Origin of the sequence: Reyranella sp. (assembly GCF_036558665.1) — a bacterium.
Lineage (GTDB): Bacteria > Pseudomonadota > Alphaproteobacteria > Reyranellales > Reyranellaceae > Reyranella.
This window is the reverse complement of record NZ_DATBFE010000010.1, coordinates 1-57,444: the sequence shown is the minus strand read 5'-3', so window position 1 is coordinate 57,444 and position 57,444 is coordinate 1. Positions and strand designations below refer to the sequence as shown.

Annotated in this window: 49 protein-coding genes and 1 pseudogene (1 of these 50 only partly in view); 33 read left to right on the top strand and 17 right to left on the bottom strand. The window is 66.9% G+C overall.

Features of this window, described 5'->3' with window-relative positions; translation table 11 throughout:
- Positions 1–480: the final stretch of a flavin-dependent oxidoreductase gene (locus VH499_RS01945; protein ID WP_332050994.1), read on the top strand. 771 nt of this gene lie to the left of the window's left edge; 480 of the gene's 1,251 nt are visible here — the last part of the coding sequence; its start codon lies beyond the left edge, outside the window; the stop codon is at positions 478–480.
- Between the two features lie 22 nt (positions 481–502).
- Here the strand turns inward: VH499_RS01945 and VH499_RS01940 are convergent, their stop codons facing one another.
- Both VH499_RS01940 and VH499_RS01935 read right to left on the bottom strand, forming a co-directional pair.
- A complete protein-coding gene (locus tag VH499_RS01940; RefSeq protein WP_332050993.1) occupies positions 503–2,284 on the bottom strand; it encodes an AMP-binding protein in 1,782 nt (593 codons plus the stop codon).
- 23 nt (positions 2,285–2,307) lie between these two features.
- The gene (locus VH499_RS01935; protein WP_332050992.1) at positions 2,308–3,477 is read right to left on the bottom strand and encodes a hypothetical protein; all 1,170 of its coding nucleotides are present in this window, start codon (positions 3,475–3,477) and stop codon (positions 2,308–2,310) included.
- 40 nt (positions 3,478–3,517) lie between these two features.
- Here VH499_RS01935 and VH499_RS01930 point away from each other — a divergent pair, with 40 nt between their 5' ends.
- The 5 genes from VH499_RS01930 (at position 3,518) to VH499_RS01910 (ending at position 11,363) form a co-directional block, all read left to right on the top strand.
- Complete coding sequence (locus VH499_RS01930) at positions 3,518–4,729, top strand: CoA transferase (RefSeq protein WP_332050991.1); 1,212 nt, start codon at positions 3,518–3,520, stop codon at positions 4,727–4,729.
- A gap of 250 nt (positions 4,730–4,979) precedes the next feature.
- Positions 4,980–5,939, top strand: a complete 960-nt coding sequence (locus VH499_RS01925) for an ABC transporter substrate-binding protein (protein WP_332050990.1) — start codon at positions 4,980–4,982, stop codon at positions 5,937–5,939.
- A complete protein-coding gene (locus tag VH499_RS01920; protein WP_332050989.1) occupies positions 5,936–9,844 on the top strand; it encodes a GAF domain-containing protein in 3,909 nt (1,302 codons plus the stop codon). The genes VH499_RS01925 and VH499_RS01920 overlap by 4 nt, the downstream gene beginning before the upstream one ends.
- Positions 9,841–10,206: a response regulator gene (locus tag VH499_RS01915; RefSeq protein ID WP_332050988.1), complete on the top strand. Its 366-nt coding sequence runs from the start codon at positions 9,841–9,843 to the stop codon at positions 10,204–10,206. Before VH499_RS01920 ends, VH499_RS01915 begins: the two co-directional genes overlap by 4 nt.
- 59 nt (positions 10,207–10,265) lie before the next feature.
- A complete protein-coding gene (locus VH499_RS01910; RefSeq protein ID WP_332050987.1) occupies positions 10,266–11,363 on the top strand; it encodes an adenylate/guanylate cyclase domain-containing protein in 1,098 nt (365 codons plus the stop codon).
- Positions 11,364–11,510: 147 nt separating this feature from the next.
- Here the strand turns inward: VH499_RS01910 and VH499_RS01905 are convergent, their stop codons facing one another.
- From VH499_RS01905 to VH499_RS01895, 3 genes are all read right to left on the bottom strand, one after another.
- Entirely contained in the window at positions 11,511–13,442 is a 1,932-nt protein-coding gene (locus VH499_RS01905; protein ID WP_332050986.1) for a class I SAM-dependent DNA methyltransferase, read from the bottom strand.
- Entirely contained in the window at positions 13,342–14,538 is a 1,197-nt protein-coding gene (locus VH499_RS01900) for a type IIL restriction-modification enzyme MmeI (RefSeq protein ID WP_332050985.1), read from the bottom strand. The genes VH499_RS01905 and VH499_RS01900 overlap by 101 nt, the downstream gene beginning before the upstream one ends.
- A gap of 143 nt (positions 14,539–14,681) precedes the next feature.
- Positions 14,682–14,912 (bottom strand): ribbon-helix-helix protein, CopG family, encoded by a 231-nt coding sequence (locus tag VH499_RS01895; protein WP_332050984.1) that lies wholly within the window; start codon positions 14,910–14,912, stop codon positions 14,682–14,684.
- 110 nt (positions 14,913–15,022) lie between these two features.
- On the opposite strand from VH499_RS01895, the gene VH499_RS01890 reads away from it, so the two are divergent.
- Entirely contained in the window at positions 15,023–16,171 is a 1,149-nt protein-coding gene (locus tag VH499_RS01890; protein ID WP_332050983.1) for an LLM class flavin-dependent oxidoreductase, read from the top strand.
- Positions 16,168–16,662, top strand: a complete 495-nt coding sequence (locus VH499_RS01885; RefSeq protein ID WP_332050982.1) for a GNAT family N-acetyltransferase — start codon at positions 16,168–16,170, stop codon at positions 16,660–16,662. Before VH499_RS01890 ends, VH499_RS01885 begins: the two co-directional genes overlap by 4 nt.
- On the opposite strand, the gene VH499_RS01880 is transcribed toward VH499_RS01885, so the two are convergent.
- From VH499_RS01880 to argC, 5 genes are all read right to left on the bottom strand, one after another.
- The gene (locus VH499_RS01880) at positions 16,659–17,435 is read right to left on the bottom strand and encodes a sulfite exporter TauE/SafE family protein (RefSeq protein ID WP_332050981.1); all 777 of its coding nucleotides are present in this window, start codon (positions 17,433–17,435) and stop codon (positions 16,659–16,661) included. The two genes, VH499_RS01885 and VH499_RS01880, sit on opposite strands and share 4 nt — an antisense overlap.
- Positions 17,436–17,555: 120 nt before the next feature.
- Positions 17,556–17,750: a hypothetical protein gene (locus VH499_RS01875; protein ID WP_332050980.1), complete on the bottom strand. Its 195-nt coding sequence runs from the start codon at positions 17,748–17,750 to the stop codon at positions 17,556–17,558.
- A gap of 310 nt (positions 17,751–18,060) precedes the next feature.
- Positions 18,061–19,392, bottom strand: coding sequence for a nitrate/sulfonate/bicarbonate ABC transporter ATP-binding protein (locus tag VH499_RS01870; protein WP_332050979.1), 1,332 nt, complete (start codon positions 19,390–19,392; stop codon positions 18,061–18,063).
- 12 nt (positions 19,393–19,404) lie between these two features.
- A complete protein-coding gene (locus VH499_RS01865; RefSeq protein ID WP_332050978.1) occupies positions 19,405–21,156 on the bottom strand; it encodes an ABC transporter permease subunit in 1,752 nt (583 codons plus the stop codon).
- A gap of 243 nt (positions 21,157–21,399) precedes the next feature.
- Positions 21,400–22,362 (bottom strand): N-acetyl-gamma-glutamyl-phosphate reductase, encoded by a 963-nt coding sequence (argC, locus tag VH499_RS01860; protein ID WP_332050977.1) that lies wholly within the window; start codon positions 22,360–22,362, stop codon positions 21,400–21,402.
- Positions 22,363–22,618: 256 nt separating this feature from the next.
- Between argC and VH499_RS01855 the strand changes: the two genes are divergently transcribed.
- The 4 genes and pseudogenes from VH499_RS01855 to VH499_RS01845 all read left to right on the top strand — a co-directional run bounded on the left by VH499_RS01855 (position 22,619) and on the right by VH499_RS01845 (position 24,121).
- Positions 22,619–23,113 carry an L-2-amino-thiazoline-4-carboxylic acid hydrolase gene (locus VH499_RS01855; protein ID WP_332050976.1) on the top strand — a complete coding sequence of 165 codons (495 nt, stop codon included), beginning with the start codon at positions 22,619–22,621 and terminating at the stop codon, positions 23,111–23,113.
- A pseudogene (locus VH499_RS26115) lies at positions 23,113–23,433 on the top strand (NADP-dependent oxidoreductase); the annotation flags it as partial. The gene VH499_RS01855 and the pseudogene VH499_RS26115, both read left to right, overlap by 1 nt.
- Before the next feature lie 167 nt (positions 23,434–23,600).
- Positions 23,601–23,843, top strand: a complete 243-nt coding sequence (locus VH499_RS26110; RefSeq protein WP_414709732.1) for a zinc-binding dehydrogenase — start codon at positions 23,601–23,603, stop codon at positions 23,841–23,843.
- Entirely contained in the window at positions 23,840–24,121 is a 282-nt protein-coding gene (locus tag VH499_RS01845) for a hypothetical protein (protein ID WP_332050974.1), read from the top strand. Before VH499_RS26110 ends, VH499_RS01845 begins: the two co-directional genes overlap by 4 nt.
- A gap of 12 nt (positions 24,122–24,133) precedes the next feature.
- On the opposite strand, the gene VH499_RS01840 is transcribed toward VH499_RS01845, so the two are convergent.
- A complete protein-coding gene (locus VH499_RS01840) occupies positions 24,134–25,501 on the bottom strand; it encodes an alpha/beta fold hydrolase (RefSeq protein ID WP_332050973.1) in 1,368 nt (455 codons plus the stop codon).
- Between the two features lie 39 nt (positions 25,502–25,540).
- Between VH499_RS01840 and VH499_RS01835 the strand changes: the two genes are divergently transcribed.
- Genes VH499_RS01835 through VH499_RS01820 form a run of 4 tightly spaced genes read left to right on the top strand, consistent with a single transcriptional unit; the run spans position 25,541 to position 30,535 of the window.
- Entirely contained in the window at positions 25,541–26,032 is a 492-nt protein-coding gene (locus tag VH499_RS01835; protein ID WP_332050972.1) for a methylated-DNA--[protein]-cysteine S-methyltransferase, read from the top strand.
- Between the two features lie 30 nt (positions 26,033–26,062).
- Entirely contained in the window at positions 26,063–28,141 is a 2,079-nt protein-coding gene (locus VH499_RS01830) for a uroporphyrinogen-III synthase (RefSeq protein ID WP_332050971.1), read from the top strand.
- A 6-nt stretch (positions 28,142–28,147) separates the two neighbouring features.
- Positions 28,148–29,509 carry a heme biosynthesis protein HemY gene (locus VH499_RS01825; RefSeq protein ID WP_332050970.1) on the top strand — a complete coding sequence of 454 codons (1,362 nt, stop codon included), beginning with the start codon at positions 28,148–28,150 and terminating at the stop codon, positions 29,507–29,509.
- A gap of 3 nt (positions 29,510–29,512) precedes the next feature.
- Positions 29,513–30,535: a methionine synthase gene (locus tag VH499_RS01820; protein ID WP_332050969.1), complete on the top strand. Its 1,023-nt coding sequence runs from the start codon at positions 29,513–29,515 to the stop codon at positions 30,533–30,535.
- A gap of 42 nt (positions 30,536–30,577) precedes the next feature.
- Here VH499_RS01820 and mutS read toward each other — a convergent pair whose 3' ends face one another.
- On the bottom strand, positions 30,578–33,274 hold the full coding sequence (mutS, locus tag VH499_RS01815; protein WP_414709733.1) for a DNA mismatch repair protein MutS: 2,697 nt from the start codon (positions 33,272–33,274) through the stop codon (positions 30,578–30,580).
- A gap of 130 nt (positions 33,275–33,404) precedes the next feature.
- Here mutS and VH499_RS01810 point away from each other — a divergent pair, with 130 nt between their 5' ends.
- The 6 genes from VH499_RS01810 to VH499_RS01785 all read left to right on the top strand — a co-directional run bounded on the left by VH499_RS01810 (position 33,405) and on the right by VH499_RS01785 (position 40,472).
- A complete protein-coding gene (locus VH499_RS01810) occupies positions 33,405–34,664 on the top strand; it encodes an MFS transporter (protein ID WP_332050967.1) in 1,260 nt (419 codons plus the stop codon).
- Positions 34,665–34,918: 254 nt separating this feature from the next.
- Positions 34,919–35,917: an ABC transporter ATP-binding protein gene (locus tag VH499_RS01805; RefSeq protein WP_332050966.1), complete on the top strand. Its 999-nt coding sequence runs from the start codon at positions 34,919–34,921 to the stop codon at positions 35,915–35,917.
- Positions 35,914–36,909 carry an ABC transporter ATP-binding protein gene (locus VH499_RS01800; RefSeq protein ID WP_332050965.1) on the top strand — a complete coding sequence of 332 codons (996 nt, stop codon included), beginning with the start codon at positions 35,914–35,916 and terminating at the stop codon, positions 36,907–36,909. The genes VH499_RS01805 and VH499_RS01800 overlap by 4 nt, the downstream gene beginning before the upstream one ends.
- A 38-nt stretch (positions 36,910–36,947) precedes the next feature.
- Positions 36,948–38,552, top strand: coding sequence for an ABC transporter substrate-binding protein (locus VH499_RS01795; protein WP_332050964.1), 1,605 nt, complete (start codon positions 36,948–36,950; stop codon positions 38,550–38,552).
- A gap of 23 nt (positions 38,553–38,575) precedes the next feature.
- Positions 38,576–39,547: an ABC transporter permease gene (locus VH499_RS01790; RefSeq protein WP_332050963.1), complete on the top strand. Its 972-nt coding sequence runs from the start codon at positions 38,576–38,578 to the stop codon at positions 39,545–39,547.
- A 13-nt stretch (positions 39,548–39,560) separates the two neighbouring features.
- On the top strand, positions 39,561–40,472 hold the full coding sequence (locus VH499_RS01785; protein WP_332050962.1) for an ABC transporter permease: 912 nt from the start codon (positions 39,561–39,563) through the stop codon (positions 40,470–40,472).
- 12 nt (positions 40,473–40,484) lie between these two features.
- Here the strand turns inward: VH499_RS01785 and VH499_RS01780 are convergent, their stop codons facing one another.
- The gene (locus VH499_RS01780) at positions 40,485–41,312 is read right to left on the bottom strand and encodes a nucleotidyltransferase domain-containing protein (protein ID WP_332050961.1); all 828 of its coding nucleotides are present in this window, start codon (positions 41,310–41,312) and stop codon (positions 40,485–40,487) included.
- A gap of 118 nt (positions 41,313–41,430) precedes the next feature.
- Here VH499_RS01780 and VH499_RS01775 point away from each other — a divergent pair, with 118 nt between their 5' ends.
- From VH499_RS01775 to VH499_RS01755, 5 genes are all read left to right on the top strand, one after another.
- Positions 41,431–43,728 carry an NADP-dependent malic enzyme gene (locus VH499_RS01775; RefSeq protein WP_414709731.1) on the top strand — a complete coding sequence of 766 codons (2,298 nt, stop codon included), beginning with the start codon at positions 41,431–41,433 and terminating at the stop codon, positions 43,726–43,728.
- Positions 43,729–43,730: 2 nt separating this feature from the next.
- Positions 43,731–45,449, top strand: coding sequence for an N-acyl-D-amino-acid deacylase family protein (locus VH499_RS01770; protein WP_332050960.1), 1,719 nt, complete (start codon positions 43,731–43,733; stop codon positions 45,447–45,449).
- A 104-nt stretch (positions 45,450–45,553) separates the two neighbouring features.
- Positions 45,554–46,588, top strand: a complete 1,035-nt coding sequence (locus VH499_RS01765) for a TRAP transporter substrate-binding protein (protein WP_332050959.1) — start codon at positions 45,554–45,556, stop codon at positions 46,586–46,588.
- 13 nt (positions 46,589–46,601) lie between these two features.
- Positions 46,602–47,093 (top strand): TRAP transporter small permease, encoded by a 492-nt coding sequence (locus tag VH499_RS01760; RefSeq protein WP_332050958.1) that lies wholly within the window; start codon positions 46,602–46,604, stop codon positions 47,091–47,093.
- Between the two features lie 16 nt (positions 47,094–47,109).
- Positions 47,110–48,393 carry a TRAP transporter large permease gene (locus tag VH499_RS01755; RefSeq protein WP_332050957.1) on the top strand — a complete coding sequence of 428 codons (1,284 nt, stop codon included), beginning with the start codon at positions 47,110–47,112 and terminating at the stop codon, positions 48,391–48,393.
- Between the two features lie 18 nt (positions 48,394–48,411).
- Here VH499_RS01755 and rnk read toward each other — a convergent pair whose 3' ends face one another.
- The 3 genes from rnk to VH499_RS01740 all read right to left on the bottom strand — a co-directional run bounded on the left by rnk (position 48,412) and on the right by VH499_RS01740 (position 50,585).
- Positions 48,412–48,819: a nucleoside diphosphate kinase regulator gene (gene rnk, locus VH499_RS01750; RefSeq protein WP_332050956.1), complete on the bottom strand. Its 408-nt coding sequence runs from the start codon at positions 48,817–48,819 to the stop codon at positions 48,412–48,414.
- A gap of 138 nt (positions 48,820–48,957) precedes the next feature.
- Entirely contained in the window at positions 48,958–49,905 is a 948-nt protein-coding gene (locus VH499_RS01745; protein WP_332050955.1) for a ketopantoate reductase family protein, read from the bottom strand.
- On the bottom strand, positions 49,902–50,585 hold the full coding sequence (locus tag VH499_RS01740; RefSeq protein ID WP_332050954.1) for a pyrimidine 5'-nucleotidase: 684 nt from the start codon (positions 50,583–50,585) through the stop codon (positions 49,902–49,904). Before VH499_RS01740 ends, VH499_RS01745 begins: the two co-directional genes overlap by 4 nt.
- 62 nt (positions 50,586–50,647) lie before the next feature.
- Here VH499_RS01740 and VH499_RS01735 point away from each other — a divergent pair, with 62 nt between their 5' ends.
- Positions 50,648–51,700, top strand: coding sequence for a DNA recombination protein RmuC (locus tag VH499_RS01735; protein WP_332050953.1), 1,053 nt, complete (start codon positions 50,648–50,650; stop codon positions 51,698–51,700).
- Positions 51,701–51,715: 15 nt separating this feature from the next.
- On the opposite strand, the gene htpX is transcribed toward VH499_RS01735, so the two are convergent.
- Positions 51,716–52,639, bottom strand: a complete 924-nt coding sequence (htpX, locus tag VH499_RS01730) for a zinc metalloprotease HtpX (protein WP_332050952.1) — start codon at positions 52,637–52,639, stop codon at positions 51,716–51,718.
- Between the two features lie 59 nt (positions 52,640–52,698).
- On the opposite strand from htpX, the gene VH499_RS01725 reads away from it, so the two are divergent.
- The 5 genes from VH499_RS01725 to purH all read left to right on the top strand — a co-directional run.
- Positions 52,699–52,869, top strand: a complete 171-nt coding sequence (locus tag VH499_RS01725) for a succinate dehydrogenase assembly factor 4 (RefSeq protein WP_332050951.1) — start codon at positions 52,699–52,701, stop codon at positions 52,867–52,869.
- Complete coding sequence (locus tag VH499_RS01720) at positions 52,866–54,194, top strand: FAD-dependent oxidoreductase (RefSeq protein WP_332050950.1); 1,329 nt, start codon at positions 52,866–52,868, stop codon at positions 54,192–54,194. Before VH499_RS01725 ends, VH499_RS01720 begins: the two co-directional genes overlap by 4 nt.
- A complete protein-coding gene (locus VH499_RS01715) occupies positions 54,194–55,420 on the top strand; it encodes a threonine ammonia-lyase (protein WP_332050949.1) in 1,227 nt (408 codons plus the stop codon). The genes VH499_RS01720 and VH499_RS01715 overlap by 1 nt, the downstream gene beginning before the upstream one ends.
- A gap of 79 nt (positions 55,421–55,499) precedes the next feature.
- Complete coding sequence (locus VH499_RS01710) at positions 55,500–55,805, top strand: NIPSNAP family protein (protein WP_332050948.1); 306 nt, start codon at positions 55,500–55,502, stop codon at positions 55,803–55,805.
- 408 nt (positions 55,806–56,213) lie between these two features.
- Positions 56,214–57,444, top strand: a 1,231-nt coding sequence (gene purH / locus VH499_RS01705) for a bifunctional phosphoribosylaminoimidazolecarboxamide formyltransferase/IMP cyclohydrolase (RefSeq protein ID WP_332050947.1), incomplete at its 3' end; no start/stop codon positions are given.

Genomic DNA, 57,444 nt, shown 5'->3' with positions numbered 1-57,444 from the left:
GCCTTCGCCGGCCTCACCTTCGACTGGCTCGACGTCACCGGCATGATCGAGAGCACCGAGGAGATCCTGGAATATCCCATGGTCGATCGCGATCCGCTGGCGCGATGGAGCCTGGGACGCATCACACTGCTGGGCGATGCCGCCCATCCGATGTATCCGCGCGGCTCCAACGGCGCCAGCCAGGCCATCATCGATGCACGCTGTCTCACCGGGCAGATCAAGAAGCTCGGCGCCACGCCCGAGGCGCTCGCGCAGTACGAGGCCGTGCGCGGTCCCGCGACTGCCCAGGTCGTCCTGACCAATCGCACCAACCCGCCCGATTCGATCCTGCGCGAGGTGTGGCAGCGCTCCGGCGGCCGCCCTTTCGAGCGCATCGAGGACGTGATCTCGACCGCAGAACTGCAGGCGATCCTGGATCGATACAGAAAAGTCGCGGGCTTCGACCGCGATACGCTGCGGGCGCGACCGAGCTTCGTCTAGACATGGTCGATCGCGAACGGGCTCATCCGCCGGCCGGCAGGATCACTTCGGGATCGACGGGCTCGGCATAAAGCCGCGCGATCTCGGCCGCGCGGCGATCGAGGACACGGCGCGCGTTGATCGTGCCCTTCTCGGTGACTTCTCCGGCGGCGATCGAAGGCGGCGAGGCCAACGGAAGCAGCCGAAGGATGCGGCCGCTGGAGCCGCGTGCACGCCCGTTGTAAGCGCCGAGCTTGGCCGACAGCTTGCTGCGCCAATCGGCGTCGCTGAGCGCCGCAGGATCGAGCCAGACGAGCGCGCCGAGCCATTGCCTGTCGGGCGCGGCGATCACGAGTTCGCGCACATAGGGTTGCAGCGCATCGATCAGTTCGGCGCGCAGGGTGGTGGCGCGCACCCAGGTTCCAGACGCGAGCTTGAATTCCTCCGCGAGCCGGCCGGCGAAGGCAAGCCCCGCCTGCGGGTTCGCCGGATCCACCCAGCGCGCCGCATCGCCGGTCCTGAGGAAACCGTCCTCGTCGAAGGCGTCGCGCGTGGCCTCGGCATCGCGGTAGTAGCCCGGCGCCACGTTCGGGCCTTTCACCCGAAGCTCATAGCGGTCGTCGGCCGGCACCAGCTTCGCGTGCAGGCCCGGCAACGGCAGGCCGAGCAGGCCAGCGCGGTCGACGTTCCAGTAGACGATCAGGCCGGTACCCGTCGTCTCGGTCATGCCCCAGCCCGCGCCGAACGGCAGGCGTTCCCCCAGTTGCGCCGCCGCGAACGCCTGGAGGCGATCGAAGTTCTCCTGCGGCAGCAGCGCGCCGCCATAGCCCAGAGCCCGCAGGTTCTTGAAGAACTTGCGGCGGAGATCCTCGTCGCATTCAAGCGCCTCGATCAACGGCTGAAACGCCGCCGGCACCGAGCCGAAGTAGGATGGCGAAAGTTCGCGCAGGTTCTCGATCGTCTCGTCGAAGCGGCCGGCCGTCGGTCGCCCGCCGTCGACATAGAGCGAGCCGGCAACACGCACGATGCCGTTCAGGCTCGTGTTGCCGCCCGCCGTGTGATGCCACGGCAGCCAATCGAGCATCACGGCAACGTGGCGCTCGTCCACCGGCTCGCTCACGGCGCGGATCATCTCTACCGCTGCGGCGAGATTGCCGTGTGTGTTCAGCACGGCCTTCGGTCGGCCGGCCGAGCCCGAGGTGAACATGATCTTGGCCGGCGTGTCTTTCGTGATGTGCAGGCGCCGCTCGGCGACGGCGGAGTCGATCGAGCAATTGGCGAGGGCACCGAAGGCAAACCCCCTTTTGCCGTCCACCGTAATGACCCGCGCGCCGCCTGCGGCGGCTCGATCGAGCGCCGGACCATAGGCCTGCGAGTCCTGCGCGAACACCAGTGCCGGCTGGACGACGTCCATCGCATGATCGAAGCGCGTGACGTCGTCCGACAGCGAATAGGTGGGCGAGAGCGACGCCGTCGGCAGGCCCGCCCGCTGGGCGCCGAACAGGAAAAGCGCGTGTTCGAGGCCGTTCTCCGACAGGATCGCCGCCGGCGGGCTGTCCGGCCCGTAGCCCTCGGCAATCAGCCAGGAAGCAATCGCGCCGGTCCTGGCCCAGGCCTCCGCATAGGTGAGGTGCTGCCAGTGCCGTCGCGCTCCGCGCCGCTCCGCGAGAAAGGTGACGGCGGGCCGCCGCTCGGCGGCTTGCTGCAGGCGATCGATGATGAGCGGGCAGTCGCCGGCCAACTCGCGGCCGGCCGACACGATCAGCACATCACCGGCCCGACGTTCGATCACGACGCTCGGCTTCGGGCGTTCGAGCTGCCGCATCGGCACAAGAGACAGATTTCGGCTCACGGCCCGAGCAGTCGCTTCTTCAGTTCGCCTGCCGTCAGCCCGTCAGCGAAGGCAGTGGGATGGCCGTCATGCGCAATCGCGATCTTCTCCCGCGGCAAGCCGCTCGTCAGCGGATTGACCGCCATCAGCGGGAGGCCGCGCTCGCGCAGGCCTTTCAGGATCGCGACCAGCATCGGCTGGGCGGCCTCGTTGTCGTCGAAGCCGGGGGGCGTCTGCTCGTCGGGCCAGGAGTAGATCACCATCAGCGGTGCGTCGAACTTCTGCCGCGCAAGCTCCTGCAGGCGCACCATCAGCGCCGTGAAGAGCCGCGCCTGCCGCTCCTGGCGCTGGCGCATGCCGATCGCGGCAATGAAGGCAAACCGATCCTCGGCGAAGTGCTGCAGACCGGCGAGCGGATGCGTCCAGCGATAGTGATCGAACGAGCCGGTGAAGCGCGGCACGCCATTCTCCAGCACATAGCGCGGCGACGGGCCGAGCCAGGGTTCGTCTCCGGTGACACGGGCAAGGTGAGGCGGAATGATCCACGTCACCAGCGCCTTGACCGGTTGCCCCCGCAGCCAGTCGAGCCGGCCCGTCTCCAGCAGGCGAACGAACTGGTTGGGTGCATAGCCCGGCGCCGAGGCATTGACGGTCCGGATCTTGAAGTCGTCGGCCTTGGCGAACTGCGCCGGCAGGGTCTGATCGTCGGCGAGCCCCTGGCCGAACATGAAGGAATCACCCACGAAGACATAAGTGTCGGCTCCCGGCGGCGCGGGCGGGGTGGCACGCGTACCCTCGGCGGTGATGGTGTAGGTGACATTGAATACTGTCTGCGAACCGTAGGTCGAGCTGGCGACGACCTTGGTCCCGGGCTTGGGTCGGTAGCCGAGATCCGGATCGGGCAGCTTCCATCCCTCGGGGTCGAAGGTGGTCACGAGCCCGACGCCATGCGCCTGCGGCGCGACGAGGCCGGCAAAGACGTCGAGCAAGCCGACCGCCACCGCCACGGCGGCGATCAGGAGCGCGCCGCTGCGCCAGCCATTGCCGCGCAGCAGAACAACGCCCGCCAGCCCCAGCAGGATCGCCAATCCACAGGCCCAGCCCGTCGACGGCAATGTCGCCGCACCGAGAGCCAGCAGCGCGATCAACCCCGCCGCGATCCCGAGATTTCGCCGGTTTTGTGCCATAGGGTAGGCTCGCCTGTACGGGTTCAGGAGGGAAACATCAATGGGCGGGCAATTGCCGCTGACAGGACTTCGCGTGCTCGATCTGGCAAGCTTCATCGCCGGCCCGGTCGCCACCACGGTGATGGGCGACTACGGGGCGGAGGTGATCAAGATCGAGCCGCCGGGGGACGGCGATCCGCAACGCAAGCTCGGCCAGGCCCATTCGATCCCGCAGCATCCGGTGAATTTCTGCTGGCACCTCGTCAACCGCAACAAGCGCGCGATCGTGCTCGACCTCAAGCATGCCGACGGCCGCGCTGCCTTCGACCGGCTGGTGAAGACCGCCGACGTGATGGTGGTGAACTTTCCACTCAAGGTGCGCGAGCGCCTCCGGATGCGCTATGCCGACGTGGCGGCGCTCAATCCGCGCCTGATCTACGCGTCCATGACGGGCTATGGCGAGCAAGGGCCCGATGCCGAGCAGCCGGGTTTCGATTCGACGGCCTTCTTCGCCCGTTCCGGCCTGCTCGATGCGCTGACTTACGAGGGCGGGCCGCCCGCCTTCTCACTGCCCGCGCAGGGCGACCAGATGGCGGGGATGAACCTCTTCTCCGCCATCGCCATGGCGCTGCTCCACCGCGAGCGCACCGGCGAAGGCAGCGAAGTCTCGAGCTCGTTGCATGCCGGCGGCCTTTGGTCCAACGCCATGCTGGCGCAGGGGGCCTTGCTTGGCGCCTTCGTGGCACCGCGCCCGCCGCGCACCAAACCCCGGAGCGCACTCGCCAATCAGTACCGGACGGCGGATGGCCGCTGGATCCAGCTCACCATCGTGCGCGAGGAAAAGCTCTGGCCCGAGCTCTGCGCGGCGATGGAGCGGGAGGATCTGCTCGACGATCCGCGCTTCCAGACGACGGAGCTGCGGCGCGCCCACGCTTCCGAGCTGGCGGCGATCCTCGACCCGGTGTTCGCCGCCTTGCCCTGGCCCGAATGGCGAGCGCGACTGCGCCGGCATGAGATCACGTTCGGCCTGCTGGGCGTACTGCGCGACGTGCCCGACGACGAGCAGGCGGTCGCCAATGGTGCGATCGTGAAGAGTGCGGTGGCCGAGATGCCGCGCACCCTCTCCGCACCCATCCGGCTTTCCTTCGCACCAGCTCCCAACGTGCCCGGGCCAGCGCCGGCGCACGGCCAGCACACCGACGAGATCCTGGCCGAGCTTGGCTACAGCGCCGCCGAGATCGGTGGGCTTCGGGCGGCGGGCGCGGTGGGCTGAAGGGCTCGCGCACAAGGGGGCGGTGCATGTCGCCCGGATGGGCTGTAGACTGCTTCGACGTCCGGGGACGGGGGATGACAGACGGCGTGAAGCTCGACGTGGGCGACAAAAGCCCGTCGTGGCGAAAAGCGGATGGGAAGGCGATCGCGGCCTCCGGCGCACGACCCGGCGTGCCTGTGTCCTGGTGCACTCCGTGTCGGATGTCGACGGCCATGTTCCGCCCCCGGTCGGCGCACAAGCAGTCAGCCGAATGAGGCGGCGGGCATTCATCGCCTTCTCGGTCCCTGCGGCGGCATGGCCGCTCGGCTCCCGGGCGCAATCGGCAGCCCCGATCGTGGGCGTGCTGGTCGCCGGCATTCCCGACCCGACGCTGTTTCTGAAGGAGTTCCGCGAGGGGCTGCGCGGGCTTGGCTACGTCGAAGGCAAGAACATCGTGCTGGAGATCCGTTCGCCGGGGAGCACCGATCCGGCGCGACTGAAGGCGAGCGCCGCGGAGCTTGTTCGACTGAAGGTGAAGGTCATCGTCTGCTACCAGACGCCGACGGCCGAGGCGGCCAAGGAGACGACCCAGGACATTCCCATCGCGATGGAGACCGGCGATCCGGTCGGCACCGGCCTCGTTGCGAGCCTCGCCCACCCGGGCGGCAACCTCACCGGAATGTCGGGCGCGACGGCCGATGTGGCAGCGAAGAACGTGGAGATCCTGCGGGAGCTTCTCCCCGCCGCGAAACGCATCGGCGCGATGTGCAATGCCAACGATCCGTTTTCGAAGCCGTTCCTGGCCAAGATCCAGGCCGCCGGCAATGCCCTTGGAGTCGAGATCCATCCCGCCTTCGCCCACGGCGCCGCGGAGCTGGAGGCGGCGTTTGCGGGATTGCTCAGGGTGCCGGTCGACGCGATTGTCGTCCAGCCGAGCCTCGGCGCGAAAGCGCCGGCCGATCTCGCGTTGAAATACCGCTTGCCCGCTGCTTCGCCCCACATACCGTTTGCCAACGCCGGCGGCTTGCTTTCTTACAGTGCCAACCAGCCGGCGCTGTACCGGACGGTTGCCGTTTTCGTCGACAAGATGCTCAAAGGCGCTAAACCGGCCGATCTGCCGGTTCAGGAGCCGACGACGTTCGATCTGGTGATAAATTTGAAGACGGCCAAGGTGCTCGGTCTTTCCGTGCCGCCGGCCTTGCTTGCCCGCGCCGACCGGGTGATCGAGTGAAGCGCGGCCTGTTCCTCAAGTACATGACGCTGTTCGTCGGTCTCGTGACCGGCGTCCTGGTGATCAACGCCGCGCTCGACCTCTACTTCGTCTACCAGGACAATCGGCGCGCCTCGATCGAGGTGCAGCGCGAGAAGGCCGAGTCGGCGGCGCATCAGATCGAAGCGTTCGTGCGCGGCATCGAGGGACAGATCGGCTGGGTGGCGCATCCGCAATGGGCCTCGCTGCCGGTCGACCAGCGCCGCTTCGACTATGTGCGCCTGCTGCGCCAGGTGCCCGCCATCACCGAGCTGGTGCAGCTCGATCGCCAGGGGCGCGAGCAACTGCGCGTATCGCGGGTTTCCATAGACGTGGTCGGCGCCGGCACCGATCGCTCGCAGGACCCCGCTTTCGTCGAGGCCATGGCGAACAAGGTCTATTTCGGTCCGGTCTACTTTCGCAAGGAAAGCGAGCCCTATCTCACCATGGCCGTGGCTCACGGCGGCAAGAGCGGCGTCACGATCGCCGACGTGAATCTCAAGCTGATCTGGGACGTCGTCTCGCAGATCAAGATCGGCCACGACGGCTACGCCTATGTGGTCGACCGTCTCGGCCGGCTGGTGGCCCATCCCGACATCTCGCTGGTCCTGCGCGGCACCGACATGAGCAGGCTCGCGCAGGTGGCGGCGGCGCTCGCGCCGACATCCAGCGACGCCGCGCCGGCCGATGCCACGAACCGCGCCGGCGTGCCGGTGCTGTCGGCGCATGCCTCGATACCGGCGCTGGACTGGCTGGTGTTCGTCGAGCTGCCGCTTTCCGAAGCGCGCGAACCGGTGATCGCGGCCGGCCTGCGCGCGCTCGCCCTGCTGGTGCTCGGCCTCCTGATCGCCGGCCTCGCCGCCGCCCTGCTGGCGCGGCGCATGGTGGTGCCCATCCGGGCGCTGCAGTCGGGCGCCCAACGCATCGGCGGCGGCGAGCTCGGCCATCGTCTCAGCATCAGGACGGGCGACGAGCTGGAGGCGCTGGCCGACCAGTTCAACCGTTCGGCCGAGGCGCTGGAAGAGTCCTATGCGACGCTCGAGCAGCGCGTCGAGGACCGCACCCGCGAGCTCAGCGAAACACTGGAGCAGCAGACGGCGACAGCGGGAATTCTCCAGGTCATCTCGAGCTCGCCGACCGACGTCCAGCCGGTGTTCGACGCGATCGCGGAGAGTGCGATGCGGCTGCTGAACGGCTGGAGCATCGTCGTCTGGCGCTATGACGGACGGCATCTGCACGTGGGCTCCATCCGCGGTGGTCTCCCGGGAGCGAACGAGACGTTGCGCCGCCAATTCGACGACCTGCCGCCGGAAGAGCTGTCGTTCGTGGGCGACGCCATTCGGGATCGCGCCGTCAGGCAGATCGGCGATGTCGAGAACGAGGACGTTCCGGCCGCCATCCGCGAGATGGCACGACAACGCGGATGGCGGGCGAACGTCGCCGTGCCCATGTTGAGCGAAGGCCGGCCGATCGGCCTGTTCTCGCTGAGCCGCGCGGCACCGGGCGCCTTTTCGGAACGCGAGATCCGGCTTCTCCAGACGTTCGCCGATCAGGCCGTGATCGCGTTTCAGAATGTGCAGCTGTTCACCGACCTGCGCGAGTCGCTGGAGCAGCAGACGGCGACGGCCGAGATTTTGCGCGTCATCTCTCAGTCACCCACCGACGTGCGACCGGTGCTCGACGTTGTGGTCCGCGCCGCTCGCCGTTTCTGCGGTGCCGACGATGCCATGATCGTCCTGCGCGAGGGAACGGAGCAGTTGCTGGCCACCCACCAGGGCAGTCTGCCCGCGCTCGTCGGCAATCGCTTTCCGCTCGACAGAAGTTCGACCACCGGCCGGGCCACGATCGACGGATGCACGATCCACGTGCCGGATGTCGCGGATCTCGATCCGGTGGAAGACGCACTGACGCTGGAGCTCACGCGAAGGACGAACGTCCGTGCCTTGCTCGCCGCCCCCATGCTGCGCGAAGGGATGGCGGTCGGCTGCGTGCTGCTCCGCAAGCCGATGCCCGGTGCTTTTACCCCTCGCCAGATCGAGCTCCTGGAGACTTTCGCCGCGCAAGCCGTGATCGCCATCGAGAACGTGCGCCTGTTCACCGAATTGCGCGAATCGCTCGATCAGCAGACGGCGACCGCCGAGATCCTAGGGGTCATCAACTCATCGCCGGGCGACGTCGCTCCGGTGTTCGACGCCATTCTCGGCAAGGCCATGTTGCTCTGCGACGCGGCTTTCGGCCTGTTCAACACCTACGACGGCAAGCGTTTCCACACCACCACCACCCGTGGGGTGCCGGAGGCCTTCGCTGAATACCGCAACGCCCATCCGGCCGACTACGGACCGGGATCGTCGCCGGCCCAACTCATCGCCGGCGCTCCCTATGTCCACACGATCGACGCGGCGGACGGCGCGGCCTACAAGGCCGGCGAGCCCAATCGGCGGGCCCTGGTCGACCTCGGCGGTGCGCGCAGCCTGCTCGTCATGTCGCTGCGCAAGGATGGCGCTCTGCTCGGCATGATCGGCCTCTATCGTCAGGAGGTCCGGCCGTTCACCGACAAGCAGATCGCCCTGCTGCAGGGCTTCGCCGCGCAGGCCGTCATCGCCATGGAGAACGCGCGCCTCTTGACCGAGCAGCGCGAGGCCCTGGAACAGCAGACCGCGACCGCCGAGGTGCTGCGCGTGATCTCGCAATCGCCGACCGACGTGCAGCCGGTTCTGGATGCCGTGGTGGCCGCGGCGCGGCGGTTCTGCGGCGCCGACGACGCGGTGATCATCCTGCGCGACGGGCAGGAGATGGTGCTGGTGGCTCATGAAGGTTCGCTCAAGGGCCGGATCGGCCGGCGCAACCCGCTCGATCGCAGCTCGATCAATGGACGCGCCACGATCGACGGCCGGACCATCCACATTCCCGACGTGGCCGCGCTCGATCCGGCGGAATTCGCCACCGCCCAGAGGCTGGCCGCGGAAAACGGCATCCGCGCCTTCCTGGCTGCGCCGATGATGCGTGCCGAGGGCGGCGCCGTCGGCTGCGTGCTGCTGCGCACGCCCGTGCCCGGCAGCTTCACGCCGCGCCAGATCGAGCTCCTGGAAACCTTCGCCGCCCAGGCCGTCATCGCCATCGAGAACGTGCGGCTCTTCACCGAGATCCAGGAGAAGGGCCGGCAGCTCGAGGTCGCGAGCCAGCACAAGTCGCAGTTCCTGGCCAACATGAGCCACGAGCTGCGCACGCCCTTGAACGCCATCATCGGCTACACCGAGATGATGGCCGACGGCCTCTACGGCGACGTGCCCGAAAAGGCGCAGGGCGTGCTGGAGCGCGTGCAGAGCAACGGCCGTCATCTCCTCGGCCTGATCAACGACGTGCTCGACCTCTCCAAGATCGAGGCCGGCCAGCTCGCGCTCGCGATCGAGGAGTACAGTGTCGCCGACATGGTGGGCACGGTGATCGCCGCGACCGAGTCGCTGGCCCGCACCAAGGGCCTGGCGCTCACCTCGGCCGTGGCGCCCGGCCTGCCGACGGGACACGGCGATGCGCGGCGGCTTTCCCAGGTGCTGCTCAATCTCGTCGGCAATGCCATCAAGTTCACCGATCAGGGCGGCGTCGAGATCCGCGCCGTCCAGGCGAACGATCGCTTCGAGCTGTCGGTGATCGATTCCGGTCTGGGCATCTCGCCGGCCGACCAGGCCCGCATCTTCGACGAGTTCCAGCAGGTCGACAACACCAGCACGCGCAAGAAGGGCGGCACCGGTCTCGGGCTCTCGATCTCGCGCCGCATCGTCGAGCTGCATGGCGGCACCATCACCGTCCAGTCCGAAGTCGGCACCGGATCGATCTTCAAGGTCACGGTGCCGGTGAACGCCGACCCGATCAAAGAGGCCGCCCAATGAGCAAGAAGATACTCGTGGTCGAGGACACCGAGGACAATCGCCAGATCCTGCGCGATCTCCTCGGGATGGCGGGCTACGACATGGTCGAGGCGAACGACGGCGCCGAGGGCGTGGCCAAGGCGGCCGAGCACAGGCCCGACCTGATCCTGATGGATATCCAGATGCCGGTGATGGACGGTTACGAGGCGACGCGGCGCATCAAGGCCGACCCGGCGCTGGCCGCGATCCCGGTGATCGCCGTGACCTCCTACGCGCTCTCCGGCGACGAGCAGAAGGCGCGCGACGCGGGTTGCGACGGCTACATCGCCAAGCCCTTCAGCCCGCGCCAGATGCTGGCCAAGGTGCGGGAGATTTTGGGATGAGGCGCGCGATGCCCTTCCTCCCCGCGCAAGGCTGCCCACAAAAGTGGGGAGGAAACTAGATGCGCGATCCCGCCCGCATCCTGGTGGTCGACGACGTCGCCGACAACGTCGAGATCCTGCGCATGCGGCTCACGAGCCTGGGCTACGAGGTGGTCGTCGCCGAGGACGGCGAGCAGGCGCTCGCCAAGGTGCGCGCGGCGCTGCCCGACCTCGTCCTGCTCGACATCATGATGCCCAGAGTGGACGGGCTCGAGGTCGTGCGACGGCTGAAGGCGGACAAAAGCTTGCCCTTCATCCCGGTGATCCTGGTCACGGCCAAGGCGAGCCCCAAGGACGTCGCGGCTGGCCTCGATGCCGGCGGCGACGACTACCTCACCAAGCCGGTCGACCATGGCGCCCTGGTCGCGCGCGTGCGCGCCATGCTGCGCATCAAGACCCTGCACGACGAGGTGCAGGCCCTGAACAAGGGGCTCGAGGCCAAGGTGCGCGAGCAGGTCGAGGAACTCGGCCGCGTCGGCCGCCTGCGCCGCTTCCTGGCGCCGCAGCTCGCCCAGGCGATCGTGTCGGCGGGCGACGAAAAGATCCTGGAGAACCACCGGCGCGAGGTGGTGGCGCTGTTCTGCGACCTGCGCGGCTTCACCGGCTTCTCCGAGACCGCCGAGCCCGAGGACATCATGGCGGTGCTGAAGGAATATCACGGCGCCGTCGGGCCGCTGATCCGCAAGCACGAAGGCACGCTCGACCGCTTCACCGGCGACGGCATGCTGGTGTTCTTCAACGACCCCCTGCCCTGCGAGGACGCGCCCGAGCGCGCCGCGCGGCTGGCCATCGAGATGCGCGATGCTGTGGCGGGCCTGGTCGGATCGTGGACGAAACGCGGCCACAAGCTCGGTCTCGGCATCGGCATGGCGCAGGGCTACGCCACCCTCGGTCGCATCGGCTTCGAGGACCGCTTCGACTACACCGCGATCGGCGCCGTGATCAATCTCGCCGCCCGCCTGTGCGGGGAGGCCGGCGACGGCGAGGTGCTGATGAGCGGCCGGCTCGCCGCCGCGGTCGAGGCCATGGCCGAGGTCGAGGATCTCGGCGAGCGCCTGCTGAAGGGCATGGCCCGCCCTGCCGCGGTCGCGAAGCTGCGCGCGCTTAGGCTGGCATGACGCTCGATAGTCCCTGATTTCTCTCGGCTTCTCAGGAATTTCTCTCCGGGCGAGAAGGGTCCGACACCGATGGCATGGGCCTTTCAGGTCATTTTCTCATTTTCCCACGCCACCTCCTCGTCGGCGCGATTCGCGTAGAGAGTTGCCTCAACGCCCTGCTTTCGCGCGTTCCTGATTGAGGTCGAACAGGCGCTTTAGGATTTCCTCTTCGGCTATCTTGCGGTCGGCGGCATCTGGATTTTCCGGCTGGGCGCGGTCGGCAAGCGACTCCGGCCAGCCATAGGCTGCGGCGGCGGCGCGATCGAGATCGCGATGCGCGTGGGCGAGCCAGGCCGGCCGCTCGTTGTAGAGATTGGTGAGGGTGCGCTTCTTGAGTTGCTCCGCCGCCGCCAAGTTCCTCGGCAGAACGCGATCAGGATAGCCTGGGACGACTTCGGGCTCGCGCTTCACCAGGTCCGGCGGGTTGAGCCAATTCTCGCGCAATTCATTTAGCTTTGCCGCAGCAGCCGCGATGATCTTTGCACCCGCGTCGTCAGCGTATGTGGCCGGCGTCATATTAGGTGTGAAACCTTCTGGAAACGGAAAAGTGCGAAAAGTCGTAGTAGATGTGTATCGAGGACGATCTTCTAGACTCGTGCCGGTCGCTCGTGCCCACAGTCGATGCGCTATCGAATGAAGACAACCAAACGACGTATCGTCATCGCGAGCGATGCCTATGACGTTCTTGTCGGGAATGACTCTTTTATCACACCATACGAACACCAAGTGCTTTGTCACCTCAGGCACCACGATGAAGCGCGTTAGTCCCCTGAGAACGGACCGCAAAGCTGTGGCCCTTCTTGCGAGAAGCCACCAGTCACGCCTTTCACTTGGCGTTCGACTTTGCGCGCGTTCCGGATAGACGTGACTTTCGACCCACCGCCATGGGCTTTCGTATTGTGCCGCCTCTTCAAGAGCGCGCTCGCCGAAATCAATGATCCACATGTCTTGCGATCGACGTGTTACATCTAGACCGTTAATCCAAGGAAACAGAACGTCGCTGTTCGGTCGCGCGTTTGGATTGCCCATTTGGGCGAGCCACTCGCGAGCTTTGGCAGCGGCCACGTCGAACTCGCCCTTCTTTGTAATCCCGTTCGATGCGACGCCTTCATTTTCTGAGAGCACGGAAAGCCGAGAGAGCTCCCAACTTGTCGCTGTTAGAGAGCTGGTTATTCTTGAAACACTAGTGCCGTTGAGAGCCTTCTGGACATTTTCAAACTTCTTGCGGCTTCCGAAACATACGAGCGACACGTCAACTGCGGCGCCATCAAGAACCCAATCTAAGTCTGCCCACACCTCAAAGATCACTGTATCGGCTCCGATCCGATCAAGCACCGTGCGATTCTTCCCTCCGGATATCGAGTTAGTGGCGACGAGCCCAGCCACAGCGGCATTGCCTGCTGCAATCTCTCCACGGGCCTTCTCGAACCAATGTGTAACCAGATCCGCGCCGCCTGGCACACGCCCTTTGAAGCACGAGCGAAGTTTGGTCACATACGCTTCACCCAAGTCACCAATCAGCTTCTTGTCACCGAGAAATGGCGGATTTCCAACTATCGCGTTCGCCTTAGGCCACTGCGTTTCGGTACCATCTTCGTTCAGTAGCGCATCTCGATTCTCGACACCACCTAGCTTTCCCAGGATGGGCCGACGCGTGATGCCGTATCCGTTGCGCAACTGCCATTGCAACTCACCGATCCACACCGTCACGCGTGCGAGCTCGGCCGCGTAGGGGTTGATCTCGATCCCAAGCACCGTCTTGGGCGTGATGCGCTGTCCTTTGGGATCGGCCGTGACGCCCAGCGCCTTTGCCTCCTGCTCGACCCTGAGGTCGAAATCCTTGAGGTGGCGCAGCGCCAGATAGAGAAAGTTCCCGGAGCCGCAGGCTGGATCGAGCACGCGAAAGGCGCCCAGCCGCTCGCGAAAAACGAGATAGAGATCATCCTTGCGCCTGACCTGCTTCGCCTTCGCAATCGTCTGCTTCACGGCCTCCCACTCGGCTGCGAGTGGATGCAGCACGACGGGCTCGACGATCTTCATGATCGTAGCCGAATCGGTGTAGTGGATGCCGACGCCCTTGCCGAGCGAGCGCCGGACACCTGTTGCGCCGCCGCGCAATGGCAGCGGGGGGGGGGGGGGAATCCACAGATGTCTTCTTTCTACCAGGTCTTGCCGTCGAAGACGCGGCGTCGAACAGGCCAGCCATCTGCTTGCGCTTGGCCGGGTCCAGCCCGCGCTCGAAGAGCGTGCCGAAGATCACCGGCTCGATGCTCGCCCAGTCAAGCCGCGCCGCTTCGGCAAGAACCTGGACTTCACTGAACAGCAGCTCCAGCACGTCGTCATCGTCGAACAGGCCGCCGTTGAACCAGGGGATCGTCACGGTGCCGAAGCGGCCCTTGCCGGTGCGCATCTTGTCGAAGAGCTCGGCCAGCATCTCCGACAGGCCGGTCTTGTCACGGATCGCTTCCTCGAGAATGGCGCTGAAGACGTTTCCGGGCAGCAGGCCCGAATCCTCGGCAAACAGGCAGAACACGATCTTGTTGAGGAAGTGCGCGACGCGGCGCGCGTCGTGCGGCTGCCCGATGCGATCACGTCGCTCGCGCAGGTTCTGCGCCAGCGTGGCGAACTTTCGGGCCGCCTCCTCGGTCAGGGCCTGCGGCGTGATGTCGGAGCGAAGCGAATTCGGATCGGTGAAGCAGCGTCGCAGGAGCTGACGCTTGGCAACGTCGTTGAGTTCGCCGAGCCGGACCGTGTGGATGACCGAGACGCTGCCGGTGAACAACGTGCGAATCTGGATCTCGTCGATGTCGCAGGCGATGGCGAGTGGCGGATGTTCCAGCGCGTCGGCATAGTCGCGGGCTTGGGCCAGCGCCGCGGACAGCGTGCGGTAGGTGTTCTTGCGCTTGTACTCCCACACGAAGCAGCCCTTGCGCCAAACATCGGCAAATCCGCTGCCTCCACCCTTGCCGCCCTTCGGCACCGCCTTTTCGAAGGCGAACCACTGGCCGATTGGGTCTTCGTCGGTCGGCTTGCCGACATCGAGAAGCTCGCACAGCTCGTTGAAGTGATCCTGCGAGGCCGCGCGCTCTGAAAGCTCGACACCGCGCCATTTGGCAATGAACACCTCGGGCGTCATGCGACGCGGCCTTCAACGGCGCAGGCCCATGGCGCCACTCTACGCTTCCCTGCTTTCATGCGGTTACTATAGCCGATGTGCCTGGTCCGCAGGGACCCGAGATCGCAACGCCCGATGGGAAAGCGGCCCCTGACGCCTCGGCCTCACCTCGACCCGGTCGGGCGCGACGCCTTGGCAAGGAGGCGAAGCCCGCGCCGGACCTTGCCGCGCCCGCGTTCGGCACGGGCACGGAAGCGGGTCTCGGCGTCGAATTCGACCAGCGCAAGCGTCGTCATCTCCTCCACGAGTCGATTGACACTTATGCCGCGGCGCCGCGCCATCACCTTGAGGCGCGCAAGCTTGTCATCGGACAGACGGAGTGTAAGAGCAGCCAATTTGGGGACTCCTGGTATCCATTCTGCCGCCATCCACGAGTCGACAATACTCTTGCCGGCCGGCCTTGCGGTCTCAACAATCGTTCCCACAACGAACCCGGAGGACCGCCATGAGGGTGGGCATCGCCATGAACATGCTCTACGAGCATGGCCGGCCCGACGTCGCGGTGGTGCAGGAGCATTTCGCGCTGGGCGACCTCGTCGAGCCGCTGGGCTTCGATTCGCTATGGGCGCTGGAGCATCACTTCACGGGCTACGCCATGTCGCCCGCGCCGACACAGCTTCTGGCCTACTTCGCCGGCCGTACGCGGCGCATCCAGCTCGGCACGGCGGTGATCGTGCTGCCCTGGCACGATCCGGTGCGCGTCGCCGAGCAGATCGCGCTCCTCGACATCATGTGCGGCGGCCGCTGCCTGTTCGGCTTCGGGCGCGGTGCCGCCTCGACCGAATACGAGGGCTTCCGCATCCCCATGGGCGAGGCGCGGCCGCGCTTTGCCGAGGCGGCGGAGATCGTGGTCAAGGCGCTCGCCAACGAGACCTTCGAGCACCAGGGCGCGTTCTTCCAGATCCCGCCCATGGCGATCCGGCCGCGGCCGATGTCCAACCCGGAACGGCGCTTCTATGCGAGCTCGGTGAGCCCCGAGTCGGCGGAGCTGATCGCGAAGCTGGGCTTCGGCATGCTGATGATCATGCAGAACGAATGGAGCAAGTGCCGCGAGGACATCGACAAGTTCCAGGCGATGTCGCGGGCAGCAGGCTTCGTCCCGAAGCCGCCGATCATCCTCACCAACGTCTCCTGCGCCGAGTCGCGGGCCGAGGCGCAGGAGCGCGCCTTCCGCTATCTCGGCCGCAAGTGGCAGTCCATCGACGACCACTATCGTTTCTCGGACGGCCATCTCGCCGACGTCAAAGGCTACGAGGCCTACGGCAAGACGGCGAAGACCTACGCCAAGCTCAAGGATCCCGCGAACCTCAAAAAGGCGACCGACTTCTACGTCTCGATCCAGATCGTGGGTACGCCGGACGATTGCCTGCAGCAGCTCGGCGCGCTGCAGAAGGTGACCGGGCTCGAGCACCTGGTCGCCGAGTTCTCGTTCGGCAACCTGCCGCATCACGAGGCGGAGAAGAACCTGCGCCTCTTCGCCGACCGGGTCCTGCCGACTCTGCAGCGCGATCCGGCCTATGCCGGCCCGAGGAGCGGATCGGCCGAGGCCGGGTCGGCGCGCGCCGCCCACGACGGCATCTTCGCGCCGGCGTGATCGACAGTGTGGCGATGCCGGAAGACATATCGATCCGCCGGGCGCTTCCCTCCGATGCCGGCCGCGTCCGGGCGCTGACACGTTCGTGCTACGCGAAATGGGTGGCGGTCATCGGCCGCGAGCCCTTGCCGATGGCCGCCGACTACGATCGCGCGGTGCGCGAGCACATCGTCGATCTGCTGTTTGTCGAAGCCGAACTGGCGGGCCTCATCGAAACGGTGAACGCAGGCGATCATCTTCTGATCGAGAACGTCGCCATCGCGCCGGCGCTTCAACGGCAGGGGCTTGGCGGCCGCCTCGTGAAGCACGCCGAGGAGGTCGCGCGTTCCTTGCGACTTCCCGAGTTGCGGCTCTACACCAACGCCCGGTTCGCCGGGAACGTCGACTTCTATCGCCGGCATGGCTACGCCGTCGACCGCGAGGAGCCGTTCAAGGACGGCCTCACCGTCCACATGAGCAAAGTCGTCGTGCCCGATGACGGCCGGGCCTAGGCAGCGACGAGCTTGCCACCGGCGACGGCCAGCACCAGCGCCAGGAGGTAGCGCAGGCCGATCTCGGGCAGACGCGGCGCGATGTAGCTGCCGAGGACGATCGCCGGCACCGACCCCGAGGTCAGCGACGCCAGCATCGAGAGATCGACCGACCCGGTCATCCAGTGCCCCAGCCCCGCCACCAACGTGAGCGGAACGGCATGGGCGATATCGGTGCCGACGATGCGCGAGGCCGAATAGGACGGATAGAGCAGAAGCAGGGCGCTGACGCCGATGGCCCCGGCGCCGACCGACGAGATCGACACCAGGATGCCGATGACGATGCCGGTGAGCAGCGTGAGCGCCGCATTGCGCTCGCCGCTGCGGTCCGGAGTGATGCGTCGCACCGCCATCAACGCTCTCCGGAAGACAAGCGATACGGCGGTGATCAGCAAGGTGATGCCCAGCGCGCAGGTGATGGTCTTGGTCATGAGGCCGCTGTGCGGGCCGAGCTGCGACAGGCCGAGCAGGGTGAGCGCGGCCGCCGGCACGCTGCCGAGCGCCAGCAGCCCGACCACGCGCCAGGCCACGTTCCTCCTGAGCCCATGAACCAGCGACCCGAAGCTCTTGGTCGTCGCCGCGTAGAGCAGGTCCGTGCCGACGGCGGTCGCCGGATGAATGCCGAAAAGCAGCACCAGCGCCGGCGTCATCAACGAGCCGCCGCCGACGCCCGTGAGTCCGACGACAAAGCCGACACACGCGCCAAGTACGATGTACACCGGGTCGAGAGTCATGCTCCGGGCCTGCCGATCCTCATGCTGGCACGGATCGACAGGCGCCGGAAAGGCCGGCGCCAATCATCCCGGAACAAACCTTTCAGCCAAAATGAATGATCTGCCGGCGACTGCTCCTGGTCAGTGGAGGCTGCAGTCAGCCTGCCGCGACAGGAGCCGCGCCGCGGCCAGGCGAGCATGGCCCGGCGTCGTGAACGGCCTGCCGTCGAGCTCGAAGAACGGGCGGGCAAGCGCATGGAAACGGAAAGCATTGCCTTCTTGCAGCACCACACCCGCCGGCTCACCCCAGACTTCGACGATGAAAGGATCCGACATGGCTTTCCTCCTGCCGGCCCGAAGGCCGGTCTCTGGTCCCCGACAGATGATCGATGGAAGAACCGGTTCAGGCGAACCGGCGACAGAGGCCGTGTCTACAGCGCGCACGGAGGAAGGAGGGAAAGGAACGCTGGGTCATCTTGATCCCTGGACTTTCGACCCCAGGGAAATGGCGTGGTCCTCGCCCTCGGACAATGACGGACATTGCCAAAGTTGGACCGCCGCGCGGCAAGGATGGAACGCGAACGGTGTCAACCCTGGAAAAATCTGGTTCTTCGTCGAGCGCCAGTGACGCCCTCCCGTCAGTGCGTCAGCTCGGGTTGTCGAGGCTGAACACGCCGCTGTCCTCGTCGTAGGCGAAGACTTCGCCGTAGCGACCCCACGAGGTGACGGCACGCAGTGTGCGGTCGGCATAGTCCTCCGACATGCTGTCCTCCAGCTCGTCGCGGAACCGGCTGGCAGGAGCGGCGTGCGCGTCGCGCTCGTCGAGCACGCGCTTGATGTGCTGGGCGAGCGGCACATAGGCGAGCACGTGCTGGGCGAACAGCCGCTTGCGGCCGTCGGGATCGAGGTGCACGAACCGCCGGCCGGCGTCGGTAAGGCGGATATCGCCCTCGGCAACCTCGGCGAAGCGCAGGAGCTGCAGCGCCTCGGCCACCGGAAAGAGATCATCGATCTCCATCTGCAGGGGACCCGCGACCGCCGGCAAATCGGCATGGCCGTGGAACGGCTCGCCCGCGACCGCTTCCATGAGGCCGGCGAGGAGATTGGGCGACACCCGCGGAACCTCCATGGAAATGCCGGTGCCGGGAAAGCTCCCATAGGAGGGCTTGCCCACCGGCCGCGCCGTCATCAGGGCGTAGATGTCGTCCACCATCTGGCGGAAGGCGGGATCGAGTCTGTTGCGCGGCACCGGCAGGCGGACCGGGATCTCGGCCACCAGCCGACCGGGGTTGGAGGAGAAAACCAGGATGCGGTCGCTCATCAGCACCGCCTCCTCGATGTTGTGGGTGACCAGCAGGATCGAGGAGATCGGCATGCGGCCCTCGCCCCAGAGGTCGAGAAGGTCGGTGCGCAGCGTCTCGGCGGTCAGCACATCGAGCGCGGAGAAGGGCTCGTCCATCAGGAGCAGCTTGGGATGCACCACCAGCGCGCGCGCAAGACCGACGCGCTGGCGCATCCCGCCCGACAGCTCCTTCGGATAGGCGCTCTCGTAGCCGTCGAGACCGATCAGGTCGATCGCGGCCAGCGCCCGCTTCTGGCGCTCGGCCGGCGGCACCTTCTGCGCCTCGAGCCCGATCTCGACATTCTCCAGCACGGTCAGCCAGGGAAAGAGGGCGAAGGTCTGGAACACCATCGCCACTTCCTCGGCCGGGCCGTCGACCGCCTTGCCGCCGATCGTGACCTTGCCCGCGCTCGATGGCATCAGGCCCGCGATGATGCGCAACAGCGAGGACTTGCCGCAGCCCGAGCGGCCGAGCAGCGACACGATTTCGTTGCGGCGCAGGGTCAGGCTCACATCGTCGAGCACCAGCAGGTGATCGCCGCTGCCCTTGGCGTAGAGCTGGCGCACATGGTCGACCACGACCAGAGGCGCGGTATCGGCCCGCGGGGCGACCTTGGGGGCACTGGCCAGATCCATGACGAACCCTCTTCAGGCAAGACGGAAGCGGCGCTCGGCCAGGCGATAGAGCGGTCGCCATATCAGGCGATTGCACACCACCACCATGACCGACATGACGACGATGCCCAGCACCACGCGCGGATAGTCGGCGGCCTCGGTCGCGTCGGCGATATAGGAGCCGAGGCCGACGGCCTTGAGCTTGGTGTCGCCCCAGCTCGCCACCTCGGCGACGATGCTGGCGTTCCACGATCCGCCCGACGCGGTGAGGGCGCCTGTCACATAGTAAGGCAGGATGCCCGGCACAATGACCTTGCGCCACCATTGCCAGGTGCGCAGACGGAACAATGTCGAGGCCTCGCGCAGGTCGGTCGGGAACGCGCTCGCGCCGGCGATCACGTTGAACAGGATGTACCACTGCGTGCCCAGCACCATCAGCGGGCTGAGCCATATGTCGGGGTCGAGCCGCAGCGAGACGATCAGCACCACCGCGATCGGGAACAGCACATTGGCCGGAAAGGCCGCCAGGAACTGGGCCAGCGGCTGCACGCGCGTCGCCGCCCACGGGCGCAGGCCGATCCACACTCCGATCGGCACCCAGATGGCGCTGGCGATCGTGATCAGCACGGCCACGCGCAGGAGCGTCAGCAGCCCCATCTCGATCGCGGTCCAGAGGTCGCTCCAGCCGAGCGCGGCGCGGGTGAACAGCACGATCCGCCACAGCGCATAGGCGGCGACTGCCAACACCGCCACACGCCAGACGACATCCGATGCCCGGCCCGCACGAGGCGTCGCGGCCTGCCGCGCGGGCCGGGCGAAGCCGAGCGGCAGCACGGAGATCGCCCGGCCCGCCCAGGCCGTGGCCAGGGTCAGCCGGCGCACCAGCCGGCCGCGGCGCCACAAGTCATAGACCCATGAACGCGGGCGCTGCTGGGCGGCGGTCTGCTCGAAACGGAACTTGTCAGCCCAGGCGACGATCGGCCGGAACAGGAGCTGGTCGTAGGCCAGGATCACGATCGCCATGGTGAGGACGGCCTGCACCACCGCCGCGATGTTCCTGTCGGCGATCGCCACGGCCAGCCACGAGCCGATGCCGGGCAGCTTGACCGTGGTGTCGCCGACCGTGATCGCTTCCGAGGCGACGACGAAGAACCAGCCGCCCGACATCGACATCATGGTGTTCCAGATCAGGCCCGGCGCGGCGAACGGCGCTTCCAGCCGCCAGAACTTGAGCCACGGCGAGAGCTGGAAATGGCGGCTGACCTCGTCGAGGTCGGCCGGCACGGTGCGCAGCGACTGGTAGAAGCTGAACGCCATGTTCCAGGCCTGGCTGGTGAAGATGGCGAACACCGCCGCGCACTCCGCCCCGAGCTCGCTTTGCGGGAACAGGCGCAGGAAGAACACGACCGTGAAGGTGAGGAAGCCCAGCACCGGCACCGACTGCAGGATGTCGAGCGCCGGCACGATCACCAGCTCGGCCTTGCGGCTCTTGGCGGCCAGCGTGGCGACGATGAAGGTGAAGACCAGCGACGCCGCGATGGCGGCAAACATGCGGAGCGTCGTGCGCAGCGCATATTCCGGCAGGTTGGCCGGATCGAGCGTGACCGGCTCGGCCACAAGCCCCGTGGCCGGGGCCGCGATCTCGCGCGCACCATGCGCCATCGCCACGAATGCCGCGGCGATCAGCACGAAGATCGCGAGGTCGTAGACGTTCGGCCGCAGCTCCACGCCGCCCAGGCCGAGCAGCGGAGTCCGGCCGACCTTTTCCAGGTCCCGTCGAGCCATAGCCTCTTTCCGGTGGGCCCATCTCCGTTGCAGGCGGCCGTGGCAAGCCTAGATGACGTGCGCATGACAGGCCAGCGCGACGGAGCCGCAGCCGACAACGCTGCGGACCGGGTGAACGTTCAAGGTTGGTGCTCATGTTCTTCGGGACCGCGAGCGTCCCGCTCGCTTCACGCCTACGAATGCGCCGAATGGGCGAGCGAGACGCTCGCGGTCCACAAGAATGCAGGACTCCCTGGGCAGGCTCTACGCCGCGACGGCGAGGCCCGTGGTCTCGTCGACGCCGGTCTTGAGGTTGATCACCTGCACGGCGGCACCCGAGGCGCCCTTGCCGAGATTGTCGAGCGAGGCGACGGCGAGGATGTTGCCTTCGGCCTCGTTGCCGTACACGGCAAGTTCCATCGAATTGGTATCGATCAGCCGGTCGGCCCGCAGGAAGCGGTCGCGCTCCAGCCACTTCCTGTCGGCGAGCGGCCGCACCGGCACGAAGGTCTCGCCGGCATAGTGATCAGACAGCACCTGGTGCACCTCGGCGGCGCGCACCTGCCTCGCCGTGATGTCGCGCGTGATCGGCACCATGATCAGCATGCCCTGGGCGTAGTGACCGACCGACGGCACGAACAGCGGCGTGTGCACGAGGCCGGAGTACTTCTTCATTTCCGGCACGTGCTTGTGCGCAAGCTCGAGGCCATAGACGCCGAACGGCTCGACCTCGGTCTTCTTGTGGACCTCGATCAGTTCCTTGCCGCCGCCGGTATAGCCCGAGACGCCGAATACCGCGGGCGTCGAATCGGCCCGCACGATGCCTGCCTCGACAAGCGGATGCAGGATGGCGATGGCGCCGGTGGGATAGCAGCCCGGATTGCTGATGCGCTTCGATGCGAGCAGCTTCTGCCGGTGATCCTTGCTGAGCTCGGGAAAGCCGTAAGTCCAGCCGTCGGCCACGCGATGGGCCGTGCTGGCATCGATCACGCAGACCTCGGCGTCGCCCAGCGCGGCCATCAGCTCCTTCACCGCCGCGTCGGGCAAACAGAGCACGGCAATGTCGGCAGCCTGCGCAATCTCGACCCGTCTGGCGAGGTCCTTGCGCTCGGCCATTGGCAGTTCGAGCAACTCGATGTCCGGCCGATCCTTCAGCCGCTCATGGATCTTGAGCCCGGTCGTGCCGTGCTGTCCGTCGATGAAGATCCGGGTCTTGTTGCTGGTCATGGTCTTCTCTCTCGCAAATCAGGGCCTTTGAACAAGGGCCGGCTGGAGAAGAACGAAACAGGGAAGCCGCTCTGTCCTCTCCAGCGGCTTCATGAAACGGCGCGTCTGCTATGCGCGCACGTTCTCACACCGCTTGGACCAGCGGCGGCGTCGCGACCGAAGGAGGGCGAACGAGATCATCGCGGGGCGCATATTTCATCCGGCAGGCAGGATGTCAAGGGTGTACGCTGATCAAACCGTTCTGGGAGTGCCCGCAATGACTGAAACGACGCAACCGGCTGCTCATCCCGAGGGACTGTCGATGCTCGAGAAGAGGAGGATCGAGGCCGAGATCCTGAAGGAGGTCTACGAGACCCTGAAGGCGAGCCACGGCGAGGAGGTTGCGCGCAGGACGATTGCGGAGTCGGTGCGCCGCTCGGCGATCGAACAGGCGCGCGCTTTCGCCGCCGCCGCGTCCGGCGGGCCGTCACTCAAGGCGTTCCAGGACGTAATGCCGCTCTGGACCAAGGGCGGGGCGCTCGAGATCGAGGTCAAGGAGCAGACCGACGAGACCTTCGCCTTCAACGTCACGCGCTGCCGCTATGCCGAAACCTACCGGGCGATGGGACTGGGCGAGATCGGCCATCTGCTGTCGTGCAATCGCGACGGCGCCTTCTGCGAGGGCTACGATCCCAAGCTCAAGCTCGAACGCAGCCAGACCATCATGCAGGGCGCGAGCCACTGCGACTTCCGGTATCGCTACGAGAAGTGATGAGGAACGACGTCAACCGCCAGGTCCTGCTCAAGGCCCGGCCGAGCGGCATCCCGCAGGCGGAGCATTTCGAGCTGGTCCGGCGGCCGCTGCCGGTGCCGGCCGAGGGCCAGGTGCTGGTGCGCAACATCTATCTCTCGGTCGATCCTGCCATGCGCGGCTGGGTGAGCGCCGTCGCCAACTATTCCGAGCCGGTGCCGCTGGGCTCCGTCATGCGCTCGATCGCCGCCGGACGGATCGTCGAGTCGCGCCATCGCGACTGGAGCGCGGGCGATCTCGTGGTGAGGATGTTCGGCTGGCAGGATTTCGCCGCCGTCGATGAGAGCGCGATCCAGGTCAAGGTGACCGACGGTGACGTTTCGCTCTCGGCTTGGCTCGGCGTGCTGGGCGTCAACGGACTCACCGCCTATTTCGGCCTGCTCGAGGCTGGCCAGCCCAGGCCAAGCGAGGCCGTCGTCGTGTCGACGGCAGCGGGATCGGTCGGCTCGTGCTGGGCCAGATCGCCAAGATCAAGAGCTGCCGCACCGTCGCTATCGCGGGCGGCGCGGCGAAGATCGCCCTCTGCCACGACGCCTTCGGCTACGACGCCGCCATCGACTACAAGCAGGATGATCTCGACTCGGCCCTGAAAGCCGCCAGCCCCGGCGGCGTCGACGTCTATTTCGACAACACCGCCGGCGCGATCAGCGATGCCGTCCTCAAGCACCTCAATGTCGGCGCGCGGGTGTGATCTGCGGCACCGCCTCGATCGCGAGCTGGGATCCACTGCCCCTCGGACCGCGCGTGGAACGCCACCTGCTGGTGAAGCGGGCGCGCATGCAAGGCATCCTGATCTTCGACCATGCCGCGCGCTACGCCGAAGCCCGCGCCGATCTCGCCCGCTGGCTGCGCGAGGGCAAGCTCGCCTATCGCGAGGACATACTCGAGGGCATCGAGCACGCCCCCGGCGCCATTGCCGGCCTCTATCGCGGCGACAATCTCGGCAAGCGGCTGATCCGCATCGCCTGAAGCGTTGATCCCTCAGTTCGTGAACTCGGCCACCACGATGTGATTGTCCTTCATCGGGAAGGTCCGGGTCGGAATGGTTTCGTTGTTGAATACCGCCACGACGGTGCGCGGCTTGGCGTCGAAGCTGAGCTTCCCTGTCGAGACGGCCGGAACGCCTTCCGTGATGCCGGGCGGCACCTTGCCGTCGAGGCTGAACTTGTCGCGGCCGATGCCGAAATAGCCCCTCGGCCGGCTCATCATGACAACGGCGCCCGCGCCCTCGTCACCCTTGCCGAAGGGCTGCGGCCTGAGATGCACGATGTCGGACGAGCGCAGGAAGGGCGATCGATAGATATGCGTCGCGGGCTCTCCTTCCATCCGCAGCACGAACTCGTAGTACGCTTCCGAGTGGGCCACGAACGGCCCCCACAGGCCGTCGGCACCGGTCGTCTTGCGATGCACCGGGATATTGCTCTTGCGATCGCCGGTCTTCGGATCGACCTCGAAGATCTCGACCTCCGCGCCTGACATGGGAAGGTTTGTGTAGACGCCCTCGGCGATGCCGCTCGCCTTGCCGTTCAAGGTCGGCAGCGGTTCCTGGGCGATGAAAAGCGTGCCGGCGGGCTTGCCGACGATGAACTCGTACTGGGCGGCAAAGGCGAGCTTGTGGAACGCCGTCTCGCGGTGATCGAGCCCTTCCAGGACGACGTTCTTGGCTCCGCGCAGTTCGGAGGCATCGTAGCCGACACCGGTCGGCTTGCCGGGATGGCCGACGAAGCGCGCGTCGGGCTGGGAATACTTGTCGTTCTTGTCCGAGCGGATCGCCATCATCTCGACGCCGGGAACGAGATCGTCGGGACCGCTGTTCAGGCCCTGCAGGAAGGGCATGGCGCCGTTGAACTCGCTGCCGACCAGCATCGTGTCGGAAACGACGATGCCCTTGTTCGGTGTGCCGCACAGCACGGCGTGGCTGGCGAACTCGGCGCCGCCGCCGTTCTTCAGATAGTTGCGCACCGCGTTGCCGCCGCGTGAGGAGGCGATCAGCGCGACCTTGCGGCGATGCGTAGTGCTACGCACCTGGGCCACGAAGGCCGCCAGCTCGCGCATCTGGTCGTCGGTCGAGGAGCGCAGCGCTTGCGGCTTGGAATCGTCGGTGCGCGCCAGCGGATAGGGGAAGTCGATGGCGAAGAGCTGGTTGCGCTGGATGCCGTTGCTTTCGAAACGCCAGACGTTGTTGATCCATAGGGCGGCGGAGTCGCCGTTGCCGTGCACGAAGACGATGGGCGGCGGCTCGGCGCCATTGCGCGTCGGCGCCTGTCGCTGCCGACCGAAGGCGAGCGCCGGCGCCAGTGCCGCCGCGCCCGTCACTACGGCTCGTCGAGTCGGCCGTCCGACGATCATCCCTTCTCCCCCGAAACAATGGTTGTCGCATGTTGGCAAATGCCCGGCCGCGACGCTACGCTTTACAGCATGACGATTTGCTTCATCGACAGCCCGGTCGGACGGCTGGCGCTCGAAGCGGAGGGCGAGGCGCTGTCCGCCGTACGCTGGGCGAGCACGGCCGAGAAGGCTGTCGGAAGGCCTTCGCCGGTCCTGAAAGAGGCAGCGCGGCAGCTTGCACGCTACTTTGACGGTAAACTCGAGCGCTTCGATATCCCGCTGGTCCAGCGCGGCACCGATTTCCAAAACCGCGTGTGGCGGATGATGCGCGACATCCCCTACGGCGAGACCGCGACCTATGGCGGCATGGCAATGGCGTTGGGCTCGGGACCGCGTGCGGTGGGCATGGCGTGCGGGCGTAATCCGCTGCCCATCGTCGTGCCGTGCCATCGCGTGCTGGGCAGCGGCGGCAGCGAAGGCGGCTATTCCGGCGGACGCGGGCTGCCCACCAAGCGGCACCTTCTTGCCCTCGAAGGTGTCGTGTTGCCCTAGGCGACGCTGCTACTGGAGTGGCGTGCCTCAATGAGCTACGGAGAGCGCATGCGCGTGCTGATCACCCGTCCGGAACGCGAGGCGACGGCGCTCGCCCAGGCGCTGAGCCAGCGCGGCCACCTGCCCGTGATCGCGCCGCTGTTCGAACTCCGCTTCCGGCGTCCGCCTGACGACTTTGCCACAGCCCTTGCCGCGAGCCAGGCCGTGCTGCTGACCAGTGCCAATGGCGCCCGCGCGCTCGCCGAAGCGAGCGAGCAGCGCAGCAAGCCGATCCTCGCCGTCGGCGACATGACGGCGGCGACGGCAGAAGGCCTGGGATTCACCTCGGTCGCCTCCGCCTCCGGCGACAGCACCGCCCTCGCAAAGCTCGTCCAGGACAGGCTCGATCCCAAGGCCGGGCCGCTGATCCACGTCTCGGGAGTCGACGTTGCCGGGAATCCCGCGCCGGAGGGCATCGTGCGGCGCTTCGCCCTCTATGAAGCGCGCGAAGTCGATACATTGCCCGATTCGGCGCGCGCGGCTCTGCAGAGCCGCGCCCTCGATGCCGCGACCTTCTTCTCGCCGCGTGCCGCCGCGGCCTTCGCCAGGCTGGTGGCCGCAGCGGGCCTCGCCGACTCCTGCCGCAATGTCACGGCCATTGCCATCAGCCCTGCCGCCGCCGATCCCCTGAAGGCTGTTCCGTTCAAGGCGACGATGGCGGCAGCACGACCGACGCGCCAGGGCATGCTCGACGAAATCACGCGTTTGGCGGAAGCCAACGCAGAGGCGGTGCAGCCCGCGAGACCGACCATGAGCGACACCTCCTCTCCCTCGCCGCCGCCATCACCCCCGCCGTCGGCGCCTGCACAAACACCGTCGACCACGCAGGCATCATCGAAGGCGCCGCCACCCTCGCCGGCAGCACCGCCGTCATCGACCGCGCCGCGTGCGGAAGCTCCTGGCGCCGCACCTGCCGCACGGGTCCGGCGAGGCCTCGGCGCTGTCGGCGCCTTCCTCATCGGCATCGTTGCGGCCGCGCTTGTCCTGGGCGCTGCGCTGCTGTCCCTGCCCTATTGGCCCGACGAAGCGCGGGCAATGTGGCGCGGACCGCCCCAACGGGCCGTCGGCATCCCGGTTCCTCCTGCAGCCGCCGTCGATGTCGCCGCCGAGATCGACGCCGCCAAGAAGGTGCTCGACGCCAGGATCGACGACCTCGACAAGCGGGTGCATGCGCTTGCCAATACCGTCGCCCAGGCATCCGCACAGGCCCCGGCCATTAAGGTACCGGCTACGCCCGCGCCGCCGTCCTCCGCGCCATCGTCCGACGAGGCGCTGAACGGCCTGCGCCGCCGTATCGAGGCGCTGGAGAACAAGCCCCCCGCTGCCGCCGAACCGGCAGCGCCGAGCAACCCCGACATGGAGAAGGTCGACAAGGATATGGCCGCGCTGCGCGTCGAGATCGCGACGCTGCGCGCGAGCCTCCAGACTCTCGAGCAGGCTACGTCGGGACAGAAGGATCAGGCGTCCGCGCTCGCCGAGGCGGTCGAGAAGATCAAGGGCCAGTCGAGCCAGGCCAGCGCCGACGAGAAGAAGGCGCTGGCCGCAGCGCGCGCCTCGGCGGTGATCGGCATCGCGGCGCGCCTCAACGCAGCCCTCGAGTCCGAGCAGCCCTTCGCCTCCGACCTGGCGCTGCTGGGCCCGCTCGCCCGCGATGACAAGACGATCGCGGAGCAGAGCGCCGCACTGCAGCCGCTCGCCGACAAGGGCGTGCCGTCGCGGGCGGGACTTGCTGCCGATTTTCCGGCGATGGCCAAGAAGGCGATGGCGGACGACCTGGCGGACGATTCGTTCGGCCAGCGTCTCCTCGGCCGGTTGAAGGCGCTGGTGTCGCTGCGCCGCGTCGGCCCCGACGTACCGGGCGACACGGTCGAGGCCAAGCTGGCCCGAGCCGAGGCCGCCCTGAAGGCGGGCGATCTTGCCCGGGCCGTCGAACTCGTGAAGTCGCTGCCGCGGCAGACTGGCGGCGCCACCGCCGGCTGGCTGGGCGGGGCGGAGGCGCATCTCGCCGCTCAACGGGCAGTCGACCGGCTGGCAGCGGAAGGCGTGACCTTGCTGGGCGCCGCACGGTAACGGCCGATGACCTTCCTGCGTACGCTCTTCTGGTTCGCGGTCGCGGCGGCCTTGATGTTTGCCGCGGTCTGGCTGGTCGAGCGTCCCGGAGCCGTCACTGTGCAGTGGAGCGGCTGGCGACTCGATACCAGCGTCGGCGTGCTGCTCGCGGCGGTGCTGGTCCTAATCCTGCTCGCTATGTTGCTGTGGCTGCTCTATCGCTGGATCGTCGGCGCGCCGGAGGCGCTGCTCGAAGGCTGGGGCGACAACCGGCGCCGGCGCGGCTATCTCGCGCTGACCCAGGGACTGGCCGCCGTCGCCGCCGGCGACGCCGTCGAGGCGCAGAAGAATGCACGCAAGGCCGAGCAGCTCCTCCTGGAGCCATCACTTACTCTGCTCCTGTCGGCACAGGCTGCGCAGCTGAATGGTGACCGCGAAGGTGCCAGGCGCGCCTTCAATTCGATGCTCGAGGACGAGCAGATGACCTTCCTCGGCCTGCGCGGGCTGATTGCCCAGTCGCTCAACGACGGCAACCAGGCCCAGGCGCTGGACTATGCCGAGCGCGCCTTCAGGCTGCGCCCGCAGACGCCATGGCTGGTGCATTCGCTGTTCGACATGCAGGCACAGGCCAACCAGTGGAAGGCGGCGCAGCAGACACTCGAAGCGGGCCTGCGCACGCGCGTGGTCGCGGCCGGCAAGGGCCGCACGCTGAAGGCGCTGCTGCTCGTGGAGCGCAGCCGCGAGGCCGAGCGAGAGGGTCGCGACAGCGAAGCGCTCGGCCTGGCACGCGAGGCCTTCGGTCTCGCGCCCGAGCGTATCGCGGTCGCGATCCGGCTGGCCGAGCGGCAGATCAAGGCCGGCCAGGGCGGGCGGGCGATGAAGACGCTCGAACGGACGTGGTCGCTCGCGCCCCATCCCGATCTGGCCACGCTCTACCTCAAGGCTTCCGGCGAGACCGATTCACTGAAGCGCGTCGGCCTCGTGCGCCGGCTCGTGGAACAGAAGATCGACGACGCCGAAAGCCATATCGCCATTGCCCAGGCCGCCCTCGACGCCGGTCTGTGGGGGGAAGCGCGTCGCCATCTCGAACTCGCCGGCGGAGCCCACCCGACGACGCGGGTCTGCCGCATGATGGCCGATGTCGAGGAACGGTCCGGCGGCGGCTCTCCCAAGGTGCACGAGTGGCTTGCCCGAGCTGCGGCGGCGCCCGCGGACCGCGCCTGGCGCTGCTCGGCATGCGGGGCGCACCACGAGGCCTGGCGCTCGGTTTGCGAGAGTTGCGGAGCTTTTGGAACCTTGCACTGGCGCGCGCCGGGCACCTATGGCCACATCTTGCCGCCCGACGTCCAGGGCACACCCGCCCGCCCCGTGGCGGTCGTAAAGACGTGAGGAATGCCGATGTTCGAGACGACGCTGGCAGGCAGCCTACCCAAACCTTCCTGGCTCGCCACACCCAACGTGCTGTGGGCGCCGTGGACGCTCACCGGCCAGCCTCTGCAGGAGGCCAAGGAGGACGCGACCGCACTCGCCATCCGGCGTCAGGAAGAGGCCGGTCTCGACATTGTGAGCGACGGCGAACAGGCCCGCCAGCATTTCGTGCACGGCTTTCTCGCTGAAGTCGACGGCGTCGATTTCGAAAAGAAGGTCCGCATGGGCATCCGCAACAACCGCTACGAGGCGGATTGCCCGACCGTCACGGCTCCGCTCCGGCGGCGCAAGTTCGTGCATGAGAGGGAGGCGCGCGTCGCGCGCGCCGCCACTGCGCGCAAGCTCAAGTTCACGCTGCCCGGACCGATGACCCTCATCGACACGCTGGCCGACGGCCACTATGGCGACCGCATCAAGATGGCCTTCGCCTTCGCCGAGCTTCTGAACCAGGAGGCGAAGGATCTCGAGAAGCTGGGCGTCGACGTTATCCAGTTCGACGAACCCGCCTTCAACGTCTATCTCGCCGAGACGGTCGACTGGGGCGTGCCGGCCCTGGAGAAGGCAGCCGAAGGTCTGAAATGCGCCACCGCCGTGCACATCTGCTACGGCTACGGTATCGAGGCCAACATCAAGTGGAAGGAGACGTTAGGCGAGAGCTGGCGCCAGTACGAGCAGACCTTTCCCGCCCTCGACCGCAGCAGGATCCAGCAGGTATCGCTGGAATGCCGGCAGAGCCACGTACCACCGGAACTGATGAAGCTGCTGAAGAGCAAGACCGTGCTCGTGGGCGCGATCGACGTCGCGTCGGAGAAGGTCGAAACGCCAGAGGAGGTCGCGGCGACGCTGAAACTTGCCACCGAGTTCGTCGATCCTGAACGCATCCAGGCGTGCACCAACTGCGGCATGGCACCGATGACCCTGGCCGCGGCCTACGCCAAGCTGCGCGCCCTGACCCAAGGCGCCGCGCTGGCGCGAAAGGTGCTGTGAACGGCGGGCATGTCGCCGAGCAAGTTGCCCGGCATCCAAAGGCTACGTCTTCGCAATCCGTGCCCGCAGCGCATAGACGAGTTCGAGCGCCTCGCGCGGCGCGAGCTCATCCGGATTGACCGACGCCAGCGCCGCTTCGACGTCGGATTGCGCAGGCCTGGCGACTCCACTCGCGGGTCGTGACGGAGCAGCGGCAAACAGCGGCAAATCGTCGGCGAGTCGTGTGACGGCGCCGGACTGCTCGCCCTTTTCCAGCGCCGCCAGCACCTGCTCGGCGCGGGCCACGACGGCAGGTGGAAGACCGGCGAGCTGGGCGACATGGATGCCGTAGGACCGGTCGGCCGCGCCGGGCGCGACCTCGTGCAGGAAGACGACCTCGTTCTGCCACTCCTTGACGCGCATCGTATAGGGCGCGAGCGACGCCAGCCGCTCCTTGAGCGCACCCAGCTCGTGATAGTGCGTGGCAAAGAGCGCACGGCACTTGTTGACGTCGTGCAGATGCTCGAGCGTCGCCCAGGCGATCGACAGGCCGTCGAAGGTCGCCGTGCCGCGGCCGATCTCGTCGAGAATGACGAGGCTTCTCGACGTCGCCTGGTTCAGGATCGCCGCCGTCTCCACCATCTCGACCATGAAGGTCGAGCGGCCGCGCGCGAGATCGTCGGCGGCGCCGACCCGGCTGAACAGGCGATCGACGATGCCGAGATGCGCCTGCTTCGCCGGCACGAAGGAACCCGCCTGCGCGAGGATCGCGATCAGGGCGTTCTGGCGCAGGAAGGTCGACTTGCCGGCCATGTTCGGACCGGTCAGCAGCCACAGTCGCCGCTCGGTCCCGAGTTCGCAGTCGTTGGGCACGAAGCCGGGCCCGCCCTGTCGCAACAACCCCGCCTCGACCACAGGATGACGGCCGCCGACGACGGTGAAGACCGGATCGTCGTCGAGCACAGGGCGGACGTAGTTGCCGCTGGTCGCGAGCTCGGCCAGCGCCGAAGCGACGTCCAACGAGGCGAGCGCGCGACCAGCCGAGGCAATGGCGATCGAGACCGTCATCGCCTCGGCGACCAAGGCATCGAAGATCGAGAGCTCGAGCGCCAGCGCCTGGTCGGCGGCGCGGCCGATGCGCGTCTCGAGATCGGCAAGCTCGGCGGTGCCGAAGCGCGTCGCATTGGCCATCGACTGGCGGCGCGTGAAGCCCAGCGCCGCCAGATCGAGCTTGTCGGCGTGCGTTGCCGTCACCTCGATATGGTAGCCGATCATGTTGTTGTGCCGGATCTTGAGCGAAGGCACGCCGGCGGCGTCCCGGTACTTCGCCTCGAGCGCCGCCACCGTCTTGCGGCTGTCGTCACGCAGCGCGCGCTGGTCATCGAGTTCGGCACGGTAGCCGCGCCGAACGAAGCCGCCGTCGCGCGCCAGCAATGGCGGCTCGTCGGCAAGCGCCGCAGCCAGCGCGCCGATCAGCGGACGATGGTTCGAGGTGGCCCGCACGATCTCGGCAAGCGGGGCCGGCGTCGGCGACAGCGCTTCCGGCTCGGCGCCGAGAAGCGCGGCCAGCGCTTCGGCCGAGTCGAGTCCGTCGCGCAGCGCCGCCAGATCGCGCGGTCCGCCGCGGCCGACCGAAAGGCGCTGCAAGGCGCGCTCGATGTCGGGAGTGCGCTTCAAGGTCTCGCGGACCCGCTCTCGCAACGCCGGCCGCTCGACGAAAAGTTGTACCAGATCAAGACGGCGTTCGATCGCGCTTCGCTCCGTGAGCGGTGCCGCCAGCCGCTCCGCCAGCAGCCGCGCGCCGGGGCCCGTCAATGTGCGGTCGACAGTGGCCAGCAGGCTGCCGTCCCGCCGGCCGTCGAGGCTCTTGACCAGCTCGAGATTGCGCCGCGTCGCGGGATCGATCTCCATCGTGCCGTCGGCCCGTTCGCGGTGTGGCGGCGCGAGCGCCGGTATCTTGCCGGCCTGGGTCAGCTCGACATAATCGAGCAGGGCGCCGCAGGCCGCCACCTCGGCGCGGGAGAAGGCGCCGAAACTGTCGAGGGCCACGACCTGGAACGCCGCCTGCAGGCGCTTGCGGGCGTTGTCGGAATCAAATCGTGCCGACGGCAGCGGCGTGAGCACGGCCTGCCATTCCTCCAGCGCGTGCTTGAGCCCATCCCGCGCGAGCAGCCGGTCGGGCACCAGCACTTCGCCCGGCGAGAGACGCGCCAGCGCGGCAGCGAGCTGGCCGGCGGCGAGCGGCTGGGCGGCGAAGTCCGCGGTCGAGAGATCGAGCCATGCCAGGGCCAGCTCCCCCTGGGCCTCGGCGAGCGCGGCAAGGTAGTTGTGGCTGCGCGCGTCGAGCAGCGCATCTTCGGTCAGCGTGCCCGGCGTGATGACACGCACCACCGCGCGTTCCACGACCGACTTGGCGCCGCGCTTCCGGGCCTCGGCCGGATCCTCGGTCTGCTCGCAGACGGCGACCTTGAAGCCCCGACGGATCAGGCGCGACAGATAGGCCTCGTGGCTGTGCACGGGCACACCGCACATCTTGATGTCCTCGCCCAGATGCTGGCCGCGCTTGGTGAGCGCGATATCGAGCGCCGCCGAGGCCTGCACCGCGTCGTCGAAGAACAGCTCGTAGAAATCGCCCATGCGGTAGAACACCAGATGATCGGGATGCGCCGCCTTGATCGCGAGATACTGGCGCATCATCGGCGTCGCGTCCGGAGGCACGGCGGGGAGAGGAGAGCTGTCGAGCACGTCCCCGCTTAACATGCGCGCCAGGCCTCTCGCCATCGCCGGTGATTCACGCTTTCAACAAGCCAGTCGCGGCCCGCCGTTGCGCGCCGGCGGCGGCGCCCTTGAGGCTCCGGCGTTCCAGAGGCAAGCTTTCCGTCCGCGCCCGATGCAACCGCCATTCCTGCCCCGCGTGCTCGTCTCGCGCCTGCCGTTTTTCTATGGCTGGATCGTGTTGGGCTGCGTCTGCCTCGCGGGCTTCGCGCGACAGGGTCCGGCGGTCGCCGTGCTGTCGATCTTCGTGGCGCCGATGACCGGCGAGTTCGGCTGGTCGCGCACCGCGATGGGTGGCGCGGTCTCGCTGGGCGGCCTTCTGGCCGCGATCATATCGCCGATCATCGGGCCCGTCCTCGACCGTCGCGGCGCTCGGCTGGTGCTGTGTGCGGCGGTGCTGGCGACAGGACTTGCCACCATGGCCTTGTCGCTCACCCAGTCGCTGCTGATGTTCTACCTGCTGTTCTGCTTCGCACGCATGAACTGGGCAGGTCCGTTCGAGCTCGGTCTCTATGGCGCATTGAACAACTGGTTCGTGGTCCGGCGGGTGCGCGCCACCTCGATTGCGACGCTCGCGCAGATGTCCGGCCTCGTCGCGCTCCCGTTCCTCGCCCAGGTCTCGATGCGCGGCGGCGACTGGCGCGCGGGCTGGCTCGCCGTGGGCGGCACGGTGTTGATGGTGGGCTTCGTGCCGTGCTGGCTGCTGCTGGTCCGCCGGCCGGAGGATCTCGGATTGCAACCGGACCGGCTGGCGCCGGGTCGCGGAGCGGCCGTTGCGGAGCCGCGCTTCAATCGAAGCCAGGCCATACGCACGCCCGCCTTCTGGCTGCTCTCCCTCTACACAATCCTGGTCTATCCGGTTCAGGCCGGCGTCAGCCTCTATCAGGCTCCGCACCTCATCGAGCGGGGACTCTCGCCGCTCGCGGCCGCCACGGTCATCAGCTTCTTCTCGGCCATGTCGGCACTCGCAAGCTTCGGCATCGGCTTCCTGCCGCGGCACTGGCCGGTCCGCTACGGCCTGCTGCTCGCCGCCGCCCTGCTGAGCGCCGGCGCCTTCGTCCTGATCGGCGTCCACTCCGTTCCAGCCGCCTGTCTCGGCGCCGGAACGTTCGGCCTGGGCATCGGCGGCATTATGACGCTGCTTCCCATGGCGTGGGCGGACTACTTCGGCCGCGAGAGCTATGGCGCCATCCGCGGCGTCGCCCTGCCGCTGCAGGTGCTGGCACAGGCGGCAGGACCCCTGCTGTCGGGCACGTTGCGCGACTGGAGCGGCAGCTATACCGACTCGCTCCTCGTGTTCGGCTTCTTCGCCATCCTTGCGGCCCTGGCGGCATTGACGGCGCGTGCGCCGGCCATGGCGGCTGCGTCCTCCTAGACTTCATACCGGTTGCACCTCGGCAAGCCACACCGTAGGCTTCCCGCGGCCCAAAAGAGGCTGCACGTTGCGGCGCTGCGGATGCCGGGCGGTAGCGTACGAGGAAACAGGCTTCACGTAGAGACAGATGCATCGGCCCGCAGCGGGCCCTTCATGGTTTTCGCGACACGACGTCTCCTGGCTAGGGAGGCGGGCGTCGCCGGTCGTTTGGAGTGACTGCGTAGCGTCAGCAAGCTGCTTAACGGAGACACCGCGTGCCGCCATTGCTGCAGGTAAAGGGGCTCCATACCGAGTTTCGCACCGGCGCCGGCCTTGTCCGCGCCGTCGACGGAATTTCCTACACCGTCGAGCACGGCGAGACAGTGGCGGTGGTGGGCGAGAGCGGATCGGGAAAATCGGTCGGCGCGCTTTCCATCCTGCGACTGATCGCCGATCCTCCGGGGCGCGTCACCGCCGGCGAGATTCTGTTCGACGGCCGTGACCTGCTTCGCCTGTCAGAGAGCGAGATGCGCGGCATCCGTGGTCGCGACATCGGCATGGTGTTCCAGGAACCGATGACGTCGCTCAACCCCGTCCTGACGATCGGGCGCCAGATCACCGAGACGCTGGAAGAACATCAGGGTGCGGACCGCGCGACGGCCGAGCGGCGGGCGGTCGAGCTCCTCGAGATGGTCGGCATCGCCGACCCGCGCCGACGGCTGAAGCAGTTCCCCCACCAGCTCTCCGGCGGCATGAGGCAGCGGGTGATGATTGCGATCGCGCTCGCCTGCAATCCCAAGCTGATCATCGCCGACGAGCCGACGACGGCGCTCGACGTCACGATCCAGGCGCAGATCCTGGAACTGATGAAGTCGCTGACGCGCAAGCTCGGGGTCGCACAGATCATCATCACGCACAATCTCGGCGTGGTCGCCCGCTATGCGAGCCGCGTCAACGTCATGTATGCCGGTCGCATCGTCGAGGCCGGCCATGCCGAGGCGATCTACCATCGGCCGCGTCATCCCTACACCATGGCCCTGCTGCGCTCCGTGCCCCGGCTCGACCAGCCGCGACGGACGCGCCTCGACCCTGTCGACGGCCAGCCGCCGGATCTTACGCGGCTCGACGGCGGCTGCGCCTTCCGGCCAAGGTGCCGGTTTGCGGTCGAACGCTGCGCCGAAACACGCCCGGCCCTGGAGGCCGCCGGCGAGCCGGAACATTTCGCCGCCTGCTTTCGCAGCGCCGAGCTGGTCGCCGAGGAGGCCGCGGCATGACCGTCGCGGCTTGCGATCCGCCGCTTGTGGAGGTGCGCGGGCTTGCCATGCACTTTCCCATCTCGGAAGGGATCATGCTGTCGCGCAAGGTCGGCGAGGTGAAGGCGATCGACGGCATCGACTTCTCCATCGCCCGCGGCGAGACACTGGGCCTGGTCGGCGAAAGCGGCTGCGGCAAGACCACGACGGGACGCTGCATCCTGCGCCTCGAAAGCCCGACGGCCGGCCAGATCCTGTTCGACGGTCAGGATGTAAGCCGCCTCAGGGGTAGCGATCTGGTCGGGCTGCGGCGGCGCATGCAGGTGATCTTCCAGGACCCCTACAGCTCGCTCAACCCGCGCATGAAGGTGGGCGACATCGTGGCCGAGCCGATCAAGGTCCACGGCCTCGAGCGCGGCGCGCCACGCCTGCGCGCCCGCGTCGACGAGCTGCTGTCGACGTGCGGTCTCGATCCCAAGTTCGCGGACCGCTATCCGCACGAGATGTCCGGCGGACAGCGCCAGCGCGTCGGCATCGCACGCGCGCTGGCTCTCGAGCCCGAGTTCATCGTGTGCGACGAAGCGGTCTCCGCGCTCGACGTCTCGATCCAGGCCCAGATCGTCAACCTGCTGGAGGACCTGCGCGGGCGGCTTGGCCTCACCTATCTCTTCATCGCACACGATCTCTCGGTCGTGCGTCATCTCTGCCAGCGGGTCGCCGTCATGTATCTCGGACGCATCGTCGAGACGGCCGCCAGCGACGAGCTGTTCGACAATCCGCTCCATCCCTATACCCAGGCGCTGCTCTCGGCCGTGCCGATTCCCGATCCGCGGGTCGAGGCGGCGCGCGCCTTCCGACCGCCACGCGGCGAGGTGCCGAGCCCGATCAATCCACCCTCGGGGTGCGTCTTCCATCCCCGCTGCCCTTCGGCAGTCGAGGCCTGCAAGCGGACGCGACCCGCACTCAGGGAACTGCGGCCCGACCACTGGGTCGCCTGCGACGTGGTGCAGTAGCACGAAGACCCGAAGACAAGGTCGAACAGGAGGAGGCGATGTACGTTCGAATGGGACTATGGGCCGTGGGGCTGGGCCTTGCGGCATCGATCGCGGCGACGCCGGCTGGCGCCGAAGGCCCGACGCGCGGCGGCACGCTCACCTATCTCATCCCGGCCGACGCGCCGCCGAGCTTCGACGGGCACCGCGAGACCACGTTCGCCACGGTGCACACGGCCGCACCCTACTACAGCGTGCTGATCCGCGTGCCGCCCGACAATCCGTCCTCGACCACCGAGTTCGTCTGCGATCTCTGCACCGAGATGCCGAAACCCACCGACGGCGGCAAGACCTACACCTTCAAGATTCGCCAGGGCGTGAAGTGGCACGACGGCAGCAAGCTCACGGCCCAGGACGTTGCGGCAAGCTGGAACGAGATCGTGTTTCCGCCCAAGGGCGTCACCAGTGCGCGTGTCAGCTTCTACGCCATGATCGACAAGATCGAGGCACCCGATGACGCCACCGTGGTCTTTCATCTGAAGTACGCGACCACGGCGTTCCTGCCGGCGCTCGCCGATCCTTTCGCCTGGATCTACAAGAAGGAGATCCTCGACAAGGATCCGCACTGGTACGAGAAGAACATCATGGGCTCCGGCCCGTTCAAGTTCGAATCCTACGAGGTCGGTCAGTCGATCAAGGGCGTGCGCAACCCCGACTACTATCACAAGGGTCAGCCCTATCTCGATGCGATCGTGGGCATCTACACCCCTAAGCAGGCGGTACGCATCGATGCGCTGCGGGCCGACCGGGCCGCGATCGAGTTCCGCGGTCTGCCGCCGTCGGCCCGCGACCAGCTCGTGAAGGAACTGGGCGACAAGATCACCGTCCAGGAGAGCGATTGGAACTGCGGCAATATCCTGACGCCGAACAGCAGAAAGAAGCCGTTCGACGACGTGCGCGTGCGCAAGGCACTCGCGCTCGCCATCGACCAGTGGCACGGCGCGCCGGCGCTTGCCAAGATCGCCACGGTGCGGACGGTGGGCGGCATCGTGTTCCCCGGCTCGCCGCTCGCCGCGACCAAGGAGGAGCTGCAGCAGATGGCCGGCTACTGGCCGGATATCGAGAAGTCGCGCGCCGAGGCCAAACGTCTCCTCAAGGAGGCCGGGGCCGAGGGGCTGAAGTTCGAGCTGCTCAACCGCAACGTCGACCAGCCCTACAAGTTCGTCGGCACCTGGGTGATCGGCGAGTGGAAGAAGATCGGTCTCAATGCCGAGCAGAAGGTCGTGCCGACCGGACCGTGGTTCCAGAACATGCGCGCCGGCACCTTCGACGTGGCGATGGAGGCCAACTGCCAGAGTGTCGTCAACCCCGTGCTCGACACCGGCAAGTATCTGCCCGGCAAGGTCTTCCCGGACAATTACGGCGGCTACGATGACCAGAAGTCGATCGATCTCTACAACAAGATGCAGTACGAGACCGATCCCAAGAAGCAGCGCGCCGATATGCGCGCCTACGAAAAGCACACGCTGGACGAGATGGTGCACGAGATCGTCCTGCCCTACTGGTATCGCATCAACCTGGCGCGATCCTACGTGAAGGGCTGGAAGACCAGCCCCAGCCACTACCTGAACCAAGACCTCGCCAACATCTGGCTCGATAAATAGCGTTCAGCCCGGGAGCGACGCACATGCATCGCTACATCGTGAAACGGCTCCTCCTCGCCATCCCGACATTGGTGGGCGCGGCGGCGCTGGTGTTCGTGCTGATGCGCCTGATCCCGGGCGATGTCTGCGTCATCCGCCTCGGATCGGGCGGCACCTTTGTCGATCCGGCGACGGTGGCGGCCTGCCACCGCCAGCTCGGGCTGGACAATCCGTGGATCGTGCAGTTCCTCGACTTTCTCTGGAGCTACTGCACGCTCGACTTCGGGATCTCGATGTGGTCGGGCAACCCGGTGATCCAGGAAATCGGCACGCGCTTGCCGGTTTCGCTGCAAGTCGCGGTGATGGCGACGGTGATCGCCATCCTGCTCGCGATCCCGCTCGGCACGATCTCGGCCCTGAAGGAGGGCACGTGGCTCGATCACGTGGTGCGCGTCGTGTCGATCGCGGGCATCGCCACGCCGTCCTTCTGGCTCGGCATCATGTCCCTGATCCTGGTGCTGAACGTCACCTCGCTCGCGACCGGCACGCCGTGGTTGCCGCCGATCGACTACGTGCCGCCATGGAAGGATTTCTGGCGCAACCTCTCAATCGTACTCCTGCCCGCGATCACGGTCGGCTACCGCTACTCCGCCGTCACCATGCGCATCACGCGCTCGGCGATGCTCGAGGTGCTGCGCGAGGACTATATCCGCACCGCCCGCGCCAAAGGCCTGATCGAGCAGATCATCATCAACCGGCATGCGCTGAAGAACGCGCTCTTGCCGGTGGTGACGCTGATCGGCATCGAATTCGCCTTCCTGATCGGCGGGCTCGTGGTTACCGAGCAGGTGTTCAACCTGAATGGCATCGGCCGCCTGCTGGTCCAGGCGGTGCAGAACCAGGACAATGTGCTCGCGCAGGCGCTGGTGATGCTGGTGGTCGCGATCTTCATCTTCACCAACCTCGCAGTCGACGTGCTCTACGCCTGGCTCGATCCGCGCATCCGCTTCTCGTGATGGAGTGCCGACCATGACCGCCATCACTCCCGGTTCCCTCTCGCCCAGCGCTCCTGCCGCCGACGAGGCGTGGCGCAAGCGCACGCTCGCCGGCACCATCCTCGATTTTTGTCGGCGCAAGCCGCTCGGCATGATCGGACTCGTGATCGTGCTGGTCATCTGCCTTGCCGGTGTCTCGGCCGACTGGCTGGCGCCCTTCGATCCGGAGGAGAACGACTTCAGCGCCATGATGCAGGCACCGAGCCTCGTGCATCTGCTGGGCACTGACCAGTTCGGCCGCGACATCTTTTCCCGGTTGGTTCTGGGTGCGCGCACGGCGATGTTCGTCGGCTTTGGCGCTGCCGTCGGCGGCGGCCTGATCGGCCTCGTGCTGGGCGTCAGCAGCGCCTATTTCGGTGGCTGGTTCGACCTCGTGCTGCAGCGCATCTTCGACATCGTGATGGCGTTCCCGTTGATCATCCTGGCGCTGGCCGTCGTTTCGGTGTTCGGCACTGGCGTATTCAACGTCATCATCGCGATTACCATTCCTCTCGTGCCGCGCTGCGGCCGTGTCGTGCGGTCGAGCGCGCTCGCAGTGCGCGAGATACCTTTCGTCGACGCCGCGCGCGCGCTCGGCTTCAGCCACACCCGCATCGTGTTGCGTCACATGGTACCGAACGTGCTGGCGCCCTTCCTGATCCTGCTGTCCGCCTTCGTCGGTCAGGCGATCCTGGCCGAGGCGTCGCTCTCCTATCTCGGCCTTGGCGTGCAAGAGCCCGTGGCCGACTGGGGACTGATGCTGCAGGGCAGTGCCGAGGACTATGCGACGACCGCACCATGGATCGCGATCTTTCCCGGACTTGCCATCGTGCTGACCGTGCTCGGCGCCAGCCTGTTCGGCGACGCCTTGCGCGACGCCATCGATCCCAAGCTGCGGACACGCTGACCGCCGATCGCCTTACGCCTTGAGCAGGCCGGCGGTCTCGTCGACCAAGGTCGACAGGACGGCGAGGCCGGCCGCGCCGTCGCGCAGGGCGGTCGCGACGCGGCCGGCAAAATCCGAGGGCCTGGCGGCGAGACGCTCGACGCCTGCCACCGCTGCTTTCTCGTTCAAGAGATAGATGCGGTTCAATGCAAACAGCGTCTGGCAAAGGCAGGCGATGCAGCGAAAGGCGCAGCCCGCGACATAGGCCGCATCCTCGCGGCCGCGGCCATGCATGGCGTTCTCCAGCGCAAAGCGCGCTTCCCAGAAGAAGCTCCGGATCAGCGCCTCGGCAAGCGCCGGCGGATAGGGGTGGCACTGGCGCCGCAGCGGCGCCAGGATCGCCTCGGGGTCCCACAGCACCTGGCAATGCGCGACCTCGCCCAGGTAGGCCGCCGAGACGAAGGCGTGGGGATGGCCGGGTTGGTAGGCGCGCTCGACGCGACCTGCCCGACAGGCTTCGATCACGTCGCGCACCTTGCCGAGATCGCGGTAGAGGAGATCGACCCGCCGGCCGTCGACGGTAAGCCAGGCGCCGCCATTGATCCACGGTCCCCATTCGCCGAGTGCCGTCACCGAGGAACGTTCCGCACCCGGCAACAGCACCGCCGCCTTGGCCAGCCGGCCGACATCGATCGGGTTGCCCGGCTCGTAGTAGAGACCGATATCGTAGTCGGAATGCGCGCCACCTTCGCCGCGGGCGCGCGAGCCGCCCAGCACCACGGCGCGAATGCCGGGCACGCCGCCGAACGCACGCCGCAGGCGGTCCAGAAGGACTTCATCGTTCGCGGTGGCATCCGCCATCTTCGTCGCACCCGCGGGCAATCTAGCATGGCGCAGCCGCGTTGCAGCGCGGCATGGGCGGCTGGCCCCGCCGCATGATTGCCGCCAATATGGCTGTCCAACCGGGAGAGAAACGCATATGGCGAGCATGACCTCGGAAGCGATGGTCAATGAGATGGGCGATCTCGACGGCGATTCGCTGCGCATGCACAGGTCGGGGCGCCCGGGCAAGATCGAGATCATCGCCACCAAGCCGCTGGTGACGCAGCGCGACCTGGCGCTCGCCTATTCGCCCGGCGTCGCCGCACCCTGCCTCGAGATCGCCAAGGATCCGGCGACCGCCTACGACTACACCGCCAAGGGCAACCTCGTGGCGGTCATCTCCAACGGCACCGCGGTGCTCGGGCTCGGCGATCTCGGCGCGCTGGGCGGCAAGCCGGTGATGGAAGGCAAGGCTGTGCTCTTCAAGCGCTTCGCCGATGTCGATTGCATGGATCTCGAGGTCGATACCAAGGATGTCGACCATTTCGTGAATTGCGTGCGCTATCTCGGCCCCACCTTCGGCGGCATCAATCTCGAGGACATCAAGGCGCCGGAATGCTTCATCATCGAGCAGCGCCTGCGCGAGCTGATGGATATCCCGATCTTCCATGACGACCAGCACGGCACCGCGATCGTCTCGGCCGCCGGCCTGATCAACGCCATGCACCTCACAGGCCGCAACATCAGAGACATCAGGATGGTGGTGAACGGCGCCGGCGCGGCCTCGATCGCCTGCATCGAGCTCGTGAAGGCGATGGGCATGCCGCACGAGAACGCCATCCTGTGCGACACCAAGGGCGTGATCTACCAGGGCCGCACCGAGGGCATGAACCAGTGGAAGAGCGCGCATGCCGTACGCACCAAGGCGCGCACGCTCGCCGAGGCGATCAAGGGCGCCGACGTCTTCTTCGGCCTGTCGGTCAAGGGCGCGGTCACCCGGGACATGGTGAAGTCGATGGCCGACAAGCCAATCATCTTCGCCATGGCCAATCCCGATCCCGAGATCACGCCTGAAGACGTGCGGGCGGTGCGTGCCGACGCCATCATCGCCACCGGCCGCAGCGACTATGCCAACCAGATCAACAATGTGCTGGGCTTCCCCTATATCTTCCGCGGCGCGCTCGATGTGCGGGCGACGACGATCAACGAGGAGATGAAGATCGCCGCCGCCGAGGCGCTGGCCAAGCTCGCGCGCGAGGACGTGCCCGACGAGGTCGATCGTGCCTATTCCGGCCGGCGCCTGCGCTACGGCCCCGAGTACGTGGTGCCGGTTCCCTTCGACCCGCGGCTGATCTCGGCCGTGTCGTCGGCGGTCGCCGAGGCGGCGGTCAAGTCGGGGGTAGCCCGCAAACCCATCCCCGACATGGCCGAATACAGGCGCTCGCTGTCGGGTCGCCTCGATCCGACCAGCCATTGGCTGCAGAGCCTGTTCGAGCAGGTGAAGGCCAATCCGCAGCGCATCGTGTTCGCCGAGGGCGAGGAGGAGCGCACCATCCGCGCCGCCGTGGTGTTCCGCGACAATGGCTACGGCACGCCGATCCTGATCGGGCGCGAGGAGCAGGTGCGCGAGACCATGAAGGGCCTGGGCATCACCAACCGTGACGGCCTCGAGATCCACAACGCCCGGCTCTCGACGCGCAATACGCCCTATACCGACCTGGTCTACAAGCGCCTGCAGCGCGACGGCTACCTGCGCCGCGACGTGCAGCGCATGGTGAATCAGGGGCGCAACGTCTTCGGTGCCTGCATGGTGGCGATGGGTGACGCCGACGGTATCGTGACCGGCATCACACGGCGCTTTCCCGAATGCTATGCCGATGTAAGGCGCGTGATCGATGTCGAGCCCAACAAGGTGGCGATGGGCTACTCCATCATCGTGGCGCGCCACGGCACGGTCTTTCTGGCCGATACCTCGATCAACGAGACCCCCACCCCCGAAGAGCTCGCCACCATCGCCAGGCAGACGGCGAAGAACGCACGCATGATGGGCCACCATCCGCGCGTCGCCTTCACCTCCTTCACCAACTTCGGCAGCCGCGAGATCGAGCGCATCGATCGCATCCGCAAGGCGATCCGTATCCTCGACGCCGAGAAGGTCGATTTCGAATATGACGGTGAAATGCAGGCCGACATGGCGCTCGACCACGAGCTGCTGAAATCGACCTATCCGTTCTGCCGCCTTACCGGCCCGGCCAACGTGCTGGTGATGCCCGGACTGCACTCGGCGCACATCTCGTCGCGCCTCGTGCAGAGCCTGGGCGGGGTGACCGTGATCGGGCCGGTGATCGACGGACTGCAGAAGCCGGTGCAGATCGTGCAGATGGGCGCCACCGTGAGCGATCTCGTCAATCACGCCGCCCTCGCCGCCTACGGAGCGCTCAGCCGACGGAGGTAGCCATGTTCGATCTCGTCATTCGCGGGGCTACGCTGGTCGACGGCCTGGGGCACGAACCGCGCCGCAACGACGTGGCCGTCAAGGACGGCCGCGTCGCGGCGATCGGCGAGATCAGGGACGCGCAAGCCCGGACGGTCGATGCCGGCGGACTCGTGCTGTCGCCCGGCATCGTCGACGTGCACACCCACTACGATGCCCAGATCACGTGGGATCCGATCCTCTCGCCTTCGACCTCGCTCGGCGTCACCACGGCGGTGATCGGCAATTGCGGCTTCGGCATCGCTCCGGCGCCCCCCGAGACGCGCGACCTCGTGATCCGCAACCTTTCGGTCGTCGAGGGCATGGACCTCGAGGCGCTGCGCACCGGCATCCGCTGGGACTTCGAAAGCTTCGGCGACTACATGGACATGCTGCGCCGGCGGCCGGCCTACGCCAACGTGGCGGTGCTCGCCGGTCACTCGACCATTCGCACCGCCGTCATGGGCGAGGCGGCATCACAGCGTGCCCAAGCGACGTCCGAAGAGCTCGCCAGAATGAAGGCGATGGTCGCGGATGCCATGGCCAAAGGGGCGATCGGGCTCGGCGCCTCCTATTCCCTGAACCACTCCGGCCATGGCGGCGTCCCCATGCCGTCGACGATTGCCCCCATGTCGGAGCTGGACGCGCTGGTGGGCGCCATGGGCCCGCGCGGCCGGGGCGTGATCGCCATCGCCTCCGGCGTGAAGACGCCGGGGGAACTGGAACCGATGGCCGCCAGGCACGGCCGGCCGTTCTTCCAGGGCACCGGAATGGCGATGTACAACGCACAGGAGCCCGAGCGCGCGCTGCGCATCTTCGATGCCTGCGCATCGGCTCTGCGCCGCGGCAACGGCCTCTATGTCCAGATTCCCTGCCAGCCGCTGTCCTTCGATTTCACGATGGCCAACGCCTATCCGTTCTACAGCCATTCGGCCTTCGATCCGGTCAAGGCCTACGCGCCCGAGCAGCTCGAGGACGTGTTCCGCGATCCTTCGTGGCGCGCCAGGTTCCGCGACAATGCCAGGAGCCCGCGACCGGGTATGATCTTCCAGGGCAACTGGGAGCGCGTGATGGTGGCGGCAACCCGGAAGCCCGCCAATGCGAAATACGTGAACCGCTATCTCGACGAGATCGCCGCCGCCGAAAGGCGCGACCCTCTCGACGTGATGCTCGATCTGGCGCTCGACGAGAACCTCGAGACCGCCTTCCTCGGCCGTTTCCTCAATGTCGGCGACGAGGGTGTGGCGCGGCTCCTGAAGCACGAGGCCGGCGTGGTGGCACTGTCGGACGCCGGTGCGCATCTCATCTATATGTGCGACGCAGGCTTTGGCCTGCATTTCCTGGCGCACTGGGTGCGCGAGCGCGGCGACTTCGATCTCGTCGAAGGCGTCCGCCGTCTCACCAGCCATCCTGCCGACCTCTACGGTATCCCCAATCGGGGCCGCATCGTAGTCGGCGCACAGGCTGACCTGCTGCTGTTCGATCCCGCCACGGTCGGCGTCTCTCCGGCCGAGCGTGTCGCCGATCTGCCCGGTGGCGGCCGGCGCACCATCCGCCGGCCGACGGGCGTGCACGGCGTGTTTTGCAACGGCGTGATGACTTTCGACGGCAAGGACTACGTGGAGCACGCGACGGCACCGGGCCACGTGCTGGACCAGTTCAACGCCTCGCAGGGCGGACACAGCGCGATCGCCGCGCAGTAGCATCGCCGCGCGGAACATCGGCTGCCGCACAAGTGCCGAATGCTTTTCGCTCCCCGCGCCGCGGTATAGGCTCGTCGCAAATCATTCGCTTGGGAGGGCGCGCCATGCCGACGATCATGAAGGTCAGCGGTCGGAGTCCGCGGTCGCTGCGTCGCCGCAGCCTGGTCAAAGGCGGGATGGCCGGCATCGTTGCGGCCGGGCTCGCGCCTGCGATCGTGCGGGCGGCCCCCGTCAAGCTCGTGATGGCACATATCAACGCGCTGCCCGAATCCGCCGCCGTCGCCTTCGACTGGCAGACCCAGGAGGTGCGCAAGCGCTCGGGCGGCGAGCTCGACATGCAGTTCTTCGGCTCGACGCTGATGAGCAAGGAACTCGACATCATGAACGCCGTGAAATCGGGCAACATCGCGATCGGCAACCCGGCCGGCGCGGCGGCGACGATCTTCCCCGAGATGGGCGTCTTCCTCGTGCCCTATCTCGTGCAGAGCTATGACCAAGCCTACAAGATGTTCAACGGCCAGATCGGCGATCAGCTCGATAAGATCTTCCAGGAGAAGTACAAGCTCAAGACGCTGTGCTTCTTCGACTACGGCTTCCGTCATTTCTGGACCAGCAAGAAACCGATCGTCGAGCCCAAGGACCTGCGCGGCGCAAAGATCCGCGTGCAGCAGGCCAAGGTGTTCGCCGACACCATCAACGGGCTGGGTGGCAACGCAGTCCCGCTGGCCTGGGGCGAGGTGATCTCGGCGGCCAAGTCCGGCGTCATCGACGGTGGCGACCTGCCGATCGTCAACCAGATCGCGCTCAAGATCTACGAGGTCTCGAAATACTGCTCGATGACCTTCCACAACTACGGACCGACGCTCAACACCATGAATCTCGGGATCTGGGAAAGCCTCAGCCCCGAGCACAAGAAGATCATGCTCGACACCAGCCGCGAGGCCCAGGCCAAGTGCCGTGAGCTCACCGAATCGGTCGACAATTTCGACGCCGCCAAGAAGGCGCTCGAGCCCAAGGGCATGACCGTGGTGAAGGGCGATGTCGATGCTTTCCGCAAGGTGGCCGAAGCGAAGATCTGGCCGGCTTACAAGAAGCAATACGGCGAGCTGTGGGACACGATCGCGAACTTCAAGGCGTGACAGCGACGCTGGCATGACCTTCATCGCACGCATTCCCAAGATCGTCGTCGCTCTGTTGCTGATCGCAGCCATCACAAACCTGCTGGTGGGCGTCTTCCTGCGCTACGTCATGATCCCCGTGACCGACTCGCTCGATCTCGATCCGATACCATTCACCTGGGTCGAGGAGGTGGGCGAGATGCTGCTGGCCTACCTCACCCTGATCGGCGCGGCGATCGGGGTGCGCGAGCGGGCGCACTTCACCCTGCATGTGCTGAAGCTCACGCCGCGCGGATTTCTTCTCGTCGACCGCGTCCATTTCGTCCTGGTGACCGCCCTTGGCCTGCTGATCGCCTGGTTCGGCGTGCGATTGTGCATCCTGAACAGCACGCTCACGACGCCGGGGCTGCAGATCAACCTTGCCGTGCTCTACGGCGCCGCCGTGGTCGGCGGCTTGTTGCTGGCGGTCTACGCGGTCTCGATGATCGTCGCGCCCACGCGCCCGACGGCCGACCTGCTGCATTGACGAGGATCGCCCCGGCATGCTGTTGCTTCTCGTCGCCGCGATCTTCGTCGCTCTGATCGTCTTTTCCATGCCCATCGTCTTCGCCCTCGGCGTCTCGGCCGCGGCGGGGCTGTGGATCGGCGGCTACGACATGCAGGTCCTGTCCTCGAGCCTGGTTTCGGGCTCGCAGAGCTGGGTGCTGCTCGCCATCCCTGCCTTCGTCTTCGCCGGCGGCCTGATGGAGCGCTGCGGCATGAGCCACACGCTGGTCGATTTCGCCCGCGCCCTCGTGGGCTGGGTGAAAGGCGGGCTGGGCATGTCGGTGATCCTGGTCGCCTATTTCTTCTCCGACATCTGCGGCTCGAAGATGGCCGAAGTCTCCGCCCTCGGCTCAACCCTGATGCCGCCGCTCACCAAGGCGGGCTACCGGCGCGAGGATTCGGCTTCGCTGATCGCCGCCGGGACGGCGATGGGCATGCTGGTGCCGCCCGCCATTTTCATGATCGTGATCGCCCAGGTGACCAACACCTCGGCGGTGGCCCTGTTCCTGGCCGGCTTCATTCCAGCGGCCGTCATCATGGCCTGCCTGATGGCGCTCGTCTGGTATCGCGCCCGCAAATACGACTGGCCAGTCGACACGCGGCCGAGCGCCGCATTGCTCCTCGTCACGGCGCGACGCGCCAGCGTGCCGCTGGTGATCCCGGTGGTGATTCTGGGCGGCTTCATCGGCGGCGTCTTCACCGCGACCGAGGCCGGCGCCGTGGTCGCGGCCTACGCCGTCGTCGCCGCCCGCTTCTACTACCGCAATGTCAGCTTCGCCGAGATGGGCAAGCTCGCCTACGAGAGCGCGATCCTGACGGCGTCGGTGGTGTTCCTGCTCGCGGTCGCATCGGTCTTCCAGTACCTGATGGGCGTGTCGGGCGTGCCGGCGTTGCTGGCCGAAGTGCTGGCGCCCCTGAAATCGATGCCCTGGCTGTTCCTGCTGTGCACAGCCCTCATCACCATGATGTTCGGCATGGTGCTGGAGGGCCTGCCGGCGGCGGTCGTGCTGATCCCGGTGGTCTTCCCGATCGCCGAGAAGATGAACATCAATCCCTACCACTTCAACATCGTGCAGACGGCGGCCGTCGGCATCGGGCTGTTCCTGCCGCCGATGGGGGTGGGGCTGCTGATGGCGCTGAAGTTCGCCGGCCTGACGGTCGGCCGGCACTGGCGCACCTACTTGCCTTACATTGCCGCCCTGCTGTTGGGGCTGCTCCTGATCATCCTGTTCCCGGAGATCTCGCTTTTCCTGCCCCGCGCCGTCGGTGCGATCAATTAGAGTTCACCATAGCGACAGTCAGGTGGCCTTCGCCGGCGCCGTGACCTTCGTCACCGTGAGCCGATGCTGCCTGCCGTCCCGCCCCGGCCAGGAGATCGACTGGCCGACGCCCAGTCCGATCAAGGCCGCACCGATCGGCGTCATCACCGAAATGCGGTGCGCATCGAGGCTTTCGTCGACAGGATAGACGAGCGTCATCGTCCGCGTCTGGCCGTCGTCGGACTTGAAGGTGACGGTCGAGCCCATGCGCACGACGTCGGCAGGCACGGCGTCCACGATCTGCGCGCGGTCCAGTTCGTCCAAAAGCTCTTGCGCCACCTCCGGCAGGCGCTGCAGCGACGCATTGGCAAGATCGCTGAGCCGCTCGTAGTCGGCGTTGCTGATGATGATCTGGGGAACCGAGCGGCTCCGCACGACGTCACGCATCGGGACTGCCTTTCAAAACAAACGCGGATTGGAAGCGATAGAGAGCGCGCATGAGCGCGAACGCTTGGGCGACACGGCGGTCGCACACCCTTCAAACGTAAGGAGGAGAAGCCGGGATTTCAACCGGCCTGCAAGCGGCTAGAGTGCCGGCTTGCCGATCCCGCCGCGCGCCCGGCGCGCCAGATAAACCTGCAAATGGGCGTAGGCGAGCCGCAGATTGGGCGTGGCGACGGCCGCCCTGCCCGCCCGGGCGATCATGTCGCCGACCACGTGATCGGCCTCGACCATGGCGCCCTTTTCGAGATCGTGCAGCATGGAGGCAGCGAATCGCGACCCTTTCTGCGTGAGGTAGGAGCGCACATTCTGCATGCCCTTTTCGCCGGGGTCGCAGCCTGCCGCGGCGGCGACCTTGCGGCATTCCTCGACCGTCTCGAGCATGATCGCGCGGCCCTCGTCGGCCTCCAGGATATCGCCCGACGTGCCGCGCATCAGGCAGCACATCGAGGCAAGCGTGCACAGCATGATCCATTTGTCCCAGAGGTCCTGGATGATGTGCTTGTGCAGGCCGCCGTCAATGCCGGCCTTTCTGATTGCGCCATCGAGCTCGACCAGCGCCGGCCGCGCCGGCTTCCCGTCGCGTTCGCCGAAGGAGATGGCGGCGAAGGGGCTGGTGTGGAGAACCTCGCCGGTCGCCGACAGGGCGACGCCGACGCGCGCAAGACCGCCCACGATCCGGGTCTCGCCGAAGCGGCCGGCCAGGACATCGATATGGCGCATGCCGTTCAACAGCGGCACCACTGTCGTGCCCGGTCCGACCGCCGGCGCTACCGCCTCGATGGCGGAATCGAGATCGTAGGCCTTGCAGGTCAGCATCACGATCTCGTACGGCCCGCCCTCGGCGCCGCCGGGCACGGTCTTGACCTTCTGCGTGATGTCGCCCTTGGGACTCTTGATGACCAGCCCGTCGCGCTGCAGGGCGGCGCGGCGCCCCGCACGGACGAGAAAAGTGACGTCGGCGCCGCCCTGCTGCAGTCGGCCCCCGACATAGCCGCCGATCGCACCGGCGCCGAGGATCAGGGTCTTCATTTCCGTGCACTCCTTTGAGCGACCCAATCGGTGAGCCACCCCGCGAGATCGTCGGTCTGATGGTGGACGTGATCGAGATCGATGCCCACGGCGCGCTTCACGCTTTCCTCGGTGCGGATCCACACCGTGCGCATCCCCATCCCGCAGGCCGGCTTGAGATTGATCGCGATATCGTCGGCCATGGCGGCGCGGGTCGGGTCGACCCTGTGCCTGACCACCAGCTTGTCGTAGATCGCCTGGTGGGGCTTCGGCCAATAGTCGCCGGCGGCGATATCGAAGATCGCCTCGAAGTGATGGGCCACTCCCAGCCGCTCCATGACCCGCTCAGCATGCGGCACGTCGCCCGCGGTGAAGATGATCTTGCGGCCCGGCAAGGCGCGGAGCGCGGCATCGAGCTCCGGCGCAGGCGGCACGGGGGAATAGTCGATGTCGTGCACATAGGCCAGGAAATGCCGCGGATCGACCCCGTGCAAGGTCATCATGCCGCGCATCGACGTCCCGTGCTCGCGCCAGTACTGCTTCTGCATGCGCCGCGCCTCCTCGACATCGACCTTCAAGCAATCGGCGATATAGCGACCGATGCGCACGTCGATCTGGGCAAAGAGGTTGCAGCGCGCCGGATAGAGCGTGTTGTCGAGGTCGAACAGCCAGACGTCGGGATCGTGCGGCGGAGGCGGCATTTGGGGATTTTGCTTAATCGCCACCCGTGCGCTTGTCGAGCGGCCAGCTTATAAAGGCAGTAATGGATATCCTCCTCTACGGCCTTCTGGCGTTGATCGCCCTGTTGCTTGTCGGGCTAATCGTCCTGCTGCTGCGCCGCAACGACAACCGCGAGACGGAGGCGGTGCGCCGGCACCTCGAAATGGCACTGAGCCAGCAGGCCGACACCGTCCAGCGCGTCGAGCGCTCGTTGCGCGAACAGGAACAGGCGCTGAGCAAGGTCGTGAGCGAGCGCCTCGATCGCAGCGAAAAGGCGACCGGTCAGGTCGTGACCGACCTGCGCGAGCGGCTGGCCCGCATAGACGAGGCGCAAAAGAAGATCGGAGAGCTTTCGACGCAGGTGGTCGGCCTGCAGGAGATCCTGTCCAACAAGCAGGCGCGCGGCGCCTTCGGCGAGGTGCAGCTGAACGACCTGGTGCAGAGCGCGCTGCCGCCCTCGGCCTACGAATTCCAGTGCAGCCTCGGCAACGGCGCGCGCGTCGATTGCCTGCTCAGGTTGCCCAACCCGCCGGGCTCGATCGCCATCGACGCCAAGTTCCCGCTCGAAAGCTACCGAATGCTGCGTGCTGTCGCGCCGGGCGATGCGCAGGGGTTGACCGCCGCACAGCGCGCCTTCCAGCAGGCGATGCGCAAGCACATCGGCGACATTCGCGACAAGTATATCGTCACCGGCGAGACCGCCGAATCAGCGCTGCTGTTCTTGCCGTCAGAAGCGATCTACGCGGAGCTGCATGCCAACTTCACATCGATAGTCGAGGAGTCCTACAAGGCGCGGGTCTGGATCGTTTCGCCGACCACCATGATGGCGACGCTGAACACGGTACGCGCCGTCCTGAAGGACGTCCGCATGCGCGAGCAGGCCGGCGAGATCCAGAAAATCGTGGGGCTGATGATGGGCGATGTGAAGCGGCTTGAGGATCGCGTCGACAATCTCAAGAAGCACTTCGCGCAGACCGAAAGGGATCTGCGCGACATCGACACATCGACCTCGCAGATTTCCCGCCGGGGCGAACGCATCCTCGGCGTCGACATGGGCGAGGAGCCGCAGGCGCTGCCGTCGTCAAACTCTGGCTAGGCTGGAGTTCGACCTTTACCCCCACGGCCCCCCGCCGGTCTGTGGCACCGATCCGCCGGCGCGGGTGCGCAGCGGCGGCGGCTCCGGCATCGCCTGCGATGCCATCGCCCGCAGGCGCGCGATGCGCTCCTCCATCGGAGGATGGGTCGAGAAGAGATTCGCCAGGCCGCCGCCCGACAGCGGGTTGTCGATATAGAGATGCGCCGTCGCCGGATTGGCCTCGGCGGTGGCGTTGGGGATCGCCTGCGTCCCCGCGTGCAGGCGCGCGAGCGCCGCGGCAAGCCACTCGGGATGGCCGGAGATTTCCGCCCCCATGCGGTCGGCCTCGTACTCGCGACTGCGGCTGATCGCCATCTGGATCAGCGAGGCTGCGATCGGCGCCAGGATCATGGCAAGAAGGCTCAGGATCGGATTGCCGGCCGGACGGCCGTTCTCGTCGCGGCCGCCACCGAAAAAGAAGCCGAAGCTCGCCAGCATGCCGATGGCGCCCGAGAGCGTCGCTGCCACCGTCATGGTGAGGGTGTCGCGGTTCTTGACGTGGCCGAGCTCGTGGCTCAGCACGCCCATCACCTCCTCGCGGCTGAGATGGCGCAGCAGGCCCGTGTTCACGGCAATCGCCGCATGCTCGGGGCTGCGGCCGGTGGCGAAGGCGTTGGGCTGGTCCTCGTCGATGATGTAGACGCGCGGCATCGGCAGGCCGGCGCGCCCGGTGAGCTGCTGGACGATGCCATAGAGCTCGGGCGCCTCCTGCGGCCCGACCTCGTGCGCGTTGCTCATGCGCAGCACCATGCGGTCGGAGTTCCAGTAGGCGAAGAGGTTGGTGCCGAGCGCCACCACCATCGCGATCACGAGTCCCTGCTGGCCGCCCAGCAGGTAGCCGACCACGAGGAAGAAGGCCGTCAAGGCCGCCAGAAGCAGCGCGGTGCGAAAATAGTTCATGGCCGGAAAGATGGCCCGGGACGGTGGCGAATCAAGGTGCCGGGGGCCATCATGGGACCATGACCGACGACAAGAAACCCGCCGCTCCGGCGGAGAAGCCCCAGCCTGAGCCGGCCAAGCCGGCCGCGCTCCCGAAGCCCGACAAGGTCGAGGAGATCGGCGGACCGCCGGGACCCGAGCCGACCCGTTACGGCGACTGGCAATTCAACGGCAAGGTGACCGACTTTTGAGGCGCTCGGACATCTTCCACCCCCACTTCAAGGCGCGGCCGTGGTGGTGGGAAGCGTGGACACCGAGCAATGCGCTGAGCCAGGACCCGCCGGGCAAGTCGGATATCGTGATCGTGGGCGCGGGCTACGGCGGCCTGTCGACGGCGCTCGAGCTCAGGCGCAACGGCATCGACGCGGTGGTGCTGGAGCGCGGCGATTTCGGTGTCGGCGCCTCGACGCGCAACGGCGGCATGATCTCGGGTGGGGTCAATCTCGGCAAGGGCCTGGGCGGCAAGAACCAGGCGGCGGAGGAGTTCGCCCGCCGCAAGGCCGAGTTCCTGGGCGCCGGTGCCGATTCTCTCACGGTGCTCGAGGACATCATCGCCCGCGAGAAGATCGAATGCGGCGTGATCAGAAAGGGCCGGTTCGTCGGCGCCTGGACGCCGCGTCACTATGACGAGCAGGCCGCCAAGATCGAGATGTTCAACATGCATGCCGATGCCGGCGCCGAGATGATCCCGCGCGAACGGCAGCGCGAGATGATCGCATCGGACTACTACTTCGGCGGCATGTATGCCCGGCGCTCGGGCCATCTTCATCCGGCGCTCTACTACAAGGGCTTGCTGGAAGCCGCTCATCGCGCGGGCGCGGCCCTGTGCGCCAACCTCGAGGCCGAGCGTATCGAAAAGCTCGGTGCTGGCTGGCGCGTGTTGACCGCCAAGGGTCCGATCGAGTGCCGCGAGGTGGTGATCGCCACTAACGGCTACACCGGCGATCTCACGCCGCGGCTGAAGCGCCGCGTCGTGCCTGTGGCGAGCCACATCATCGCCACCGAGCCGCTGCCGATGCCGGCGACGGAGTTGATTCCCGAACTGCGGTCGGTCGCCGACACCAAGCGCGTGCTCACCTACTACCGCCCGTCACCCGACGGCAAGCATCTGATCTTCGGCGGCCGCGCACGCTTCACGGCGGCACCGCCGGAAGTCAGTGCCCCCGTACTCCATCGCTATATGCTCGATCGCTTTCCGCAGTTGAAGGGCATCCGCATCACCCACGTGTGGACCGGCAATGTCGCCTTCGCGCTCGACTACATGCCGCACATGGGCACCGATCAGGGCCTGCACTACCTGCTGGCCTGCAACGGCAACGGGGTCGCCATGATGACCTATCTCGGCACCCAGACCGCGAAGAAGATCGCCGGCGGCGCCAACGCGCCCGTCAACCCGCTCGATGGCCGCGACTTCCCCGAGAACCGCTTCTACAACGGCGACCCGTCGTGGTTCCTGCCGATGATCGGCGCCTGGTACCGCGCGCGCGACTGGATCGACCGGCACCGAGCCGCGTGATGGCTGGGCTTGCCGTTACGCTCGCCGACGTCCAGGCCGCCGCTGCGCGCATCAAGGGGGCGGTCGTTCGCACGCCCTGCCTGCGCAGCGAGACGCTGTCGCGCATCGCCGAGGCCGAGGTCTGGATCAAGTTCGAGAACCTGCAGTTCACGGCCTCGTTCAAGGAACGCGGGGCGCTGAACACGCTTTTGCAACTGGGCGAGGCCGAGCGGCGGCGCGGTGTGATCGCCATGTCGGCGGGCAACCACGCACAGGGGGTCGCCTATCACGCCGGCCGGCTCGGTATCCCCGCCACGATCGTGATGCCGTCCTTCACGCCGAACACCAAGGTCACGCACACGCGGGGCCATGGAGCCCGGGTCGTGCTGCACGGGGATACGCTTGCGGAAGCCGGCGCCGAAGCCCATCGCCTCGCGGCGGCCGAGCAGCTCACTTTCGTGCATCCCTACGACGATCCGCGCATCATCGCCGGTCAGGGCACGATCGCACTCGAGATGTTGCAGGACGTACCGGAGCTCGACACGCTGGTCGCGCCAGTAGGCGGCGGCGGGATGATCGCGGGCTGTGCGGTCGCGGCACGCGGGCTCCGGTCCGACATCAAGGTGATCGGCGTCGAGACCGCGGGCTACTCGGCCCTGCGGCAGCTCCTGACCGGCGAAGCGGTGACGGCTGGAGGGGACACGATCGCCGAAGGCATCGCCGTGCGCGATATCGGCGATTTGCCGCTCGTGATCGCGCGCAGCCTGCTCGACCGCGTGCTCTCGGTCGAGGAGGTGGCGATCGAACACGCGATCTCGCTCCTCATCGAGGTCGAGAAGACGGTTTCGGAAGGGGCCGGCGCCGCCGGCCTGTCGGCCCTGCTCACCTATCCAGATGTCTTCAGAGCGCGCAAGGTCGGCCTGGTGCTGAGCGGCGGTAATATCGACACCCGCCTGCTCGCTTCGGTCCTGCTGCGCGGGCTGGTGCGCGACGGCCGCATCGTGCGGCTGCGCGTCATGATCAGCGATCTGCCCGGCCAGCTTGCCCGCGTCGCCGGCCGGATCGGCGAGGCCGGCGGCAACATCGTCGAGGTCCAGCACCAGCGCCTGTTCGGCAGCGTCGCCGCCAAGCGTGCCGAGCTCGACGTCACAGTCGAGACCCGAGATCGCGCGCATGTCCGCGAGCTTGTGACGGCGCTCGAGAGCGACGGCTTTGTCGTGCGGGTCCTGGAGGGCGCGGAAATCTGAGCCACGTTTCGGCAATGGCCGAAACACGGGGCCGATTGCGGCCGCGACAGTGCCGGTCTTCCAGCTTCAGGGGACCGTCATGGCGATCACCGTGTTCATCCGTTACCAGCTCGATCCATCCAAGCGCGATGCCTTCGAAGCCTATGCCAAGCGCTGGCTCAAGATCATCCCGCGCTGCGGCGGCGATCTGGCGGGTTACTGGATGCCCCACGAGGGCACCAACAACATCGCCCAGGCGCTGATCACCTTCGAAGGCCTCGCCGCCTACGAGGCCTATCGCGCGCGCCTGCGCGAAGATCCCGAGGGCATGGCCAACTTCCGCAGCGCCGAGGAGGGGTGCTTCATCCTGGCCGAGGAACGGACCTTTCTGCGGCCCGTCGTCTGAAGTGCCTGCTCGACGCCGGTCAGCGAGAAATCGTCGGGTTTGAAGACCAGCGCCAGGCGAGGTGTCTCGCGGGCCATGGATGCAGGAATAGCCGAAATGGCGACCCGCGTGATGCCGACCGCTTGTCATAGCGGCGACAGGAGCGGCAACATCTTCACTCGTCGCACGATCTCGTCGACCTTGCGCCGACGCCGGTTGACGGTCCTTCCCGACGTCGAGCTCCCGGGAGCTTAGTAGATCACGGTCGCCGTCTTGCTCTTGCCGAGCACGCGGGAAAGCGCCTTTTGCGTTCCGCCTCGGGGCTCCTGATGCCGACCCATCGGCGCTTTCTCCAGTGCCTGGAATTTCCCATACATTCCAGAAACAGGCGGCTTACTATGGTTCGCGGCAAGGGCTATAGACGCCGCCATGTCTGTCTCCCCGACCTACGTTTCCTCGCCGACGCCCGACCTTGCGCACATCGAGCGGGCCCTGATCTCCGTCTCCGACAAGACCGGCCTTGTCGACCTCGGCAAGGCGCTGGCGAACCACGGAGTCGAGATCCTGTCCACCGGCGGTTCGGCCAAGGCGTTGCGCGATGCCGGACTGAAGGTGATCGAGGTCAGCGACCACACTGGCTTCCCCGAGATCATGGATGGCCGCGTGAAGACCCTGCAGCCCTCGATCCATGGCGGCATTCTCGCCCGGCGAACCGATGCCCGCCACAGGACGGCAATGAGCGATCACAAGATCGCTGCCATCGATCTCGTGGTCGTGAATCTCTATCCGTTCGAAACCACAGTGGCGCGCGGCGCCGATTTCGCGACCTGCGTCGAGAACATCGACATCGGCGGCCCCGCGCTGATCCGCGCCGCGGCCAAGAATCACGACTTCGTCACCGTGGTCGTGGATTGGGCCGACTACGACCTGGTGCTGGCCGAGCTGACGGCCAACAATGGCGCCACGACCCTGGCGTTGCGGCGCAGGCTTGCGGCCAAGGCCTATGCGCGCACCGCAGCCTACGATTCGGCGATCGCCAGCTGGTTTGCCAAGCAGCAGGGTGAGGCCTTCCCCGAGCAACTCACGCTGGCCGCCCGGCGGGTGCAGATCCTGCGCTACGGTGAGAACCCGCATCAGCAGGCAGCCTTCTACGCCGACGGCAGCAGGCGGCCGGGCGTCGCCACGGCGCGCATGGTCCAGGGCAAGGAGCTTTCCTACAACAATATCGGCGACACCGACGCCGCCTATGAATGCGTCGCCGAATTCAAGGAGCCGGCTGTGGTTGTGGTGAAGCACGCCAATCCCTGCGGCGTGGCCGTCAGCCGGGACCAGTACAGTGCCTACCTCAAGGCCTATGCCTGCGATCCGGTGTCGATCTATGGCGGCATCGTCGCCGTGAACCGTCCCTTGGAGGCAGTGACGGCCACCGATCTTGCCAAGCGTTTCCTGGAGGTCGTCATTGCGCCCGATGCAACACCCGAGGCGCTCGAGATCCTGGCGCGCCGCAAGGATGTGCGGGTGCTGCTCGCGGGTACGCTCCCCGATCCGGCGAGCGCGGGCATGACCCTGAAGAGCGTGGCCGGTGGCTACCTTCTGCAAAGCCGCGACAACGGGCGACTGGCAAAGACCGACCTCAAGATCGTGACCAAGCGCGTGCCTA

Excerpts from the sequence above, each read along its gene's own strand:
- VH499_RS01940 (WP_332050993.1), bottom strand. The coding sequence starts at position 2,284 with ATGCGGCAGCTCGAACGCCCGAAGCCGAGCGTCGTGATCGAACGTCGG.
- VH499_RS01935 (WP_332050992.1), bottom strand. The coding sequence starts at position 3,477 with ATGGCACAAAACCGGCGAAATCTCGGGATCGCGGCGGGGTTGATCGCG.
- VH499_RS01930 (WP_332050991.1), top strand. The coding sequence starts at position 3,518 with ATGGGCGGGCAATTGCCGCTGACAGGACTTCGCGTGCTCGATCTGGCA.
- VH499_RS01925 (WP_332050990.1), top strand. The coding sequence starts at position 4,980 with ATGAGGCGGCGGGCATTCATCGCCTTCTCGGTCCCTGCGGCGGCATGG.
- VH499_RS01915 (WP_332050988.1), top strand. The coding sequence starts at position 9,841 with ATGAGCAAGAAGATACTCGTGGTCGAGGACACCGAGGACAATCGCCAG.
- VH499_RS01910 (WP_332050987.1), top strand. The coding sequence starts at position 10,266 with ATGCGCGATCCCGCCCGCATCCTGGTGGTCGACGACGTCGCCGACAAC.
- VH499_RS01905 (WP_332050986.1), bottom strand. The coding sequence starts at position 13,442 with ATGAAGATCGTCGAGCCCGTCGTGCTGCATCCACTCGCAGCCGAGTGG.
- VH499_RS01900 (WP_332050985.1), bottom strand. The coding sequence starts at position 14,538 with ATGACGCCCGAGGTGTTCATTGCCAAATGGCGCGGTGTCGAGCTTTCA.
- VH499_RS01890 (WP_332050983.1), top strand. The coding sequence starts at position 15,023 with ATGAGGGTGGGCATCGCCATGAACATGCTCTACGAGCATGGCCGGCCC.
- VH499_RS01880 (WP_332050981.1), bottom strand. The coding sequence starts at position 17,435 with ATGACTCTCGACCCGGTGTACATCGTACTTGGCGCGTGTGTCGGCTTT.
- VH499_RS01875 (WP_332050980.1), bottom strand. The coding sequence starts at position 17,750 with ATGTCGGATCCTTTCATCGTCGAAGTCTGGGGTGAGCCGGCGGGTGTG.
- VH499_RS01870 (WP_332050979.1), bottom strand. The coding sequence starts at position 19,392 with ATGGATCTGGCCAGTGCCCCCAAGGTCGCCCCGCGGGCCGATACCGCG.
- VH499_RS01865 (WP_332050978.1), bottom strand. The coding sequence starts at position 21,156 with ATGGCTCGACGGGACCTGGAAAAGGTCGGCCGGACTCCGCTGCTCGGC.
- argC (WP_332050977.1), bottom strand. The coding sequence starts at position 22,362 with ATGACCAGCAACAAGACCCGGATCTTCATCGACGGACAGCACGGCACG.
- VH499_RS01855 (WP_332050976.1), top strand. The coding sequence starts at position 22,619 with ATGACTGAAACGACGCAACCGGCTGCTCATCCCGAGGGACTGTCGATG.
- VH499_RS01840 (WP_332050973.1), bottom strand. The coding sequence starts at position 25,501 with ATGATCGTCGGACGGCCGACTCGACGAGCCGTAGTGACGGGCGCGGCG.
- VH499_RS01835 (WP_332050972.1), top strand. The coding sequence starts at position 25,541 with ATGCCCGGCCGCGACGCTACGCTTTACAGCATGACGATTTGCTTCATC.
- VH499_RS01830 (WP_332050971.1), top strand. The coding sequence starts at position 26,063 with ATGAGCTACGGAGAGCGCATGCGCGTGCTGATCACCCGTCCGGAACGC.
- VH499_RS01825 (WP_332050970.1), top strand. The coding sequence starts at position 28,148 with ATGACCTTCCTGCGTACGCTCTTCTGGTTCGCGGTCGCGGCGGCCTTG.
- VH499_RS01820 (WP_332050969.1), top strand. The coding sequence starts at position 29,513 with ATGCCGATGTTCGAGACGACGCTGGCAGGCAGCCTACCCAAACCTTCC.
- mutS (WP_414709733.1), bottom strand. The coding sequence starts at position 33,274 with ATGTTAAGCGGGGACGTGCTCGACAGCTCTCCTCTCCCCGCCGTGCCT.
- VH499_RS01810 (WP_332050967.1), top strand. The coding sequence starts at position 33,405 with ATGCAACCGCCATTCCTGCCCCGCGTGCTCGTCTCGCGCCTGCCGTTT.
- VH499_RS01800 (WP_332050965.1), top strand. The coding sequence starts at position 35,914 with ATGACCGTCGCGGCTTGCGATCCGCCGCTTGTGGAGGTGCGCGGGCTT.
- VH499_RS01795 (WP_332050964.1), top strand. The coding sequence starts at position 36,948 with ATGTACGTTCGAATGGGACTATGGGCCGTGGGGCTGGGCCTTGCGGCA.
- VH499_RS01790 (WP_332050963.1), top strand. The coding sequence starts at position 38,576 with ATGCATCGCTACATCGTGAAACGGCTCCTCCTCGCCATCCCGACATTG.
- VH499_RS01785 (WP_332050962.1), top strand. The coding sequence starts at position 39,561 with ATGACCGCCATCACTCCCGGTTCCCTCTCGCCCAGCGCTCCTGCCGCC.
- VH499_RS01780 (WP_332050961.1), bottom strand. The coding sequence starts at position 41,312 with ATGGCGGATGCCACCGCGAACGATGAAGTCCTTCTGGACCGCCTGCGG.
- VH499_RS01775 (WP_414709731.1), top strand. The coding sequence starts at position 41,431 with ATGGCGAGCATGACCTCGGAAGCGATGGTCAATGAGATGGGCGATCTC.
- VH499_RS01770 (WP_332050960.1), top strand. The coding sequence starts at position 43,731 with ATGTTCGATCTCGTCATTCGCGGGGCTACGCTGGTCGACGGCCTGGGG.
- VH499_RS01765 (WP_332050959.1), top strand. The coding sequence starts at position 45,554 with ATGCCGACGATCATGAAGGTCAGCGGTCGGAGTCCGCGGTCGCTGCGT.
- VH499_RS01760 (WP_332050958.1), top strand. The coding sequence starts at position 46,602 with ATGACCTTCATCGCACGCATTCCCAAGATCGTCGTCGCTCTGTTGCTG.
- VH499_RS01755 (WP_332050957.1), top strand. The coding sequence starts at position 47,110 with ATGCTGTTGCTTCTCGTCGCCGCGATCTTCGTCGCTCTGATCGTCTTT.
- rnk (WP_332050956.1), bottom strand. The coding sequence starts at position 48,819 with ATGCGTGACGTCGTGCGGAGCCGCTCGGTTCCCCAGATCATCATCAGC.
- VH499_RS01745 (WP_332050955.1), bottom strand. The coding sequence starts at position 49,905 with ATGAAGACCCTGATCCTCGGCGCCGGTGCGATCGGCGGCTATGTCGGG.
- VH499_RS01740 (WP_332050954.1), bottom strand. The coding sequence starts at position 50,585 with ATGCCGCCTCCGCCGCACGATCCCGACGTCTGGCTGTTCGACCTCGAC.
- VH499_RS01735 (WP_332050953.1), top strand. The coding sequence starts at position 50,648 with ATGGATATCCTCCTCTACGGCCTTCTGGCGTTGATCGCCCTGTTGCTT.
- htpX (WP_332050952.1), bottom strand. The coding sequence starts at position 52,639 with ATGAACTATTTTCGCACCGCGCTGCTTCTGGCGGCCTTGACGGCCTTC.
- VH499_RS01725 (WP_332050951.1), top strand. The coding sequence starts at position 52,699 with ATGACCGACGACAAGAAACCCGCCGCTCCGGCGGAGAAGCCCCAGCCT.
- VH499_RS01715 (WP_332050949.1), top strand. The coding sequence starts at position 54,194 with ATGGCTGGGCTTGCCGTTACGCTCGCCGACGTCCAGGCCGCCGCTGCG.
- VH499_RS01710 (WP_332050948.1), top strand. The coding sequence starts at position 55,500 with ATGGCGATCACCGTGTTCATCCGTTACCAGCTCGATCCATCCAAGCGC.